Here is a 57,671-nt window from a genome sequence, read left to right as displayed (position 1 = left end):
AGGCCCCCACCGTATCCTGCACGGCACCGCGCCCATCCGGGTCAGTGAACGTCAACGGATTCCCACGTGCATACAGCCACGGGTTCAGCTCGTTCGGCGTCGTCAGATAGGCCGAGGGTCCGACCGGGTCCTCGGAGAGGAATCGCCCCGTGTCCGAGTCATACCAACGCTGCTGGGCATACGTCAGGCCCGAATCCGCGTCCCAGGAGTGGCCTGTATATCCGATACTCGCCTGCGTCGAGGAGGGCGCCGCGCCATCGCGATAGTTGCCCCAGGCATCGTAGCGGTATCCCGTGAAGACTCCCTCTGACGTCACCCGCCCCACCGCGCTTCCAAGGCCGTCATGAAGGACGCGTTCGTCGCCCGAGGAGAGCGTCAGCCCGCCCAGCACCTCTTGATGCAGGCGAGAGCCGCCCGCGAGCTGCTCTTCGACGAGTTCCTCTCCAGCCCAGACGTATCGGGATTTGTCGGTCCCCGTCGTGCGCGAGCGGCGCAACCCATCGAATCCATAGCGATATTGGGTCGTCGTCTCCGTGGTGCCTTCAGACCCCTGCCGCTGCGTCCGAACTTGAGCCAGGCGCCCCGACACATCCCAGTCATAATCCGTCCTCCCAACCGACGGTCGCACCGCGCGGCGCACCCGCCCCGACCCATCCGTGAAGTACGCCGCCTGCTGTTGTGCGGACCCGGACTGCGCCAGGTCATCAATGGACGTCAGTCCTCCAGCCTCATTGAACGCGTAGACCAGGCGCCGCTCCGCCGAAGCCGCCTGCTCGTAGCCTTCCGTGGACAGAGAGCCGACATGACTCGACGCATGGCGCGCACCGAGGCGTGTCCCATCCGCCGCGAGCTTGTAAAGAACAGCGGCGCCCCCGGATTGACGCACACCCGTGAGGCGGTCCGCCTGGTCGTAACCATATTCCGTGAACTCAGGAACCAGCTCGTTCTCGTCGTTGGGCACCAGCGCGTCCTCTCGGATGCGGTTGCCTCGCACGTCATACGTGTATTGGAACGCGACCATGGGTGCACTGGCCGTCTGGCTGCAACCCACATCCAGGTCAGGCGTCGCGGTTCGAATCGCCTTCAACCAACCGCGACCGTCGTAGCACTTGCGCTCGACGAACTCGTCGTCAGCCACGTGCGAGAGCAACTCTCCGCCAGGCTCCCACGCCACGGCCCGTTCGATCTGCACGCCGCCACGGAGCGTACGCACCGAGTTGATGCGGCCCAGGTTGTCATAGCCAAACTCCTCCTCCAGCCGGGGACCATCGGCAAGAAGCCCCGACATACGACGGTGGAGCAAATCACTCCCCGGCACATACGAGAACTCGACCCAGTCTTCCTTGTCTGTCGAGTCGTCCTTGCCGCGCTGAATCCGTGTGATCCGGGCTCGATCATCGTAGTGGAAGCTGTTCAGAACGTTCTGGCTGCCCCGCTCCTCGTTCGCCTGCACCAATGCATCCAACGCGTCATAGGCAAAGACAATGCGGCTGACGTCCTGCTGCCCGGAGGAGGAGGCCCCAGCAGTGAAGGACTTCCAGATCGGCCGGCCGCGACCATCCATCAGGGTCTTGACGACGTCGCGATCGTTCCCGCTCAAGGACACCGCATTATTCGGGCTCGTCACCTTCCTGACGCCGTTCTCCCATGATGTCAGCCATTCCGAACTTCCGCGGTTCCGTCTCAGGGTTCGGCCAAGGTAGTCGTACTCGAAGGTCTCCGAGGGCACTCCGCCTGGTGGGCGGTTGATGGAGATCAACCGCCGCGAGGCATCGTATTCATACGAGAAGTGCGGCACGCCAGGAGGCGTGACCCTCAATACTTCCCCGAGCGGGCCATGCTTGTATTCCCAGGCGTCCCCGGGGTTGGCGGGGTCCCTCCAGACCTTCGCGATGAACCCACCCGCGTCGTAAGAGAAGTTCGTCTCCGTCGACTCGCCATTCTTCCCGAACCACTCTCGAACCAACAGGCCACGCGGTCCGTAGGTGAAGGCACGCACCCGGTCCGAGGGGTCCTTCACACTCTTGAGTCGTCCATCCAGCCGGTACGACATCAGGGTGCGCTCAGGCTGAGCGCCGGCGCCCAGGGAGATATCGGTGAGCAGCCCCTGGTCATACATGTAGCTCGTCAAGGGCTGTCCCGCCAGATGCTCCTCGGCAAGCAAGCCCGCCGCATCATAACTCCAGGAGTCCGTCAGTCCCCCCTGCGTCCGCGCGACAACCTGTCCCAGACTGTTCGTCTCCACCTCGAACTGGCGCGATGGGAGCGAGACCGTCGGCGAAGCGCTGACCGTGCCTGTCTGGAGGACGGAGACCGTGCGCCCGGTCCAGGGTGCTTTCGTCACATACTCATACGAATCCGATCCCGACTGCCAATGCTCACGAGTCTCCAGCGCCCTGCCCCGGTCATCGAACTTCTTGCGCTCCAATGTGCGCACCGTCGGAGACCCCTCACCGCCTTCCGTCCTTTCAGTCACCACCTGCTTCTGGAGCCATGGCCCGGCATAGGCATACGTCGTGGTGGTGGTGTTCCCGTTCGTGGTGGTACCGCCCCCGGCCACCGTGCGCGTGTCCTCACGGACTTCTTTCAGAAGCTGGTAGCGCGCGTTGAAGTAGCGGTAGCTCTTGTATCCGAGTGGATCTGTCTCCTCGATGGCGGAGTCTGGCACCGAGCCGTCCGCGCCGGGCTTCCCCTTCAAGCCATAGCTGTAGGCCCACCGAGCGCCCACGGCATTGCCGCCTGTGGCAACCAACTCGCGGGACGTGACCTGCCCGAAGGCGTCGTAGGTGTAACGCCAGTCCGAGTCTGGATGAGGGCCCTTCTGGCGCACGACACGCCCTTCCCCGTCCACGAAGAATTCCGTGACGGCGGCGGGATTGGTCGCGTCACCCGGCTCGTCCTTTCGGTACAGGTTGCCCGCGACGTCGTAGTGGAAGGTCGTGGCCTCCGTCCCATCGCCGTCGGTGGGGGCGACCTCGGACAAGGGCTGGCCACGTGAGTTGTAGGTGTAGTTCGTCGACGCGCGCACGCCCCCCACGGTACGAACCGTCTCCATCAGCCTGCCGGCGACGTCGGAGTACTCCTCTTCTTCTTCGACGCGCGCAGATCCGGGCAGCCGTCCGATCGTCCGGGTGATGGTGACCTTCCGGCGCTCCGTCGTGCCATGCAGCCAGTCCGCGTAACGACGAGTCTCCTCGAGGTCCAAGGGCCCCGACCCGGAGTCCATCGTTCGGGTGTAGCGCGTCAGACGGCCCAGCGCATCGTGGTACTCGAAGTGCTCATCCGTCGCCATGACGTGGTCCTGTCGCCGTGTCACGCGACCGGAGCCGTCATACTCCATGGCGACGTCCACGCTCGTGATGGACCCTCCGGACAGATTCGTCTTCGTGGACAGCACTCGCCCGAGGGCATCCGGAACGATGTCCAGCGCGTGGCTTGAAGCCCTGTTTCCGAAGGCCCGTGAATACACATCCCCATGAAAGTTGCGGCGCCACTCCTCCGAGCTGCGATCGCCACTCACCACGGGGGCCCCCGTGTAATCCCAATACACGGCACGTCCCAGGAAGTCGTAGCCAATTCGCGTCAGCAGCTCATTCTGATCCACGACGGCGCGAGGCTTCCCGTTGGAGTCGAAGTTCTGGTAGCGCAACTCATCGACGTTGGACGGCCCCTGAGTCGTCCCGGCGTTGACGATGCGAACGCCCGTCATCCATCCCGAGGCGACGTCATAGTCATAGGCGCGCTCGACCCCCACCGCATCCGTCGTCGAGACCAATCGACCATTGAGCACGTGTCGGTTGCGCACTGCAACCGACTCCAGCCCAGGAGGACCGAACGGGGTGCGCTCTTCCTCGAACACCCCTTGCCCGGCCTCATCACCCTCGAAGACCTCCCACGTCTCGAGAGTCTTCACGATGCCCGAGCCCGTCAGGCTCTCCTGCACCGTCATCCGGCGATGACCCGGGGTGTACGTGTACGTCCACTCCTGCGACGGAGTGCCCTTGATGAAGTGTCGGGTGATGCGGCCCTGGCTGTCGTACTGCCATGCTTCTTCGGCGCCTGTCTCGGCCTCCTTGATTTCGACGACGCGCCCGAAGGTGTCATACGACAGCCGCCGCGTGAGCGTGGCCAGCCCCAGTCCGCCCGCGTTCGGATTCGTCAAGGCAATCCGCTGCGGCAGCCCCAGGGCATTGAGTTCGCTGTAGGCAATCTGTTGTGCGAGTGCGTCGGTCTCCTCGGTGAGAGTTCCCGTGCCGTCCATGGCGAATGAGCGACTTCCGGAGTTCATCGCCGTGGTGCCATTGTTGTTGAGGACGGTGATGCCCTCGACCTGGCCCTCCGCTGTCACACGGGTGTTGATCGCCTGGGTTCCCGACTGGGCCGGAGTGATTCGCTGGTCCGGGATGCCGAACTGCTGGTTCACGGGAAACGTGAACGTCTGACGAAGGAGTTCGGGTTGAGCGCCGTCACCGAAAGTGTCCTGGAAGCCTTCCGTTGCTGGGGGAGCCTCTTCCAACTTCAGGGAGAGCAATCGATGCGCGGAATCGATGCTGTAGCCAAGCTGGGCCTTGTTCGGGAGGGTCACGTGCTCTGGTGAGATCTGACCATCACTGCGCCAGACGGTCTTGTGCTCGTACGTCCCCATGGTGATGCTCGCGGCGCTTCCGTAGCTCGTCAGGGTGTACGCGACGTGCACGCCATCCGGGCGCGTCACCTTTCGCCGGCCACTGCCTTCGTAGACAAACAGGTACGGCCTCGGCCCACGGCCCGTGCTCCCCGAGGAATCAATGACCTCTCCAGGTGGGACGTGCTTGTAGGTACTCGAAGTCCCAGTGCTCGCGTAATTGGCGACCCACTGATCGAAGAACGTCAGCTCAGCGTCCTCGGAGGGAGCAACCCCCGGCGTCAGTTGGAAGCGCGCGGTCCTCAGCTCGTTGACCAGCCGCCAGCGGGAGTACCCAGATGTGTCCGGTGGCGGTGCGTATTGGTAGACCCACGCCTGATGAGGCAGGCCCGTCTGCCGTCTGGCTCGCAGGAGGTTGCCCCAACCATCGTGTTCGAACTGCACGCGGTGGATGGCGGCTGAAGCAACCGGCGGCTGCTGTGGGTCCAAAGGCAGGCGCGCGTTCATGTAGAGCCCCACCGCGGACAGCAACTTCAATCCCTGGGTCCGGGCCAGGAGCTGCAGCTTCTGCGTGGCGCCTGGGCCATCCGCGTCCTTGTACTCGAACGCGAGGGAGATGGCCCCCGGTGAGCGGGAGACCCGCACCACCCGGTCCGAGTCCGGCGCATACGTCAGCGTCGTCCAGCCCTGCTTCGGGCTGTCCTTTCCTTGCCCATCCGAGAACTCGGTCAGCACCCAGCGACGCTGATCCGGAATGCCCGGGTCAATGACGGAAGGCGTCTTGAAGCGATAGACCATTCCTTGAGGCGTCTTGAACTCGGCGCCATCGACATTCACCACCAGGCGGCCACCGTGTGACTTGTCCGACTTGCAGTCGCTCGCGGACCGGGCGGACGGATTCACCGTGTCGCACGAGGGGAAGTCATAGGACTGGCCACTCAGCACGACGATGTAGCGGCCGAGTTCCTCCTCGACGACGAAGCCCTCGTAGGCATGCGACCACCCGACTCCCAGCGGTGACACCTCATTGCTCTGGTTGTTGAACGTCCGGGAGAAGCTCGCGGACTCCGCGAGGTGCGGCACCGAGAAATCCTCGTACGTCGTGCTGAGGTGGCCTCCGGCGAGGTTGACGCCCTCCACCACCGTCTGGCTGGCTGCTCGTGCGTTGACGAAGGTGTAGCGACCCACGGGCTCGCCCAGCGCCATCTTCACGGGCGCGCTCGCGCCGCTCGGTCCCGCATCGGGCTGGATGACCAGGAACAGTTCCCGGCCCTGGGTCGGCATATCCTGCATACGTCCCAGGTCGTTCGTCAGGGGCAGCGCGAAGCGCCGTGCACCATTCGCCCCCGGCTTCGGCAGTTGGATGAGCGGTTGTTTGACGCGCGCACTACCTTCATCGAGGTAACGGACCACTTGGTAGCTGCCGACCCCAGTCACGTAGTTCGGCGTGTACCGAAGCTCCGCAGCCTTGAGCAGCGTGGACGCGTTGCAGTCCGGCCCTTCGCAGATGCGGATGATGCCGTTGGTCAGCGTGTCAGGCTCGATGGCGAAGTGGGCCATGGCCTTGACGGAGATGGGGCGCGCCACCGCCGGCACGGCCAGGCTGTTCAGCGAAGGCGACGAGGGAGTCGACCTCGCCATGGAGCGCTCCAGCGTGTCCTCGCTGCCCGCCGTCACGAAGTCCGTGCGCGGGGAGATGCCGTGGAAGTTGAAGCGGTACAGGACGTTGTCCGCGTTCCCGCTCAGGTACAGCTCGAAGTACAGGATGTCCGCCGCCGACAGCACCTCCGGCAGGAACTCGCCGTCGCACGTCCCCGTGAGCCTGCCGTCCTCGATGACGATGGGGCACTCGATGCCGAAGTCATCCGTGCCCAGCCGTAGCCGGTACTCGCCGCTCACCGTCCCCGCGCGACCCGGCAGGTCCGGCTCCTGGAGGCTGTCGATGAGGAACTGGTACGCGACGTCATCGTCCGTGGCCTCCGGCCGAGGCAGCCCCGTCAGCACGCGTCCGGCGTCGGCACTGCCCGCGTCGGCCCCCCCCTGGTCTCCCGTCTGCGCCGTGACGGTGACCTTGCCCAACTCCAGCACGCGGAACTCGTGCTCCCGCGCGCGGTCATACCGCTCCAGCGCCGAGCCATCCGCCTCGCGGTGCCGATAGACGTTCTTCAGGCCCACCGCCCACTTGGGCAACTTGTCCGGATGTTCCTCCTCGGACTCCGCCTCTCCATCGATGTCCTGGCACTCGCCCGGCTCACAGAAGTTCGGCGGAGGGGCGTTGACCTCGTCAGGCTGCAGGAAGCCGTCGTCGTTCCTGTCCCGCTCGTACATCGGGTGTCCGACGACGTGCAGGTAGTAGTTCGCGCGAGACAGCGAGCTGAGCGACACCATCGCCCCGGACTCGTTCTGATACGTCAGCGACGCCTGGACGGAGGCCGTGTGGCGGCCTGGACGCACCGGGAAGGCGACGACGACGGGCTGCTCCACCGCCGTCTGCGTCACCTGCACCAGGCGGCCCGCCAACGGCGGCACACCGGTGGGCACATCCACCACCCGAGGCGTCCCCGTGTCACACCGGCCCAGCAGTCGCTGCGGTGACGTGGCGGGCAGCTCGGAGCAGAACAACTCCAGCTCCTCCCCGGGCGCACCACGGTCTCTCAAGAACCCGGGCTCGCAGATGCCACCGTCCGGCAGGAAGCCGGCATCCGTGCACTCGGCATCGTCGGAGCCGCCATCGGTGGACACGGGCGTACCCGCGTCCGTCGGAGTCCCCCCATCCAGCATCGGCTCGGGGAGCTGGCGCACGCGCCAGTGCGTCGCCATCTGGAGGAAGTCATCCCGCGTCGTCGCCGCGCCACCGTGGCGGATGAGGCTGGGACGCGTGGGGACCTGGACACCCTCCGGCGTCATCCGCCGGGCCACGCGGACATCGATTTCGGGCGGGAAGAGCTTCAAGTCGGCCGGGATTCCCAGCTCGGACTGCGTGCAGCGAGACAGCGTCATCGGCTCGCCGAGCTCCGACACCTGGAGCGGTCCACCGGCCTCGTCGTCAGCCTGGCAGCCTCCCGTCTCCGTGCGGCTCACGCGATTGATGGCCGGCACGGTGACGGACGTCATGCCCGAGTAGCCCGTGGCGTGATTCACCGCGAAGACAACCAGCCGGTCTCCGGGGTTCAGCCGCAGCGTGTTGGTCCGGTTGTCGCGGCAGTTGCCGTCGTAGTACCCCTGGTCCTCCGTGCTCAGTGAGCCCGCATCGGACGTGCCGAGCTGTCGCTCCAACTGCCGGCACCGCTCCCGCGCGGACTGCCGGATGCGAGCGGCCGGGCCCGTACGAACGCGCGAGTAATAACCGTGAGGCGTGTCCTCGGTCGGCGGTCCCTGCGTGCAGGCGAAGCCATTGGCCGTGCCCGCGGCGAACGTCGCGATGGGGTGCTCCAGGTCGTCCGCGCGGAAGAAGTGGACCTCCGTCGACTTCACGTCCTTCAGCGCGATGTCGTTGAACTCACCAGGAGTCGACGCCGCTTCGCTGTGCGCCTCCGGGTCACAGTTGAGCGCCAGCGGCTCACCGTGACGGTTCACGAAGGTCAGCGCCCCGTACAGCATTCGCACGTCGACCAGGATGTCCGCGCGCGTGGTGGCGCCCGGATACAACCAGAACGTCTGCGAACAGATGGGGAACTGATTGAGCGTGGGCGTGTAGTGCACCACGCCGTCCTCACCCAGGCGCTCCACCATCCGAGGCCCCGTGGGGACCTCCGTGCAGGAGATGCCCATCTCCCCGCCCATGAGCCCGGGCACCGGGATTCCGTAGCCACCCGACGTGCCCGTCGTCCCCGCGGAGCCACTGCCCGGCCCCGTGAGGGTGACTCGCAGGTTCTTGAAGCGCACGGGGCTGTGGACCGCCTCGTCCTCGGCCTCGTTGAACGTGTCCTCCAGCGTGCGCAGCCGCAGCGTCGCCGTCGACGGGCCGCCGTCCGCGGGCTCCGCGATCAACTCCGCCTCGAACTTCATCAACCGGTGCGTGGACTGAGACAGCCCGGACAGCGTCACCGTCGTCTTGCCGATGGGGAGCGCGACACGTGGCGCGAGCGCGGCCTCACCCTCACCCTGGGACTGCCACGCGCCCACGGTGGGCTCGGAGAGCGGCCCCGAGGGCCCCTCCGCCGTCAGCTTGACGAGCACCGTCTCCGGGTTCGCCACGTCATAGGGGTCCGCCGACTCGAACCGCGAACGGAAGTCGAGCGCGAGCGTGTACGGCAGCGTGACGACCTGCTCCGAGGCCGGCTGGCCGACCGGCGGCACCACCGGCGCACGGACCTCCAGCTCCAGTTGGCGCTCCAGCGGCGCGCGGACCGAGCCCGTCACCGCGCCGGGAACGGCCATCCCGAGCATCGTGTCGAAGGCGTTGTACGCCGCCATGTCCAGGCCACCCCCAAACTGGGCGTGGGCATCCGCCACCAGGAGGTTCGTCAGGAGCTTCTTCCACAGAGGCTCCGACGACTGGGAAGGACGCACCCGGTCCATCAACCCCTGGACGCCTTCGCCGTCCTCCTCCGAGCCCGCGTCCGGGTTCATCCCCAGCGCCGTCGCGACGGCGACATGCTGGTCCTTGTTGAGCGGCACATAGCCGATGAACTCCAGCGACGTGAGCCCCAGGGGCGCCAGCGGCGTCAGCGTGGCGCGGTCCTCATCCACCCGAGCGAACCCCACGCGCTTGAGCACGTGTCGCTGAGGGTCATGTCCCAGCACCATCGCCAGGCGCCCCGCGGGCAGGTTGGCGCGGTTGGGGAACTTCACGGACACCGTCTTCTGCAGACGCAGTCCGGCGGGACCAATCTGCCAGACGGCCCCGAGCGCCGCGCGCCCATCCATGGGCAACGGCAGCGCATACGGCTGAAGCTCCGTCGCGGTGACGAGCCCTCGCGTCATGCCATCCTCGAAGAAGAGACCGTCCTCGGGCACGTCCACGCCCAGGTCCGGGTGACGGTTCGCGAACCGCAGCATCATGGGCTGACGGGCGTCCACCACCTGCGCGGAGGCCGTGTCCACGGCGGTGAGCACCAGCGGCGTGTCCAGCGTGTCGGCCTCCTCGTTGACGAACAGCCGTCGGCGCAGCGTGGGGAACGAGGCACCCTCGGACGTCAGGCCGCCCTCGTAGCGGAGCACCACTTCCCCGCCCTTGGGGCTGAACAAGGTCCAGTTGCCATCCGGGCCCGTCACCGTGGTGAGGCTCGTCCCCTCCATCGCGACCTTCACGCCGGGCAAGGGGCGGTAGTCCGCGTCCACCACGTAGCCGCGCACCCGCGTCAGCGGCCGGCGCACCGTGAAGTCACTGGAGAAGTCGCCCCCCATCCCCGGCGGCATCTCCGGTGCCAGCGCCTGCTTCACCTCCACCGTCAGGCGGGCGCCTTCCGGGAGTGGGTCCCTCGCGATGAAGGACACCGTCTGAGAGCCGGGAATCACCGAGTAGCCACCCGGCAGCGGCGTGGATTGCCCCTGCACGCGGACCTTGAAGTTCTCGGACAGCGCGGTGCCCAGGATGGGCTTGTTGAAGGACACGCTCACCAGGGCGTCCGGCTCCACGCCCTGCTCGCCCGAGCGAGGAGACACACCCGTCACCTGAAGCGGCGCATCACTCGCCTTCAGGTAGCGCACGGTGACGGAGGCCGAGCTCATCATGCCGCTGGTCTCCCCTTCGGTATCCTCGGCGGTGACCTGGATGACGTTCTCACCGTGCGCCAGCGGCACCTCGGCCGTGTACTCATTCGTCGACGACGTCACCTCGTCCGTCCCGATGGTCACGACACGTCGGCTCCCGCCGTTCTCGACGCGGACCTTCACCGTCACCACCGGCGTCGGAGACTCGGAGCCATCCACCGGCTCCAGGATGGTGATGCGCGGAGCGCTGCTTCGCAGCGTGAGCTCCACCGTCTCCTGGCTGCGATTGCCCGCGACGTCGAACGCGGTGACGACCACGGACTTGGGTGTGTTGGCCGTGAGTTCCACGTAGGAACTGAACGCGCCCGCGATGACCCGTGCCCGTTCGCCGTTGACCAACACCTCCGTCAGGTGCCGGTCGCCCGCCGTGCCCTGGAGGAGATAGGGAGAGCTGGAGAGGCGACTCCACGTCTCGGGAAGCGTGGGCGGGGTGAGCACGATGTGCGGCGGCGTGTGGTCCACCGCCACCGCGCGGGTCTGCGCGTGGGTGCGTCCGCGTGCATCCGTCACCTTGAACTGGAGTGTGTGGTCGCCATCCACGAGCGCCAGGGCGCCCGTGAAGTCCTGGCCGTTCACCGCCATGTTCACGCCCTGCACCGTGACTCGCAGCGGAAGCGTCCCGCCTTCGATGTGACCGCTGACCACGAAGCGAGGACCGCCGTACACGCCCCCTTCGAGCGGCGCGTCCACGACGAGCACCGGGTCCGGCTCGAGCCCGGGCCCCGCGTCCTGCGTGCCTCCGGAGCCACCATCCGCGCCCACGCCCCCATCGCTCGAAGCGCCGCCGCCAGCATCCGGCCTCGTGCCCGCGTCCGGAGTTCCGCCATCCGCTTCCGTGCGCGTGAGGGTGCGGACGACCTCCTCGGTCGCCCCGTAGCTGTCTCGCGCGATGATGGAGATGGACCGCGTCTCTCCGGGCGACACCGAGACGACGTGCGAGAAATCACCCGAAGGGGAGAGCGTGACGGCCGTCCCAGCCACCGTGACAGTCACGGTGTCCTGCGGGTCCGCTGCCTTCGCGTTCCCGCTCACCGTCAAGGAGGCCGAGGTGATGACCTGGTCATCCGGGGGCGAGGTGACGACGAGCGTGGGCTTCGCACCACTCGCGCGGACGTTGCGCGTCACCGTCTCGACATGTCCGAACACGTCCGTCGCCACCACGACGAGCGTGTTGTCACCCGCGGTCAGCGGCACCCGGTGGGAGAAGCTCCCGTCCGAGGCGACCGCCACCGTCTGGCCATTGACGGTGAGCGTCACCGACGACGTGTCCAGGACCTTTCCCATGACTTCGGTGAACAGCTCCGGGAGGCGAGCGTTCTGCGCCGGAGCCGTGACGGTCAGGTTCGGCTTCTCCGAGTCGCGGGTCACCGTCACCGTGTGAGTCGTGACGTTGCCGGCCTCGTCGGTCGCGGTCAGCTCGAGGTGGTTGGTCCCCTCCTCCAGGCTCAAGGTGGTCCGGTGGCGACCGTCCTCGCCGCGCGACAGCTCGGTCGCGCCCAGGCGCACCGTCACATTCGAAAAGGTGTCGGTGACCTGCAGCACCAGCTCCAGACTCGCCTCTTGGGTGACGGTCCCATCGGCGGGGCTCACCCGCGCAACGGTGGGCGGCGTGCGGTCCAACGTGAAGTGGACGGTTCGCGTGAGCGAGTTGCCCAGGTCGTCCGCGACGGTGATGACCAGGGTGTGCGGGCCTTCGGTCTCCACCGCGCTCCCACTGGTGAAGCTCACGGTGTCGAGCGTCGCGGACAGGGTCACCGTCCCCTCGTCCGTGGCGCTGAAGACAGGCACGAGCCGGGCGGCCTTGCTGACGAGTCCGTCGGAGACACCGGAGAGGGTGATGGTGGGCGGCTCCGCATCCACGCGGAACGAGCGCTGGAGCTCCGTCTGGTGCTGCGCGCCATCGCGCGCCACGGCGATGAAGACGTGAGGGCCGTGCTCTGTGATTGCCGCTCCGCTCGTGTAGGGCTCTCCATCCAACGTGCCCGTCAGCGAGGTCAGATTCGCGTCCTCGGCGGCGAACTCAATCGCCACCGGGGCGGCTCGGCGACTGCCCTCGTCCACACCCGACACGGTCAGCTCGGGCGGGGTCCGGTCGATGGCGAACGTGTGCTCCTCACGTGTGACGTTTCCAGCCGCATCCGTGGCCACGACGATGAGCGTGTGGGCGCGCTCCTCGGTGATGGGGCTTCCACTCGTGAAGGGCTGGCCGTTGAGCGTGGCCTCCACCGTCACGGACGTCAGGGCGTCCGTCGCATCGAACGTGGGGACCACCTGCTCCACATCCACGACCTGGCCGCTCGGAACCCCCGACACCGTGAGGGTGGGCGGATGGATGTCGATGGTGAAGTGCACCACCTTCCGGGTGAGGTTGAGGACGTCGTCCTCGGCGAGGACCTCCAGCGCCCGCGCCCCCGAGTCCGTCGTGGCGCTGCCACTGGTGAACGGCTCTCCATCCAGCGTCGCGCGCACCTGGACGGCGCCTCCCGAGTCATCCGTCGCGCTGAAGGAGATGACCACGGAGGGCCCCTTGGTCACGAACCCTTCGTGGACTCCCGTGACGACGATGACTGGCCCCTGCGCATCCACGGAGAACGTGCGCGTCACCGACGACTGATGTCCCAGCCGGTCCACCGCCACCGCGGTGAAGGTGTAGGCCCCGTGCGCGGCGATGGTTGTCCCACTCACATAGGGCGAGCCGTTGAGCGTCGCCGTGACGGAGTCCAGGGTGAGGTCACTTCCGCTGAACGTCACGATGGCGCTGGGATACCTGCCGCCGTTCGTCACGCCCGACACCGTCAGCACCGGCGCCGAGCGGTCCAGCGTGAAGCTGACCTCCTCCTGGGTCTCGTTCCCCGCCAGGTCCGTCGCGGTGACGACCAGCGTGTGAAGCCCCTCGGCGCTCACCGCCGTACCGCTGGCGAAGGGCTGCCCATCCAGGGTCGCCACCACCGAGGGTGACGGGCTCAGGTTGTCCGAAGCGGCGAAGGTGGGCACCACTTGCGCGGTGTCCACCTCCTGCTCATGCGTGACACCCGAGATGGTGACCACCGGCGGCGTCGTGTCGATGACGAGGACGCCTTCCGTCTGGTTCGTGTTCCCAGCCATATCCGTGGCGGAGACGACCAGAGTGTACTCACCCTCCAGATACAGGTCCCACGGAGACGTTATCGGCTGACCGTCCAACGTCGCCGTCGCCACCAGGGGCCACAGCGGCCCTCCGGGAACAGTGCCCTCCGCGAAGAACTCCAGGGTGACGGGCACCTCCTTGAGGTGGTCCCCATCAGCGAAGCCCGCGAAGCCGACATCCGGCAACGTCCTGTCGACGTAGAAGAGGACGGTGCGCGACGCGGTGTTCCCCGCGCCGTCCGTCGCCGTCACCACCAGCAGATACCTTCCCTGGGAATGGACGGGCGCGCGCAACGTGAAGGGGAGGCCGTTGAGGGTCGCGGAGAGCGACACGGCGTCCACATCCGTCGCCGAGGCATTGGGGTAGACAGCGGGTGCTTTGGAGTGTTCGCCCTCCTCGACACCGGAGATGGAGATGACGGGCGCCGTCATGTCCACGCGGAAGGTCCGCGTCACCGTCGTGGACAGGCCCATGGTGTCCGTCGCGCGGACGATGAGCGCATGCGGTCCCTCGCTCGACACCGTCACGCCACTGGCCACCGGCTCGCCGTCCAGCCACGCCTCCACGAGCGTCGCGCTCTGGTCCGTGACCGTCCACGTGAGCGTGGGCGCGACTCGCACCGATGCGCCCTGCGCCACGCCGCTCACGGCGATGGCGGGAGGTGTCACATCCCCGGCCACCGCCTGACGTACCTGTTCCGCGCGCGGCGGAGCTTGCGTCGACGCGACTTCGGAACGAGACCGCTCCTGACCACACCCCAGCCACACGCCAAGGAGCGCCACCACCCACACGCCACGACCATTCATGGATGCTATTCCTTGCTCGTCTGACGCGTGGCCAGGGACGCGGCGGCGTCCAGACGCTCCGGATGGGTCTTCACGGAGATGCGCTCACGAAGGTCCTTCATGAGCCGCGCTTGCGCCTCGCGACGCGAATCCGATTCCAGCTTGCCGCGCGCTTCCTCGAAGGTCGGCACCACGGTCTTCACGGCCTCCACGGCCTCGAGCAGGTGCAGCCCGTATGGCGTCGCGAACGGACGCGAGCGCTCTCCCTTGGCGAGACGCGCGGCCTCGGTGAAGAACACGTCGTCCACCTGGCCCTCACGCACCGGGCCCACGTCTCCGCCCCTCGCCGCGCTCACCGTCTCCTCGGAGGCCTCGCGCGCGACCTTCTCGAACGGCTCCCCGCCCGCGAGCCTCGCGAACAGCGCATTCATGCGCGACTGCGCACCGGCCCGCGCCGCGTCGTCCGCGCCGGGGGCCACTCGCACCATGAGCTGACGGACATGCACCTCGCGACGTCCGAGCTCTTCCCGCGTCATCGCGTAGCGCTCGCGCAGCTTCGCCTCGGTGGTCAGCTCCGACAGGCGTTTGTCCAAAAGGGCCTGGGCCAGGACTTCGCGCTCGGCGGTCCTCAACCGGGCCTGGACCGCCTCGTCTTCGTGAAGGCCCGCGCGTCGCGCCTCGTCGGCGAGCAGCGAGCGCTCCACCAGCGCATCGAGCGCCTCGGCGGGTTGAGGACGCTCGCGCGAGCTGCGCGCGGCGAGATAGGCGGACACATCCGCCTGGGAGACTTCGCGCTCGCCAATCTCGGCGACGACACGCTCGTCCTGGCACCCGCCGAGGGCGAGCACCAGGAGCGCGAACACCGGAAGCCGCCGCGCGAACCGAGGAGTCCGGAGCGCGGGCAGTGGATGATCTCCACCCTTGGGGCACACGACGCCATCCGCGGCGAAAACGCCGCTCGAGCCAAAGTGATGCACAACCCCTCCCGCCTGCGCCCTCAGGGCGTCTCAGGCACGTCGATGCCCACCGAGCCCGCTGCACGCAGTCGGGCCAGCATTCCTTCGAGAACCTTCCGCTTCCACTGCGGCAGCGCGCGCCCCTCCACCTCCGCCCTCACCTCCTCGAACGCGGGAACCCTCGCGTCCTTGCGCTCCAGCAACCGCACCACCGAGAACCCCTTCGCCTCCGCCACGACACCCGTGGTGTCGCCGACCTTCTTCAAGGCGAACGCCGCCGCTTCCAGTTCGCGCTCCGGCAGGTCGCCGCGCGCCACCCAACCCAGCTCACCACCGCGTCCGCGCTCCGGGCCTTCACCGTCGGCGGCGACCTTCTCCAAGGCCTCGCCCGCCTTGAGGCGTTGCGCCAGCCGCTCCGCCTTCTGCTTCGCCTGGGCGCGCTGAGGGGCCGTCGCGCCCTGCGGCACGAGGACCCGCACCCGCGCCAGGCGCAGTCGCTCCGGCTGGGCCAGGTCGTTCCGGTGTTGCTCGTAGTAGTCACGCAGCGCCTGGTCGCTCGGCGTCCCGGCGGACTTCTCCTCGGCGGCGATCAACTCCTGGATGACCAGCCGCTCCTCCAGGGCCTGGACCTGCTTGTGGATGTCCGGGCGCTGATGGAGTCCACGGACCCGGGCCTCTTGAGCGAGCAGGCGCTTGTCGATCATGGAGCGCACGAACTCGCGCTGACCCGCGGGGCGCTCGAACTGCTCACGCAGTGGAGAGGGCAGCCGGGAAGACTCCTCGGTGAGCTCCGCCTGGGTGATGACGCCGCCGTCGAAGCGGCCGACCACCGGGCTTCCACCAGTGTAAGCCTCCCCGCTAGGAGTCTCCGGCGCGGGCCTCGTGCAGGCGGTGCAGAGCCCCCACACGACCAGCAGGGCGCGACTCATCCGTATCGTTCCTAGAGGAGACTTTCCCTGCTGCCCGTCGAGCCTGGTCCGAGGAACCACGGGATTCGCACCTTGCGCCATGTTGGATATACGATTCAGGCCCACTTTTTGGTTGTCGCTTCACGCGGTGACCGCCGTCCCGGCTCGAAAACGCGGCGCGTTCACACCCCAAGTGAAGCTCCCGAGGTTGATTCCACCCATGCATATGTTCTCCGTCCGAACCCGAGTCCTGTCCGCCGTCGTCGCCGCCCTCGCCCTCTCCGCCTGCAACGGTGGGAGTCCTCGTCCACCGGAGGCTGGGCCCAAGGATTCGAGCCCCGTCGTCGCGGTCATCAATGACCGCAGCGTGACGACCCAGGAGATGAAGGCGAAGTTGGACGAGCAGCCGCTGTTCGTGCGCAGCCGCTACGCCACGTTGGAGAAGAAGAAGGAGTTCCTCGACAACCTCATCCGCTTCGAGCTGCTGGTGCAGGAGGCTCGGAAGCAGGGGCTGGAGAAGGACCCCGAGATTCAGGCGACGCTGGAGAAGGTGATGGTGCAGAAGCTGCTGCGCAAGCAGCAGGAGGCCGCCGCCGGAACCCTCGCCGAGCCGGAGGTGCGCAAGTACTACGACGAGCACCTCTCCGAGTTCTTGAAGCCCGAGCGCGTCCGCGTGAGCCACATCTTCCTGGAGGCGCCAAAGGATGACGCCGCGAAGCGCACGCAGGCCCGGGCGACGGTGGTGAAGCTGCTGGCGGAGCTGAAGGCGAAGGAAGCGGGCCCCACGAAGAGCGCCTTCGAGCTGGCGGCGGCGCAGCAGTCACAGGACGTGGCCACCAAGCCCGCAGGTGGAGACCTGGGCTTCCGCAGCCGGGATGAGCTGACCGTGGCGTGGGGCGCGGCCTTGGCGGAGGCGGCGTTCGGTCTGAAGTCGTCGTCGGAGATTGGCCAGGTCGTGGAGACCGACAAGGGCTTCCACCTGGTGAAGCTGCAGGGCCGGCAGGTCGGGATGGACCAGACCTTCGAGCAGGCGAAGCCGCGCATCGAGGCGCGCCTGCTGGGTGAGCGCCGGTCCAAGGCGATGGAGGGATTCATCGACGGGCTGAAGGCGCAGGCGAAGATTGAAGTGAAGGAAGCGGCGCTGGAGCAGTTGAAGATTGAAGGCGCGGAGAACAAGCCCGCCGCTCCTGCTCCGACGGCGCAGCCTCACCCGTAGGCGACTGGTAGCGAGGCACTGAGCCGGCGTACCATTTCAGCGGTTCACGCCGGCTCGCGAGCCCTACCATGGCCACAATCACAGACATCGCGACACGGGTTCGTCACGCCACGCCGCGCCGCAACGGCATCGTCAGACAGCGCACGCTCCCGTTGCCGCTCTCGAGCGCGTCGATGTCGACGCCCACCACCTCCAGCCCGAGGCCCCGCGCCAGGTTGCGCAGGTGCGGCGCCGCCCCTTCCGAGGCGAGCAACAACCGCGGCTCCAGGCTGATGAAGTTCGACAGGAAGGGATGCGTGCTCCCCGGCTCGAACGCCAGCACGCGCCGGCCCCGCTGAACGAAGTACGCCTCGAACGACTCCCAGCGCGGCGGCTCCCCACGTGGGTACACGTGGAGCGGACAGTGGCGCAGGAACGCTCGCGCCACGACGGCCTCCGTCCCGAGCACGTTGAAGGCCAGGTCCAGGTGGATGATGCCCAGGCTGTCGGGGATGCGGACGACCGCCACCTCCTCGAACCCCGCGCCCCAGGCCAGGTCCACGAAGTCCCTCACGAACCGAGGGTCGCTTCGCAACCCCACGTTGACGAGCAACCGCCCCTGCCCCAGCAGGAAGACGTCCCCGAACTCGACGCGTGCCGCGGCCGCCCACTCCGCGTTCCCGTCGTGCCGCCCCATCAGCCGTGACAGCGCTCCGTGCGCCACGTCGAACTCGGCCACCCTCGGCGGAAACGCCGCCGCACCCCGGACCAGCCGCGCCCCCAGCACCACCGCCGTGTCCCGGACGAACACCCGGTTGACCGTGGTGTTGCTGACCACCCGGTCCGCCGGCGACAGGAACTCCTCCAGGTCGATGGCCTTGCAGCCAAATGACGCGAGCGTCTGGCGCAGCCGGCCAAAGGCATCCTCGGCGGCGGCCCGCGTCACGACGCGGGCAAACCCCACCGCGACCGCCTCCTCCTCTGACGCGACGTCCAGCTCGGCGGGCCGGAACACCACCACGCTGTCCAGCCGGCCATCCTCGGACCAGCACTCGACTTCGCCAAACGCCATCAAATCGCACCCGCCACGCATACGTGGCTAGATCTGAATTTACGGATTGATGTAATAAATCAACAATACGGTTCTTTTCAACTAATTCAGATCTTGACAACTTTCGCTCGCTCACCTTCGCCGCCGTCCTCCCACCCTCCTCGCACGTTCGAGCAGCTCGTCGCGTGGCTCGTCGCCGCCGTGGCCGAGGAGGCGGGTGTACCGCCCTCGGAGGTGAAGCGTGATGAACCCTTCGTCACATACGGCCTCACCTCCAAGGAGGCGGTGTTCCTCACGGGGGAGCTGGCGGACTGGCTCGGGCAGGACGTCTCCCCCACCGCCTTGTGGGAGCACCCGACCATCGATGCCCTGAGCCGGCATCTGGCCGGACTGCTCGCGCCGCCTCCCGTCCCCGAGGCGTCCGAGGCGGAGTCCTCCGTGGACCTGGACGACGCCATCGCCATCACCGCGGTGGCCTGCCGCTTCCCGGGTGCCTCTTCACCCGAGGCGTACTGGGCCCTGCTGCAACGAGGGGGTGACGCGATAACGGAGGTGCCCCCGAGCCGCTGGGACTCGCGGCGCTTCCACGGTGCCGGGCCGGGGGCACCCGGAACGATGAACACGCGCTGGGGCGGCTTCGTCGAGGGGATTGACGCGTTCGATCCGCTGTTCTTCGGCATCTCCCCTCGCGAGGCGCACCGGATGGACCCGCAGCAGCGGCTGCTGCTGGAGGTCGCCTGGGAGGCGCTGGAGCGCGGTGGCCACGCGCCCAAGGCCCTCCAGGGCAGCCGCACCGGCGTGTTCGTGGGCATCAGCACCCAGGACTACTCGCGGCAGCAGTTCAGTGACCCCGCCCTGCTGGATGCGTACGCGGGCACGGGCAACGCCCACAGCATCGCCGCCAACCGCCTCTCGTACCTGCTGGGCCTGCGGGGGCCGAGCATGGCGGTGGACACCGCGTGCTCCTCCTCGCTCGTCGCCGTGCACCTGGCCCGCCAGAGCCTCCGCTCCCAGGAGTGCGACCTGGCCCTGGTCGGCGGTGTGAATGCCATCCTGACTCCGGAGCTCACCATCGCCTTCTCCCAGGCGGGGATGATGGCGGGCGATGGCCGATGCAAGACCTTCGATGCTTCCGCGGATGGCTATGTCCGCTCCGAGGGCTGCGGCGTCGTCGTGCTCAAGCGACTGAAGGACGCGCTCGCCGCGGGCGACCCCATCCTCGCCGTCCTCCACGGCTCGGCGGTCAACCATGACGGCGCCAGCAATGGCCTCACCGCGCCCAGCGGCGCCGCGCAGCAGGACGTCATTCGTCAGGCCCTGCGACAGGCGCGGCTGTCCCCCGCGAGCATCGGCTACGTCGAGGCCCACGGTACGGGGACGCCGCTGGGCGACCCCATGGAGGTCGACGCGCTCCAGGCGGTGCTGGCCCAGGGGCGTGACACGTCGCTCCCCTGCTACATCGGCTCGGCGAAGAGCAGCATCGGCCACCTGGAAGCAGCCGCTGGCATCGCCGGGCTCGTGAAGGCGGTCCTGACGCTGCGGCACGGGGAGATTCCCCCCCAGGCCCACTTCCGTCAGCTCAATCCGCATATCCACCTGCGGCAGCCCGCCTTCCAGATTCCGACGCGGCGCGAGCCCTGGCCCCAAGCATTGGGAGCGCGGTACGCGGGCGTGAGTGCCTTCGGTTTCGGGGGGACCAATGCCCACGTCATCCTCGGCGAATCTCCCGCGCGTGCTCATGCGGCCACGAGCCCTCCGGCGCGCACCCATCATCTGTTGACGCTGTCTGCCCGGACCGCGCCGGCCCTTCGCGTCCTCGTCGAACACTATCGGGAGCTGCTCGCCTCTTCGGACGCGCCCTCGCTGGAGGCGCTGTGCTTCACGGCCGCGACGGGGCGAGACCACTGGCCGCACCGGCTCGCCGTGGTGGCGGGCTCGTCCCAGGAGTTGTCGGAGCGGCTCGGCGCGTTTCTCCAGGGGAAGGACGTCCTTGGCCTGCACCAGGGCGAGGCGCGGCGCGAGGCCCCTCCGCACGTCACCTTCCTCTTCCCTGGCCAGGGCGCGCAGTACCCCGGCATGGCGCGCGCGCTCCATGAAAGCGCCCCCGTCTTCCGCGAGGCCATCGAGCGCTGCGACGCGCTGCTTCGTCCGCACCTCGACGTGTCGCTGAAGTCGCTCCTCTTCCCAGGGCCCGGTGACGACGAAGCTCGGATTCACCAGACGCGCTACACCCAGCCCGCCCTGTTCGCGGTGGCGTACGCCCTGACGGAGCTGTGGGGTTCGTGGGGCGTGAAGCCGAACGCCGTCCTCGGGCACAGCGTGGGTGAGTACGCCGCCGCGCATGCGGCCGGAGTCCTGGGGCTCGAGGACGCGCTGCGCTTGCTCGCGCTTCGTGGCCGCCTCATCCAGGCCCTGCCACCCGAGGGGACCATGGTCGCCCTCATGGCGGACGAGGCAACGGTCCGCGCAGCGCTGGCGTCCGAGCGCGCGGTGGAGGTGGCCGCCATCAACGGGCCCCGCCACGTCGTCATCTCCGGAGAGCGGACCTCGGTGGAGCGCGTGGTCCAGGCGCTGGAGGCACGAGGCGTGGAAGCCCGCCCCCTCCAGGTCTCGCATGCGTTTCACTCGCCACTGATGGAACCCATGCTCGACGCGTTCGAGCAGGCCGCTTCCGGCGTCGCGTTCCAGCCGCCGCGATTGACGCTCATCTCCAACCTCACCGGAGCGCCCCTCACCGCGGCGCCTACCGCGCGGGAGTGGCGCCGCCACGTGCGCGAGCCCGTCCAGTTCTTTCAAAGCATCCAACGCGCGGCCCTGGACGCAAAGGGCCCCTCGCTGTTCGTCGAACTGGGACCGCACGACACGCTGCTGGGCATGGCGAAGCGCTGCCTCCCCGAGGGCGGCGCCGAATGGCTCCCCAGCCTGAGAAAGCAGCGCGATGCATGGGAGACGCTCCTGGGCACCCTGGGCGCCCTCTACGTCCGAGGCGTCCCGGTGGATCTTCGCTCGCTTCACGCGGGCCACGACGCTCCCCGGGTGCTGCTCCCGACCCATCCCTTCGAGCGCCAGCGCTACTGGCTGGACGCCACTCCCTCTCCTCAGTCCTCGCAGGCCACCATGACCGCTCCCTCCACCGTGCACCGCCAGGAGCGCTTCCTGATCGAGCTCCGCGCCCTGCTGGCCCGACTGCTCCAGATGCCTCCCGAGCGCATGGACGCGCACGCCTCCTTCCTGGAGCTTGGCGCGGACTCGGTCATCCTGATGGACGCGGCTCGGGCGGTGGAGAAACGGTTCGGCGTCACGCTGACCATGCGCCAGGTCTTCGAGGAGCTGACGACGCTGGACGCCCTGGCCCGCTACCTGGACCAGACCGTTCCCGCCGACGCCACGCCCGCGCTCGCGACGCTCCCGCCCGCCTCGGAGCCTCTCGCCACGCCCACCGCCGCCACGCTCTCGCCCGGCGACGCGGGCCTGGAGCAGATCGTCAAGCTGCAGCTTCAGCTCATGAGCCAGCAGCTCGCCCTGCTGGGAGGAAAAGCCGGGGCCGTCGCCGCCATGCCCTCCGGCGCCGCGGACGTGGCCCCCACTGCCACGTCCGCGAGTCTCGCGGCGCCCGGTGTCACGCCCACTGCTCGCACGGCACCCGCCCCCTCGCTCCCGTCCGCGCCGCCGACCAAGGGTGCATCGCCCTTCGCCTCGGGCTCCCTGAAGGGCACGGCCGACAGGGTGTTGACGCCCACGCAGCGGAACCACGTGGACACGCTGGTGGAGCGCCACACGCGGCGGACCCGAAGCTCGAAGCAGCACGCCAGCACACACCGCCCCCAGTGGAGCGACGTGCGCTGGCTGATGAACTTCCGCGCGGAGCTCAAGGAGGTCTGCTACCCCATCGTCAGCACCCGCTCGCGCGACGCGCGCTTCTGGGACGTGGACGGCAACGAGTTCATCGACCTCTCCATGGGCTTCGGCGTGCACCTGTTCGGGCACCAGCCGCCCTTCCTGGTGGACGCGCTGCGCGAGCGCCTGGAGCAGGGCATGGAGGTCGGACCGCAGTCGGACCTCGCGGGCCGCGCGGCGGAGCTGCTCTGCGAGCTCACCGGGATGAAGCGCGTCACCTTCTGCAACTCCGGCACGGAGGCGGTGATGACGGCGCTCCGGCTGGCCCGCGCGGCCACGGGGCGCTCGAAGGTCGTGATGTTCACCGGCTCCTACCACGGCCACTCCGACGGGACGCTGGTCGTCGGGCGGATGGTCGACGGGGTGCCTCAGTCGCTCCCCATGGCCGCGGGCGTCACGCAGCAGGTCGCGGACGACGTCATCGTGCTGCCGTATGGCGAGGAGCGCTCGCTCGACATCATCCGCGAGCGCATGGGCGAGCTCGCCGTGGTGGTGGTGGAGCCGCTGCAGAGCCGCCGCCCCAACCTCCAGCCCCGGGCATTCCTCCAGAGCCTGCGCGAGATGACCCGCGCGGCGGGGGTGCCCCTCATGTTCGATGAAATCATCACCGGCTTCCGCCTCCATCCCGGCGGCGCCCAGGCGTGGCTGGGCATCGAGGCCGACCTGGTGACGTACGGAAAAGTCGTGGGCGGAGGAATGCCCATCGGCCTCGTGGCGGACCGAGGCGGCTTCGTGGACCGCATCGACGGCGGGGACTGGAACTACGGCGATGACTCCTATCCGGCCGTCGAGACGACCTTCGCCGCCGGGACGTTCTGCAAGCACCCGCTGACCATGGCGACGATGGTCGCCACCCTCACGCATCTGAAGAACGAAGGCCCCTCCCTCCAAGAGAACCTCAACCAGCGCGCTGCCCGGCTGGCGGAGCGCATCAACGAGGTCTTCCAGCGCGCCCAGGCCCCCGTGGAGATGGTGCACGGAGGCTCGGTCATGCGCTTCAACGTGGCCGGCAACTCCAGCTACCTCTTCCAGCCGCTGGAGATGGACCTCTTCTTCTGCCACCTGCGCGACCGCGGCATCTACATCTGGGAGGGGCGCACCTGCATGCTCTCCACCGCGCATGGCGACGCGGAGCTCGATGCCATCGTCCACGCGGTGGCGGACAGCGTCGCGGAGATGCAAGCGGGTGGCTTCTGGCCCCAGCCCCAGCCGGGCCCCGGCCTCCCCGTCCCCACCGCGTCGGAGCGGACCCTGCCGCTGACGGAGGCGCAGCGACAGCTGTGGATCCTCGCCACGGCGAACGAGGGCGGCTCCATCGCCTACAACCTGTCAATGACCCTCCGCCTGGAGGGGGCGCTGCGCGAAGACTCTCTGCGGCGCGCGTTGCAATACGTCGTGGACCGCCATGAAGCCCTGAGAACCACCATCGACGCGGTCGGCGAACGGCAGCACATCCTGCCCGAGCTCCGCATGGCCCTGCCGGTGCTCGACGTGTCCGCGCTGTCCCCCGCCACCAGGGTCGACTCCCAGGCCGCCTGGTACGCGAAGGAGAGCACCACCGCGTTCAACCTGCGGCAGGGCCCCCTGTTCCGCGCTCATCTGCTCAAGCTGGACGCATCGGAGCACCTGCTGGTGCTGACCACCCACCACGTCGTCGTGGATGGCTGGTCCCTGGGCGTCATCGTCCACGAGCTGGCGGCGGCCTATTCGGCGTTCGTGACGGGAGCCACTCCGGACCTGCCCGCGGTGAAGCAGTCCAGCGACCACGTCCACTGGCTCAAGACGCAGGAGTCCACGGGGGCGCTCGCGGTCCACGAGCGCTACTGGCTGGAGCAGCGCGTGGAGCGGATCCCCGCCATCGAGCTGCCCACTGACTTCCTCCACCCCGCGTCGCGACGCTTCCGAGGCGCGCGGGAGACGGTTCGCCTGGAGCGCCCCGTCAGTCAGGCGCTGCGGGAGCTGGGTCAGCGGCAGCAGGCCACGCCCTTCATGCTGCTGCTCTCCGCATACACCTCCTTCCTCCACCGGCTGACGGGACAGGCCGAGCTCCTCGTGGGCATCCCCACCTCCGGGCGCGGGTTGGAGGGCGCCGAGGGGCTCGTCGGCTATTGCTCACACCTGCTGCCCATCTCCAGCCACGCGCGCGGTGACGAGCCCTTCCCGGAGTACCTCCGGGCCCTCAAGCAGACGCTCCTCTCCGCCTACGAGCACCAGGACTACCCCTTCGCCCAGTTGATCAACCGGCTGGCGCTGCCTCGAACCACCAGCCACACGACGCTCGTCGGCGTGACGTTCAACCTGGAGCGCCCGCTCGCCCTGCGCGACATGGGGGGCCTGAAGGCGAGCTTCCACTCCCAGCCTGTCGCGTTCGCCGCCTTCGACTTGAGCCTGAACGTGCTCGATGTCGAGGACGGGCTGGTGCTGGACTTCGACTACAACACCGACCTGTTCGAGCCCGCGAGCGTCGCCCGCTTCGCGCGCGGCTTCCGAGCACTGCTGCAAGGGCTGGTGGCCGCCCCCCAGCGCCTCCTTCACCAACTGCCGGTGCTCACCGCCGCGGAGCGCTACCAGCTCACCTTCACCTGGAACGAGCGGAACCGCGCCGCGTACCCGCGAGAGCACCTGGTCCACCAGCTCTTCGAGCAGCAGGCAGCGGCGCGGCCCGAGAAGACAGCGGTGGAGTTCGAGGGGCGGCACCTCACCTACGCGGCCCTCAACCAGCAGGCCAACCAGCTCGCGCATCACCTGCGCGCGCTCGGCGTCGGGCCCGGCGTCCTGGTGGGCGCGCTCCTGGACCGCTCGCCGGAGATGCTCGTCACGCTGCTCGGCATCCTCAAGGCGGGTGGCGTGTTCGTGCCGCTGGACCCGGCCTACCCCACGGAGCGCCTGCGCTTCCTCGTCGAGGACTCCCGCGCGGCCGTGGTCGTGACGCAGGGCGCGCTCTCCGAGCGGCTGCCGGCCCTGGACACGAAGCTCGTCCGCCTGGACACCGACGCGGCCTTGCTGGCGACACTGCCCCAGGGGGACCTGGAGAACCTCGCGCAGGCCACCACGCCGGCCTACGTCATCTACACGTCCGGCTCCACGGGTGAGCCCAAGGGCGTCGTCGTCGGGCATGGCGCGTTCGTCACCCACTGCCACGACGTCATCCCGCGCTACCGGCACACGGAGCACGACCGCATCCTCCAGTTCGCGTCGTTCAGCTTCGATGCCTCTCTGGAGCAGATCCTCCCGACGTTCATGGTCGGCGCGACATTGGTGCTGCGCGGCCCCACGGTATGGACGCCCGAGGAGATGGCGCGGCACCTCATCGAGGACCGGCTCACGGTGGTGAACTTCCCGACGGCCTACTGGCGTCAGCTCGCCCAGCGCTGGGACGAGTCTCCGCCCGACTTCGCGGGCCACCACCTGCGCCTGGTCATCGTGGGTGGCGACGCGGTGCTGGCGGCCGTGTTGGAGCAGTGGCAGCGCGGTGCACTGGGCTCGGTGCGGCTCCTCAACGCCTACGGTCCCACGGAGACGCTCATCACCGCGACGACCCACGAGGTGCCTCCTGCTTCCAACGGGCAGAAGCCTTCCGCGCGCGTCCCCATCGGCCGACCGCTCTCCAACCGCGCCTTCCACGTGCTCGACCGGCATGGGGGACCTGTCCCCATCGGCGTGGCGGGCGAACTCCACATTGGCGGCGAGTTGCTCGCGCTCGGCTACCTTCACCGGCCCGAGCTGACCGCGCAGCGCTTCGTCGAGGACCCGTTCTCCAGCTCACCTCACGCGCGCCTCTACAAGACGGGGGACGTGGTGCGCTACCTGCCGGACGGCGCCCTGGAGTTCCTGGGCCGCACGGACCATCAGGTCAAGGTGCGCGGCTTCCGTGTCGAGCTGGGGGAAATCGAGTCCGCTCTCAGCCGACATCCGGCCCTGCGGGCGGTGGCCGTCACTGTCCACCACGAGCCGGTGGAGGGAAGCGGTGGCTCCGACAAGCGACTGGTCGCCTACGTCGTGCCCACCGCATCAGCGAGCGTCACGCCCACGGACCTGCGCAGGTTCCTCCTGGAGACGTTGCCGGACTACATGGTGCCCGCCTTCTTCGTCCTCATGGACGCCCTGCCCATCTCTCCGGGTGGCAAGGTGGACCGCCACGCGCTCCCAGCCCCCGACCCGGCCGCGAACGCGACCCTGCGCCCCTTCGTCGCGCCACGCACGCCCACCGAGTCCACGCTCGCGGAGATGTGGATGAAGGCCCTGCGCATTCCGCGTGTGGGCATCCACGACGACTTCTTCGAATTGGGCGGAGACTCGCTGCTGGCCACCCAGGTGGCCTCGCGACTGCGGGAGACACTTCAGGTGGAGGTGTCCCTGGAGCGACTCCTCAAGGCAGCGACGCTCGCCGACCTGGCGGAGCACCTGGACACGCTCCTCTGGGCCACGGGCCCGCGAACAGGCGACACCGCGCACGAGGAGGGCGAGCTGTGAGCCTCCCCACTCCACGCCCCATCGACGAAGTGATGCGCCACCTGCGCGGCCTGGATATCAAGCTGTGGCTGGAGGGGGAACGCCTGCGCTTCAGCGCTCCACCGGGGGCGCTGACTCCGGAGCTGCAGGCCGAGCTGAAGTCGCGCAAGGAGGAGGTCATCGCGTTCCTCCAGCAAGCCGCGGTGGCCGCGCGCGGCGTCGCGGAGTCCATCGCTCCCCGACCGCATGGCGAGGCGCCACCGCTCTCCTCGAGCCAGCAGCGGCTGTGGTTCCTGGAGCAGCTCGAGGGGCCGTCCGGCGCATACACCATGCCCGCGGCCCTGCGCCTCGCGGGCACGCTGGACGCCGACGCCCTGACGCGCGCGCTGAGCGCCATCGTCCAGCGCCACGACGTGCTGCGGACGCGCTATGCCATGGATGGGGGGCGGCCCGTCCAGCACATCCTGCCCGGCGTCGACGTGACGATGATTCGGGTGGACCTGGCGTCGCTGCCCGCCGAGGCACGGCGCGCGGAGGTCCAGCGCCTCGCGGCCGAGGAGGCGCGCGCGCCGTTCGACCTGACGAAGGACTCGCCGCTGCGCGTGCGACTGCTCCGACTGGAAGCGCATGAGCACGTGCTGCTGCTCACGCTGCACCACATCGCCAGCGACGGCTGGTCCCTGAGCGTGTTGATGCAGGAGCTGGCCGCGCACTACCAGGCCCTCACCTCTGGTGGAGAAGCCACCCTGCCGGCACTGCCCATCCAGTACGCGGACTACGCGCACTGGCAGCGGCGGCGCGCGGAGGATGGGACGTTGAAGCCGCACGTCGAGTGGTGGCGGGCGCACCTGGCCGGAGCTCCGGAGCTGCTCGAGCTGCCCACGGACCGCCCCAGGCCCGCGGCGCAGCGATACCTCGGTGCCACGCGGCGCTTCACCGTGCCCCCTGCCCTCGTCACCCGACTCAAGCAACGCGCCCGCGACACGGAGGCGACGTTGTTCATGACGCTGCTGACCGCGTTCGGCGTGCTGCTCTCCCGCTACAGCGGCCAGCGCGACGTGGTGGTGGGTGCCCCCATCGCCAACCGGCCCCCTCGGACGGAAGCGCTCATCGGCCTCTTCGCCAACACGCTCCCGCTGCGCGTGTCCCTGGAGGGAGACCCGACCTTCTCGGCGCTGCTCCGTGACGTGCGCCGTGACACGCTCGCCGCCTACTCCCACCAGGAGGTGCCCCTCGAACAGCTCGTCGAGGCGCTCCAGCCCGCGCGAGACCTGAGCCACCCGCCCCTGTTCCAGGTCCTTCTCACCCTCCAGAACACGCCTCCGGCCCCGCTGGCCCTGCCCGGGCTGACGCTGGAGTTGATGGAGGTGGAGAGCGGCACTTCGCAGTTCGACCTCGCGCTGTCGTTGGCGGAGACCGAACGGGGCCTCGTCAGCGAGCTGACCTACAACAGCGACCTGTTCGACGAGGCGACCTCGGCGCGGATGACCGCCCACTTCCTGGGCCTGCTGGAGCAGGTGGCAAACACTCCGGAGCGCGCTGTCTCACGGCTGGCCCTGCTGTCCGAGACGGAGCAGTCCTCGCTGCTGCGCGAGTGGAACGCCACGGACTCCGAGCTCCCGGGCCCACGCACCGTGCATGCGCTCTTCGAAGCGCAGGCCACGCGTCGCCCGGATGCCACCGCCGCCCGCTTCGGCGCCTCCGCTCTCACCTACGCCCAACTGGATGCGCGGGCCAATCAACTGGCGAACCACCTGCGGCACCTGGGCGTGAGTCCAGGGCAGCGGGTGGGACTCTTCCTGGAGCGAGGGCTGGAGCTGCTCGTCGGACTGCTCGGCATCCTCAAGTCGGGAGCGGCCTACGTCCCGCTCGACCCGATGTACCCCGCGCCCCGGCTGATGCACATCCTCGAGGACAGCGGCGTCGCGGCGCTGGTGACGGAGCCGGAGCTCGCGGCCCTCATCCCCGACTGGCGCGGGCGCACGCTCCGGTCCTCCGACGCCGCCCAGGCCCCGTCCGCCGCGGCGCTCACTTCCACCGGGGGCTCCGACCTCGCGTACGTGCTCTACACCTCCGGCTCCACGGGCCTCCCCAAAGGCGTGGCCGTCCCGCATGAGGCCGTGGCCAACTTCCTGACGTCGATGGGGCACAAGCCCGGGATGACCGAGCGGGACACGCTGCTCGCGGTGACGACGGTCGCCTTCGACATCTCCGTGCTGGAGCTGTTCCTTCCCCTGAGCGTGGGCGGGTGCGTGGTCATCGCCAGCCAGGAGGAGGCGGTGGATGGCACGCGGTTGATGCCGCTGCTGACGGCGAGCGGCGCCACGATGATGCAGGCCACGCCCTCCACCTGGCGGATGCTGTTGTCGCTGGGCTGGTCCGGCCTCCCCACCCTGAAGCTCTTGTGCGGCGGCGAGGCCCTGCCCTCCGAGCTGCTCGCCCCCCTGCGCGCGCGCTGCGCGGAGCTGTGGAACATGTACGGCCCCACGGAGACCACCGTGTGGTCCACCGTGTCGCGGCTGGAGACCGGCGGCCCGATTACACTCGGCCGCCCCATCGCCAACACCCAGGCGCACGTGCTGGATGCGTGGCTGCACCCCGTGCCTCCCGGCGTGGTGGGTTCGCTGTACCTGGGTGGACTGGGCGTGGCCCGTGGCTATCTGAATCGCCCGGACCTCACCGCCGCGAGCTTCGTGCCGGACCCGCACTCGGGGCATCCAGGCGCACGCCTCTACCGCACTGGAGACCTGGCGCGGCGGCGGGCCGACGGCTCGCTGGAGTTCCTGGGGCGCGGCGACGGACAGGTGAAGCTGCGCGGCCATCGCGTCGAGCTGGGTGACATCGAGGCGCAGTTGGCCCGCTACCCCGGTGTGGCGGAGTCTGCCGTGCGCCCGTGGGGACCGGCCGGCGACCCGGCGCTGGTCGCCTACGTCCAGCCCGTCCCCGGCACCGCACTCGACGAAGCGGCGCTGCGCGAGCACCTGCGCGCCCATCTCCCCGCCTACATGCTGCCCGCGCACTTCGTGGTGCTGGCGTCGTTCCCTCGCACGGCGAACAACAAGCTGGACCGCAAGGCGCTGCCTGCGCCCGCGATGGACTCGCGCGCCTCGGCCACGTACGTGGCGCCGCGCACCCCCGACGAAGAACGCCTCGCGACCATCTGGCGCGAGGTGCTGGGGGTGGAGCGCGTCGGCGTGGATGACCACTTCTTCGCCCTGGGCGGCCACTCGATGAAGGCCGTGCAGGCGCTCGCGCGCATCCAGGAGGCCTGGCGCGTGAACGTGGCCCTGCGCGTCCTCTTCGAGCACCCCACCCTGGGCGCCATGGCGAAGCACCTGGAGACGCTTCGCCCCAGCGAGTCGCGTCCCGCGCCGCCACCGCTGGTCGCCCGTCCCCGACAGGCGCGTCGAGTCCAGGCGGACTCGCGCGCCGAGCTCAACCTGCCGGACCCCTCCCAACACGATTAGCGCCGCCCCTCCCGGGGCCGCCTCCACCTCTTCGCACCCAGTGGCCATGACAGCCGAATCCTTCGTCTTCCCCGTCTCGTTCGCCCAACAGCGACTGTGGTTCCTCCACCTCCTCCAGCCGGAGAACCCCAGCTACAACATCGCCGGAGCGGTGAGGCTCAGCGGGAAGCTCGACATCGAGGCGCTTCAGCGCGCCTTCGATGCGCTGGTGGAGCGGCACGAATCGCTGCGCACCACGTTCGCGCAGGAAGAGGGCACCCCCGTCCAGGTCATCGCGCCGGAGGGCCGCGCGCCCATCGTCCTCGTGGACCTGTGTGACGGTCCGGAGGCGGAGCGCGAGGAGCGGGCGCGGCGACTCGCCACCGAGGAGTGCCGGCGGCCGTTCGACCTGATGCGCGGCCCGCTGTTGAGGCTTCGCCTCTTCCGGCTGGCCCCCACCGAGCACCTCCTGGTGATGACGCTGCACCACATCATCTCGGATGGCGGCTCGCTCGGCATCCTCATCCACGAGATGTCGAGCCTCTACGCGGCGTTCAGCGCGGGCCACGAGCCGGCCCTGGAGCCGCTCCCCCTCCAGTACGCGGACTACACCCAGTGGCAGCGCGACTGGCTGGCGACGCCCGGGACGCTGGATGCCCACCTCGCGTACTGGAAGCAGCGGCTCGCGGGCGCGAGCGTGCTCCAGCTCCCCACCGACCGGCCCCGGCCCGCGCTCCAGACACAGCGAGGCGCGGCGCTGCCCCTCCATCTTCCCCCGCCCCTCGTCGCGGCGTTGCGGGCCCAGGGACAGAAAGAGGGCGCCACCCTCTTCATGACGCTGCTGGCCGCCTGGCAGGGCCTGCTGTCGCGCTACACGCACCAGACGGACATCGTCGTGGGCGCTCCGCAGAACAACCGCTCCCAGGTCCAGACGGAGGGGCTGATCGGCTTCTTCGTCAACACGCTGGTGCTGCGCACGGACCTGTCCGGCAACCCCACCTTCCGTGAGCTGTTGGTCCGCGTGCGCGAGGTGCTGCTGGAGGCGCACGCCCACCAGGACCTGCCCTTCGAACGGCTGATGGAACAGGTCCAGCCCGAGCGCAACCTCGCGTACACGCCGCTGTTCCAGTCGGCGCTCAACCTCCAGGTGGCGCCCCCGCGAGAGCTGACGCTCCCAGGGCTCGTCCTGAAGACCATCGAACTGGAGACGGGCACGTCCAAGTTCGACGTCACCCTGGACCTGCAGGAAGGCGCCGATGGGCTGCGCGGCGTCCTCGAGTACAACAGCGACCTGTTCGACCGCGCGACGATGGAGCGCCTGCGCGGCCACCTCCTGTCGCTGCTCACGGGCGTCACGGGCAACCCGGACCTCCGGCTGGATGAATGGCCGCTGCTGACGGCGCCCGAGCGTCACCAGTTCCTGGAGACGTGGCCGGCCCTGAAGTCCTTCCCCCGCGAGGGGAGCCTCCACCAGCGCTTCGAGGAACAGGCGCGACGCCGGCCCGACGCCATCGCGGTGGTCAACGAAGGCGAGCGCATCACCTACGCGGAGCTGGACCGCCGCTCCAACCAGCTCGCCCACGCCCTGCGGGAGCGCGGCGTCACGCGCGAGTCGTTGGTGGGCCTGTGCGTGGAGCGCACCTCCGCCACCGTGGTCGGCATCCTCGGGATTCTCAAGGCGGGCGCCGCATACGTACCGCTCGACCCCACGTACCCCGCGGACCGTCTGGCGTACATGGTGACGGACAGCCAGATGCGCGTGGCCGTCACCCAGCGTCACCTCGCGGAGCGGCTGCCGACCGACGGCGTGTCGCTGCTCGTCCTGGAGGACGCCGCCGAGCACCTCGCGAGCCAGCCCACCACCTCGCCCGGGGTTGACGTCTCGGAGGATGGCCTCGCGTACGTCATCTACACCTCCGGCTCCACGGGGCGACCCAAGGGCTCGCTTCTGCCTCACGGGAACGTGCTGCGCCTCTTCGAGGCGACGAAGGACTGGTTCCACTTCGACGAGCACGACGTCTGGACGCTGTTCCACTCCTATGCGTTCGACTTCTCCGTCTGGGAGTTGTGGGGCGCGCTGCTGTACGGCGGCCGGCTGGTGGTGGTTCCCTACCTCACCTCGCGCTCGCCCGACGCCTTCCTCCAGTTGCTGCACGATGAGCGCGTCACGGTGCTGAACCAGACGCCCGCGGCCTTCCGCCAGCTCAGCCAGGCCGAAGAGCGCATGGAGTCGAAGGCGCTGCCGCTGGCGCTGCGCTACGTCATCTTCGGCGGCGAGGCGCTGGAGCCCGCGAGCCTCATGCCCTGGTTCCAGCGACATGGGGACGCGCGGCCACAGCTCGTCAACATGTACGGCATCACCGAGACGACCGTCCACGTCACCTACCGGCCGATGACGGCGGCGGAGGCCGCGCACACCCAGCAGAGCCCCATCGGACTCGCCATCCCCGACCTCCAGCTCTACGTGCTGGACTCGCGGATGGAGCCGGTGCCCATCGGCGTCACCGGTGAAATCCACGTCGGCGGCGCGGGGCTCGCGCGCGGCTACCTGGGCCAGCCCGGCCTCACCGCCCAGCGCTTCGTGCCCCACCCCTTCAGCCACGTGCCGGGGGCGCGGCTCTACCGGACCGGAGACCTGGCGCGCTTCACGCCGGACGGCCAGCTCGAATACCTGGGCCGCATCGACGACCAGGTGAAGATTCGCGGCTTCCGCATCGAGCTGGGCGAAATCCAGGTCGTCCTCAGCCTGCACCCCGCCGTGCGCGAGGCGCTCGTCCTGGTGCGCGAGGAGCCCCCGGGCACCCGCTCGCTGGTGGCCTACCTCGCCACCGGCGACCAGCCACCGCCGGGCGTCGACGAGCTGCGCCAGTTCCTGCTGGCCCGCCTGCCCGACTACATGGTGCCCGGCGCCTTCGTCCTGATGGAGCGCTTCCCCCTCACGGCCCACGGCAAGGTGGACCGCAAGGCCCTTCCCGCGCCCTCGAAGGAGCGCGCGGAGCCGGCACGGTACGTCGCGCCTCGCGACGCCTCGGAGACCGCCCTGTGCGCCATCTGGGCGGAGGTGCTCGGTGTGCAGCGCGTGGGCATCCACGACAACTTCTTCGCGCTGGGGGGCGACTCCATCCTCAGCATCCGCGTGCTGACGCTCGCTCGGCGCCAGGGCCTGGACTTCACCCTCCAGCAGGTCTTCCAGCACCAGACAGTGGCCGCGCTACTCGAGGCGGCCGGAGCGACGAAAGAGCAGCCCGCGCGCGAGGTGTTCCCTCGCACCGAGCCCTTCAGCCTCATCTCCGAGGAGGACCTCTCGAAGCTTCCGCCGGGCATCGAGGACGCGTATCCGCTCGCCCGCATCCAGGCCGGGATGCTGTACCACATGCAGCTCGCGCCGGACTCGAACATCTACCACAACACGGACAGCTTCCATCTGCGGCTGCAGACGCCCGTGGACACGGCGCTGTTCGAGGAGGCGATTCGCGTCATCGTCGCGCGCCACCCCGTGCTGCGCACGTCGTTCGACATGACGACGTACAGCGAGCCGCTGCAGCTGGTCCACCGTGAGGCGAAGCTCGCGCTGGAAGTCGTGGACGTGCGGCACCTGTCCGAAGCGGAGCAGGAGGCCGCCATCCGACAGCTCCTGGAGGACGAGAAGCGCAACCACTTCGACCTGGCGGTGCCGCCACTGCTGCGCTTCTTCATCCACCTGCGCGGCGACCAGTCCTTCCAGTTCACGCTCACGGAGTGCCACGCCATCATCGACGGATGGAGCCTCCACTCCACGCTGGTGGAGATCTTCAACCACCACCACGCCCTGGTGAACGCACGGCAGCCGCCCCCCGAGCTGCCCGCCACGCTGACCTACCGGGACTTCGTGGCCATGGAGCGACAGGTGCTCGCGTCGGAGCCCCATCAGCGCTTCTGGCGAGACTTGCTGACGGACGGCGCGGTGATGCGGCTGCCGCGCTGGCGACGCCCGCTCGCCTCCGGCACGCCGACCATCGCCACCGTCAAGGTGCCCCTCTCGCGAGAGCTTCACGACGGACTGCTCGCGCTCACCCGCGCCGAGGGCCTGCCGCTCAAGAGCGTGCTCGTCGCCGCCCACCTCAAGGTGATGGGCCTGCTGAGCGGCCAGGACGACGTCATCAGCGGCATGGGCGTCAACACCCGCCCCGAGGAGGGCGACGGCTCCAGGCTGCGCGCCATCTTCCTCAACACCGTTCCGTTCCGGATGCGGCTGGCCCCCGGAAGCTGGACGTCGCTGGTCCGAAGCGCGTTCGACGCCGAGCGCGCGCTGTATCCCTTCCGCCGCTACCCCATGGCGGACATCCAGCGGCAGTGGGGCCGCGAGCCTCTCTACGAAGTCATGTTCAACTACATGCACTTCCACGTCCTGCACGAGCTGGCGGGCACGCTCTCCCAGGTGGAAGCGCTGGGAATGATCCGCTCCGAGGGGACGAACGCCACCCTCGCGGTCCACTTCCAGACCGAGCCCCACACGCAGGAACTGACGCTCGAGCTGGACTACAACGCCGTCGAGCTGGCGCACGCGCAGGTGGAGCAGGTCGGCGCCGCCTTCCAGCACGTGCTGAGCGCGCTGGCCTTCCACGCGGACCAGCCTCACCACATCACCAGCGCGCTGCCCCCCGAGGAGCAGCGGCGATTGCTCGTGGACTGGAACGCCACCGCCACGCCCTTCCCCTCCGAGGCGACGTTCCGATCACTCTTCGAGGCGCGCGCCCTTGCTTCTCCGGACGCGGTGGCCGCGGTGGACGGCGCGCGGTCGCTCACCTATGCGGCGCTGGACGCTCGGGCCAACCAGCTCGCGTGGCACCTGCGCTCGCTGGGCGTGGGAGCCGAGCACCTGGTGGCGCTCCACATGGACCGCTCGCTGGAGCTGCTCATCGGCCTCCTGGGCGCCACCAAGGCGGGCGCGGCCTGGCTGCCGTTGGACCCGGCCTATCCGTCGGAGCGGCTGGCCTTCATGTTGTCGGACTCTCGCGCGGGCGTGCTGCTCACCACGAGCGCCTTCGCGCCAGGGCTCGTCGACGTGGGCGCCCGCACCGTCGTCCTGGACGGGCCCTCGGACGCGCTCTCGGGGGCACCCACGCACGCGCCGCCGCCGACCGACGGCGGTGAATCGCTGGCGTATGTCATCTACACCTCCGGCTCCACGGGCCTGCCCAAGGGGACGCTGGTGACGCAGCGAGGACTGGTCCACTACCTCGACTGGGCACGGCGGGAGTACCAGGTGACGGAGGGACAGAGCGCTCCCGTCCACACGTCCATCGCCTTCGACGCCACCCTCACCAGCCTCCTCACGCCCCTGTGCGCGGGGGGGACGGTCCACCTGCTGCCCTCAGGGCAGGAGCTGGAGGCGTTGGCGTCATCGCTGCGCTCGCATCGGCACGGGCTCGTCAAGCTCACGCCGGCCCACCTCCAGGTGCTGTCCAATCTCCTGCCGGAGTCAGCCCTGGCCGAGCTCCAGGGCACCTTCGTCGTCGGCGGTGAAGCGCTGCCCGCGGCGACAGTGGAGCTGTGGCGGCGACAGGCCCCTCGGGTCCGGTTGGTCAACGAGTACGGCCCCACGGAGACCGTGGTCGGCTGCTCCATCCACGACGTGAGCAAGACGGGTCTGGTGGACGGCATCGTCCCGATTGGCCGCCCCATCGCGAACACGGAGCTGTACGTCCTGGACGCGCGACTCCAACCCGTGCCCGTCGGCGTCACGGGCGAGCTGTACATCGGCGGCGTGGGCGTGGCGCGCGGCTACCTGGGACGCGCGGGCCTCACCGCCGAGCGCTTCGTGCCCGACCCGTTCAGCGGGCGCGCGGGCGCGCGGATGTATCGCCCGGGAGACCTCGCGCGCTATTTGCCGGATGGCGCCCTGGAGTTCCTCGGCCGCCGCGACGGACAGGTGAAGCTGCGCGGCCACCGCATCGAGCTGGGAGAAATCGAAGCCACGCTGCGCCAGCACCCGGCCGTGGGTGACGCGGTGGTGCTGGTGCGCGAGGACGAGCCCGGAGACCAGCGCCTCGCCGCGTACGTGGTCCCCCACCCCGGGAAGGCGACGGAGCCAGGCGACCTGCGGGCCTTCCTCCAACGGCGGCTCCCCGGCTACATGGTGCCCGCCAGCATCACGACGTTGGAGTCCCTGCCGCTCACGCCGAACGGCAAGGTGGACCGTGGAGCACTGGCCGCGCCGCCGTCGGGCGCGAGCGGCGACATCCGGGCTCCGAGGAATGGCACCGAGGAGCTGGTCGCCAGCATCTGGGCCTCGGTGCTGCGCACGGAGCGGTTCGGACTCCACGACGCCTTCTTCGATCTGGGCGGCCACTCGCTGCTCGCCACGCAGGTCGTCTCTCGCGTGCGCGAGGCCTTCGGGGTGGAGCTGCCCATCGCCACCCTCTTCGAGGCCCCCACCGTGGCGGGCCTGGCCGAGCGCATCCAGGCGCTGCGCGCGCGGGCCGCGGGCGAGCCGCCTCCGCCCCCGCTCCAGACCCTCCCGCACGAAGGCCCCGTGGCCTTGTCCTTCGCGCAGCAGCGGCTGTGGTTCCTCTACCGCATGGAGCCCCGAAGCCCCGTCTACAACATGCCGGCCGTGCTCCGGTTGTCCGGCGCGCTCGACGTGGAGGTGGCGCGACGCTGCCTGGACGCGCTGCGGGAGCGCCACGAGAGCCTGCGCACGACGTTCCTGATGAACGGACAGACGCCGGCGCAGTTCGTCCGCCCCGCCGAGCCCCAACCCCTGGACGTCATCGACCTGACGGGGCTGGCTCCCGAGCACCGCGAGGCCCAGGCCCGGCACCTGGTGGACGAGGAGGCCCGGCGTCCCTTCGATCTGGAGCACGGCCCTGGCTTCCGCTGCGCCCTGCTGCGGCTGGGTGAGCACGAGCACCTGCTGTTGCTGACGCTGCACCACATCATCGCGGACGGCTGGTCGCTCTCCGTGCTGGTGCGCGAGGTGGCGACGCTCTATTCGTCCTCCAGCGCGCAACGTCCCTCGCCGCTTCCCGCGCTGCCGGTGCAGTACGCGGACTACGCGCGCTGGCAGCGGGAGTGGCTGTCCGGCCCCGCGCTGGAGCGGCAGTTGGACTACTGGAAGGAGCGGCTCGCGGGAGCCCCGCCCTTCCTGGAGCTGCCCACGGACCACCCTCGCCCGCCCGTGCAGGGCTTCCGAGGCAGCACCCACCAGGGTCCGCTCCTCGCTCCCGACGAGGCCGAGTCACTGCGTGTTCTCTGCCGCCGCGAGGGTGTCACGCCCTTCATGGCGGTCATGGCCGCCTTCCAGGCCCTGCTGCACCGCTACACGGGCGCGACGGACGTCGTGGTCGGCACGGACATCGCCAACCGCAACCACCTGGGCACCGAGGGGCTGATTGGATTCTTCATCAATCAGCTCGTCATGCGCGGGGACCTCGCGGGCGACCCGACCTTCCGTTCGCTGCTCCGACAGACGCGGCGCTCGGCGCTCGACGCCTACGCCCACCAGGACCTCCCCTTCGAGGAGCTGGTCAAGGCGGTCAACCCCGAGCGCAGCGTGAGCCACTCGCCTCTCTTCCAGGTGAAGCTCATCCTCCAGAACGTGCCGGACACGGATCTGGAGCTGCCCGGCCTCGTGCTGAAGGAGGAGGTCAGCACCACGAGCACCGCCCGCTTCGACATGACCTGGGTCGTCACTGAGACAACGCGCGGGCTGGAGTGTCTGTGCGAATACAGCAGCGACCTGTATGAGCAGGACACCATCTCGCGGATGCGCGAGCACCTGCGCGAGGTGCTGGTGGGGGCGGTGGCGAGGCCAGAGGAGCGCGTCTCGCGCCTTTCGCTGCTGTCCGAGCCAGAGCGTCAACGCCTGTTGGTGGAGTGGAACGACACGGCGACCCCGCTGCCCGACGTCTGCATCGCCCACCGCCTCTTCGAGGCTCAGGTGGCACGCACGCCGGACGCCATCGCCGTCAGCTTCGAGGGACAAGAGCTCCGCTATCGGGAGCTGGACGCCCGCGCCAACCAGCTCGCATGGCACCTGCGCGCGCTGGGCGTGGGGCCCGAGGTGCGCGTGGGCCTGTGCCTGGAGCGCTCGCCCGAGTTGGTGGTCGGCATGCTCGGCATCCTCAAAGCCGGCGGCGCGTGGCTGCCGCTGGACCCCACCGCTCCCATGGCGCGGATTGGGATGATGATGCGCGACGCGGGCGTTCCGGTCATCGTCACCCAGGAACACCTGGCGGACGAGCTTCCCATCCAGTCCGAGCTGATGGTGTGCCTGGACTCGGACGCGGCGGCCATCGCCCGGCAGCCAGTGGAGTCGCCCCCGGTGGCGCTGTCGCCCGAGCACCTCGCCTACGTCATCTACACCTCCGGCTCCACGGGCCGTCCCAAGGGCACGCTGCTGGCGCACCAGGGCCTGTGCAATACGGCCCTGTCCGCCATCCGCGCGCACCGCATCCAGCCGGACAGCCGGGTGCTCCAGTTCGCGGCCATCGGCTTCGACGCCTCGGTGTGCGAGGTGTTCTCCACGCTGCTGGCGGGCGCGCGCCTGTGTCTCGCGCCTCGTGACTCGCTCATGCCCGGCGCGCCGCTCCAGGGACTGCTGGTGTCCCAGGCCATCACCGTCGCCACGCTGACGCCTTCGGTGCTCGCGCAGTTGGACCCGGCGGGGCTGCCCACGCTGGCGTCCGTCATCTCCGCGGGCGAGGCCTGCACGCCGGAGCTGGCGCGTCGGTGGGTGGAGGGCCGTCACTTCGTCAACGCCTATGGCCCCACGGAGGTCACGGTGTGCGCCTCCGCGCGGGAGCAGGTGGACGCGGAGCGGCCAGACATCGGCAAGGCCTGGCCCAACGTGCGGCTGTACGTACTCGACGCGAGCGGACGACCCGTGCCCACGAGGGTACCGGGCGAGCTGTACATCGGCGGCGTGGGCGTGGCGCGCGGCTACCTGGGCCGACCGGAGCTGACGGCCGAGCGCTTCCTGCCGGATGCGTTCAGCGGCACGCCGGGCGCGCGGCTGTACCGCACCGGAGACCGCGTGCGCTGGCAGGCGGACGGCCACCTCGAGTTCCTCGGGCGCACCGACTTCCAGGTGAAGCTGCGGGGCTTCCGAATCGAACTGGGAGAAGTCGAAGCCGCGCTGACGGACTTGCCCGAAGTGCGCGAGGCCGCGGTCGCCCTGCTCGAGGATGCGTCCGGGCGCGGCCAGCTCGTGGCGTGGCTGGTCACCGACGACGAAGACGAAAACCTGGACCCGGCGGCGCTCCGACGCGCGCTGGAATCGCGGCTCCCGGACTACATGGTGCCCTCGGCCTTCATCGCGCTGAAGGCCTTGCCGCTGACGTCCAGCGGCAAGGTGGACCGCCGGGCGTTGGTGTCCGAGGCCCCTCGGCAGCGCAAGACCAAGGACGCCTACGTCGCGCCGCGCACGCCCGTGGAGCAGACGCTGGCGGCCATCTGGGCCGCCGTGCTGTCGCACGAGCGCGTGAGCACCCACGACAACTTCTTCGAGCTGGGCGGCGACTCCATCGTCAGCATCCAGGTCATCGCGCGGGCGCAGGATGCCGGGTTGCGCATCACCCCCCGGCAGTTCTTCCAGCACCAGACCATCGCCGCGCTGGCACCTCACGTAGGCGTCGCCGGAGCCTCTCGCGGCGAGCAGGGTGTGGTGACGGGCCCCGTGCCCCTCACGCCCATCCAGCGCTGGTTCTTCGAGTCGCGACTCCCCCATCCGCACCACTACAACCAGTCCCTCCTGTTGGGCCTGCGCGAGCGTCCCAAGCGAGAGCTGCTGCGCGATGCGCTGAGCGCGCTGGTGGCGCATCACGACGCGCTGCGACTGCGCTTCGAGGAGACCCCGGACGGTTGGCGCCAGGAGAACACCGGCCTGGACCACGGAGTGGAGCCGCGAGAGGTGGACCTGTCCGCCCTGGACGCGGAGACCCAGCGGACAGCGCTGGAGCAGGAGGCCCAGAAGGCGCAGTCAGGCTTCGACCTGGCGAAGGCACCCCTGGTGAGCGCCGTCCTCTTCGACCTGGGCCCCCGTGGCACCCGGCTGCTGCTGGCGATCCACCACCTGGTGGTGGATGCCGTGTCATGGCGCGTGCTGCTCCAGGACCTGGGGACCGCGTTCCAGCAACTCCTCCAGGGCGAGCCCGTGGCCCTGCCTCCGAAGACGACGTCGTTCCAGGAGTGGGCACGCCGGCTGGAGGCCCACGCGCGGGGACCCGAGCTGGAGGAAGAGGCGGCGTTCTGGCTGCGCCGGGGCGCGGACGTGGCACCGCTGCCCGTGGACCTCCCCGGTGGAGACAACACGCTCGCATCCGCGCGAACGGTGCACGCCGCGCTGGACGCGGAGGAGACGCGCGCGCTGCTCCAGGAGTTGCCGAAGGCGTGGCGCGCCCGCGTCGACGAGGTGCTGCTCACCGGCCTGGTGCGTTCGCTCGCCGGATGGACGGGGCAGCGCCTGCACCGCGTGCAGTGGGAAGGCCATGGCCGCGAAGAACTCTTCGAGGACGTGGACCTCGGTCGCACCGTGGGCTGGTTCACCAGCATCTACCCGGTGACGGTGGAGCTGCCGCCGGACGGCACGCCGGGCGATGGGCTCCGCGCCGTGCGGGATGCGCTGCGGCGAGTGCCTCGCAAGGGAATGGGCCACGGGCTGCTGCGATACCTCGGGCGTGACGACGTGCGCGCGAAGCTCGCGGCCGTGCCCGAGCCCCAGGTCGCCTTCAACTACCTGGGACAGCTCGACTCCGCGTTGCCGTCCGACTCCCCGCTCGTCCCCGCCGATGAGTCCATGGGCGCGCAGCAGAGTGCGCTCGGGCGCCGCCGGCAAGTGCTGGAGGTGAACGCGCACGTGCTGGAAGGCAAGCTGGAGGTGTCCTTCACCTACAGCGAGGCGCTGCACCAGCGCGCCACCGTGGAGACGTTGGCCCAGGGCTTCGTCCAGGCGCTGCGCGAGCTGGTGGCGAAGCGGGACACGGCGGACGCGAAGCGTCTGTCGCCCTCGGACTTCCCACTGGCGGATGTGACGCAGGCCACCCTGGATGGACTGCTGCGCGAGCACCCCGCGTTGGAGGACCTCTACCCGCTGTCGCCCATGCAGCAGGGAATGCTCTTCCACGCGCGACTGGAGCCTCGCGCGGGGATGTACTTCGAACGGGCCGCGTGGACCCTCGACACGGACCTGGACGTGGCGGCCCTGCGGCGCGCCTGGCAGGAGACGATGGAGCGCCACCCCATCCTGCGCACCAGCTTCGCGTGGGAGGACATGGAGGAGCCGCACCAGGTGGTCCACCGCGAAGCCGCGCTGCCCTGGGAGGAAGCGGACTGGCGAGCCCTGTCCGACGAGCAGCAGCAAGCCCGGCAGGCCACGTGGATGAAGGAGGACGAGGCGCGGGGCTTCGACCTCGCGCGGCCTCCCCTGATGCGGGTGGCGGTGTTGCGCCTGCGTGAGAAGACGTGGCGCGTGGTGTGGAGCTTCCACCACCTGCTGTTGGACGGCTGGAGCGTGGGCCGCGTGCTGAACGAGATGCTGTCTCGGTACGACGCCCGCCAGGGCCGCGAGCTGGCGCCGATGGAGGCGCCCCCTCTGTTCCGCGACTACATCGGCTGGCTGCGCGAGCGGGGCGCGGCGAGGTCGGAGGCGTGGTGGCGGAGGGAGCTGGCCGCCTTCACGGAGCCGACGCCAGTCCCCTGCGAGCAGGGAGGTCGGGCCCGGAGCGCGACGCCGGTGATGGGGGCGCGCAAGGTCCTCGTCCCCGCGGACGCGACAGAGCGGCTTCGCGCCTTCTCGCGGCGGCACCAGGTCACGCTCGGCACGCTGGTCCAGGCCGCGTGGGCGCTGGTGTTGGGGCGCCATGCCGGCGCGGAGGACGTGCTCTTCGGCGTCACCGTGGCGGGGCGTCCGCCGGAGCTGGCGGGTGTCGAGCAGATGGTGGGCCTGTTCATCAACACCGTCCCCGCGCGGGTGAGGCTGCCCTCTGGGATGAAGGTGGTGGACTGGCTGAAGGAGCTCCAGGCCGCGCAGGTGGAGCGCTCGTCCCACGAGTCCGCGCCGCTCGTGCGAGTCCAGGGCTGGAGTCAGGTGCCTCGTGGCACGCCTCTCTTCGAGACCCTCCTCGTCTTCGAGAACTACCCGGTGGAGCAGTCGGTGATGCAGGGCACGAGCGCGCTGGACGTGCGCGACGTCACCGCTCAGGAGCGCACCCACTACCCGCTCACCCTGACGGCCCACGCCGACAAGGAGCTGCTGCTCCACATCGACTTCGAGTCCCCGCGCCTGGAGGAGCAGGCCGTGGAGCAGCTCCTGGAGCAGCTCGCCACCGCGCTGGTGGGCCTCTGCGCCGTCGAGGCACGGAACCTGGGCGAGGTGCCCATCCTCTCGGAGGCGGCGCGGCACCGGCTGCTCGTCGAGTGGAACGACACCCACGTCCCCTTCGGCCTGGACGCCTGCGTGCACGAGCGCTTCAGCGCCCAGGCCCGCCAGACGCCCGACGCCATCGCGGTCCTCGCCCCTGGAGGCGCGGCGCTCACGTACGGGCAACTGGAGGAGCAGGCGAACCGCCTTGCCCACCACCTGCGAGCCCGCGGCGTAGGCCCCGAGGTCCTCGTCGGTGTCTACCTGGAGCGCGCGCCGGAGCTGTACGTCGCGCTCTTGGGCATCCTCAAGGCGGGCGGTGCGTATGTCCCGCTCGACCCCGCATACCCCACGGAGCGCGTGGCGCTGATGGTCTCCGAGGCCCACCTCTCGCTGCTCGTCACGCAGCGCGCGTTGGAGGCTTCCCTGAGCGCACCCGGCGTGGCGCGCTACCTGATGGACGACGAGGCGCACGCTCGCGCCGCGCTCCCCATCGAGCCCCCTGCCCCGCTCGCGGGCCCCGACACCCTGGCGTATGTCGTCTTCACCTCCGGCTCGACGGGGACCCCCAAGGGCGTGATGGTCTCGCACCGGAGCTGGGCCAATGCCTACCTCGGCTGGGAGCGGGACTACGGACTGCGGGAGGACGGCTGCCGCAACCACCTGCAGCTGGCGAGCTTCTCCTTCGACGTGTTCGCGGGAGACCTGGTCCGGGCGCTCCTCTCGGGAGGCCGGCTGGTCATCTGCCCCAGGGAGTGGCTGCTGGAGCCCGCGCGGCTGTATGCGCTGCTGCGTGACGAGGACATCCACTGCGCCGAGTTCGTCCCCGCCGTGGCGCGCGGTCTGCTCCAGTATCTGGAGGAGAGCGGGCAGCGACTGGACTCCATGCGGGTGTTCATCGCCGGCTCCGATGCCTGGTACGTCGACGAGTACCACCGCCTGCGAGGCGTCATCGGCGACGACACGCGGCTCATCAACTCCTACGGCATCAGCGAAGCCACCATCGACAGCACCTGGTTCGAGAGCGACGGCCTGGAGGCGGCGGACGCGCGGCTCGTCCCCATCGGCCGCCCCTTCGCCAACGTGCGCATCCACGTGTTGGACGCACGCCACCAGCCCGTGCCCGTGGGCGTCGTGGGCGAGCTCTACATCGCCGGCGAGGGCGTGGCGCGCGGCTACCGCCTCCGTCCGGAGCTGACCGCGGAGCGCTTCGTTCCCGACCCCTTCGGCGCTCCGGGCGCGCGGCTGTATCGCTCGGGAGACCGCGCGCGCTGGTTGCCCGACGGGAACCTGGAGTTCCTGGGGCGAGCGGACACCCAGGTGAAGCTGCGCGGCTTCCGCGTGGAGCTGGCCGAAATCGAGTCGGTGCTCGGCAAGGCCCCCTCCGTCGAGGCCGCCGTGGTCCTGCTGCGACAAGACCCCGGAGCGCCCGCTCGGCTCGTCGCCTACTTCGTGGGCGCGGGTGCACCGGACCTCTCGGCGCTGCGGGACTTCCTGAGGGCGAGGCTGCCCGACTACATGGTCCCCGCCCTCTTCCTGAGGCTCGACGCGCTCCCGCTGACGCCCAACGGCAAGGTGGACCGCCGGGCCCTGCCCGCGCCGGATGCGGGCCTGCGCGCGGTGGATGACCCACTGGTCGCGCCGCGAACGGAGACAGAGGCGGCGCTGCTCGCCATCTGGCGCGAGGTGCTGGGGTTGGAGTCGCTCGGAGTGCTGGACGACTTCTTCGCCGTCGGCGGCCACTCCCTGCTGGCCACGCGAATCCTCTCCCGGATGAACGCGGCCTTCCAGGTGGAGGTGCCCCTGCGCGCCCTCTTCGAGCACACCACCGTCGCCGCGCTGGCCGAGCGCATCGTCCTCGCGCGACTGGAGGCCGCGGACGCAGCGGCGCTCGCGAGCGCGTTGGACGAGGTGGACGGGCTGTCGGACGAGGAAGTGGCGTTGCTGATGGGAGGCGCCAACGATGAGTGACGCGCTCCAGAAGCGGCTGGCCAGCTTGTCCCCGGAGAAGCGCGAGCTCGTGCTGAAGAAGCTGCGCGAGCAACAGAAGACCGCGGCGCCCACGCCGACGCAGGGCCCGCCCCCCATCCTCCGCGCTCCACGCACCGGGCCGCTGCCGCTCTCCTATCCCCAGCGTCGGCTCTGGTTCCTGGACCAGTTCGAGCCCGGGACGCCGGCCTACAACATCCCCGAGTTCGTGCGCCTGCGCGGCCCGCTCCAGGTGGAGGCGCTGACGCGCGGCCTCGCCGAGGTCGTCCACCGACACGAGGTGCTGCGGACCACCTTCGCGTCCGAGGACGGTGAACCCACGCAGCACGTCGTCCCGCGTCTGGCGCTCGAAGTCCCCGTGGTGGACCTGACGTCCCTGCCCGCCGACGAGCGTGAAGCGCGCTGCCGGGAGCTGGCGCTGCGGGAGGCGGGCCGGTCCTTCGACCTGGCGAGGGGGCCGCTGCTGGCGACCACGCTGGTGCGCCTGGGCCCGGAGGACCACGTCCTGTTGCTGGTGATGCACCACATCATCTCCGACGGGTGGTCCACCGGCGTGCTCGTGCGTGAGCTGGCGGCCCTCTACGACGCCTTCTCGCGCGGACAGCCCTCTCCGTTGACGGAGCTGCCCATCCAGTACGCCGACTTCGCGGTGTGGCAGCGGCGCTGGCTCCAGGGGGACGTGCTGGATGCCCAGCTCGGCTACTGGCGCCGACAGCTCACGGACGGCGACGCTCCGTTGAAGCTTCCCACGGACAGGCCGCGTCCCCGCGTGCGCACGTTCGCGGGTGGGAAGCGGGCCTTCGTCGTGAGCCCGGAGGTGACGCGGCGCCTGCGCGCGCTCGCGGGCCAGGAGAAGGCCTCGCTGTACATGGTGCTGCTGGCCGCGTTCCAGGCCCAGCTCCACCGCTACACGCGCGAGCCCCGGCTCAGCGTCGGCACGTACATCGCCAACCGCAACCGCGCCGCCATCGAGCCGCTCATCGGCTTCTTCCTCAACACCCTCGTCATGCGCACGGACATGTCCGGCAACCCGCGCTTCCGCGAGCTGCTGCGGCGAGTGGTGGACGTGACGCTGGGGGCGTACGCGCACCAGGACGTCCCGTTCGAGAAGCTGCTGGAGGAGCTGGCCCCCACGCGCGACACCAGCTTCCCGCCCTTCTTCCAGGCCATGCTGGTGCTGCAGAACACCCCCGAGGCCGAGGCCACGGTGGGGGCACTCCGGCTGGAGTCCTACTCCGTCCCGGGAGAGTCGTTCGCCCAGTTCGACCTCACGCTCTGGCTCGCCGAGGAAGCGGACGGACTGCAGGGCACGTGGGAGTACAACCGGGACCTCTTCGACGCCACCACCGCCGACCGCATGGTGGCGCACTTCCAGACGCTGCTGGCCAGCATCGCCGCCAGGCCCGACGAGCCCCTCGCCACGCTGCCACTGCTCCCGCCGGAAGAGCGACAGCAAGTGCTGCACGGCTGGAACGAGGCACGCCTGGACGTCCCGGCCGGCACCTGTCTGCATCACCTCATCGCGGCCCACGCCGCCAGGACGCCAGACGCCCTCGCCGTCGTCGACCCGGAGCGCCGTCTCACGTATGCCCAGCTCGACCGGCGCGCCAACCAGCTCGCGCACCATCTGCGCGCCCTGGGCGTGGGCCCCGAGCAGCGCGTGGGCATCTTCCTGGAGCGCTCCGTCGACCTGGTGGTGGCCGTCCTCGCCGTGCTCAAGGCCGGGGGCACCTACGTCCCGCTGGACCCTTCGTATCCGCCGGACCGCACCGCGCTGATGCTCTCCGACAGCCAGCCCGCGCTGCTCATCACCCGGAGGACGCTGCGCGACACGCTGCCCACGCCACGACCCACCATCGTGAGCCTGGACGAGGACGCCCTCGCCATCGAGGGGCGCCCGGACACGGCCCCCACGGGAGGCTCGGGACCGGAGCACCTCGCGTACGTGGTCTACACGTCGGGCTCCACGGGGCGGCCCAAGGGAGTGATGGTGGACCATCGCGCTCTCGCGAATGCCTACTTCGCGTGGGAGCACGACTATCGGCTGCCCACGCTGCGCGCCCACCTGCAGATGGCGAGCTTCTCCTTCGACGTCTTCAGCGGGGACCTCGCGCGGGCACTCGGCTCGGGCGCGGCGCTCGTGCTCTGCCCGCGTGAGTGGCTGTTGGAGCCCGCGCGGCTGCACGCGCTGATGGTGCGAGAGCGCGTGGACTGCGGAGAGTTCGTGCCCGCGGTGGTCCGATTGCTGATGGCCCACCTCCAGGAGCGTGGAGAGCGGCTGGACTTCATGCGGCTGCTCATCGTCGGCTCGGATACGTGGGACATGCGCGAGTACACCCAGCTCCGAAGCCTGTGCGGCCCGGACACGCGGCTGGTGAGCTCGTACGGCCTCAGCGAAGCGACCATCGACAGCACCTTCTTCGAGTCCGTCACGCCCAGCCCCAGCGAGCAGACCGTCCCGATTGGACGCCCCTTCCCCAACGCGGAGATGTACCTGCTGGACGCGGCGCTGCAGCCCGTGCCCATCGGAGTGCCAGGGGAGCTGTTCGTCGGCGGCGTGGGGCTGGCGCGAGGCTACCAGGGGCAGCCGGGCCTCACGGCCGAGCGCTTCATCCCGCATCCCTTCAGCGCGGAGCCCGGCGCGCGCCTGTACCGGACGGGGGACCTGGCGCGCCACGCGGCGGACGGCACGTTGGAGTTCATCGGGCGCAACGACACGCAGGTGAAGCTGCGCGGCCACCGCATCGAGCTGGATGAAATCAGGGCGAGGCTGCTGGAGCACGCGAGCGTGCGCGCCGTGGAGCTGCTCGTCCGAGGGCAGCTCGTCGCGTACCTCACGCTGACGGCACCGGACGCGGTGGGCGAGGAGGCGCTCCGTCAGCACGTGCGCCAGCACCTGCCCGTGTACATGGTGCCCTCGGCCTTCGTCCTCCTGGACGCCTTCCCCCTCACGCCCAACGGCAAGGTGGACCGGAAGGCGCTGCCTCCGCCCGGAGACTCCCGGCGCGAGGCGGCGGAGGGCTTCATCGCGCCGCGCGGAGACACCGAGCAGAAGCTCGCGGCGCTCTTCGAGGAGCTGCTGGGGACAGGCCCCATCGGCGCGAGCGACAGCTTCTTCGATTTGGGCGGACACTCCCTGCTCGCCGTCCGGCTGGTGGCTCGGATTCGCGAGCGCTTCGGCAAGGCTCCGTCCCTGGCGGTCCTCTTCCAGGGCCCCACGCTGGAGCAGCTCGCGCGAGCGATTGAGCAAGACGGCGACAGCCCGTGGTCTCCATTGGTGACACTCCAGGCCGGGGGCGAGGGACCGCCGCTGTTCTGCGTGCCGGGCGCGGGCGGCAACGTCCTCTACTTCCGGGAGCTGACGCGGCGGCTGGGCACGGCGCGGCCCCTCTACGGACTCCAGGCACGGGGACTGGACGGCGTGGAGCCGCCGCACGCCTCCGTCGAGGAGATGGCGGAGTGCTACGTCCAGGCGCTCCAGCGGGTGCGGCCGCACGGCCCCTACCACCTGCTGGGCCACTCCTTCGGGAGCTGGGTGGCCTTCGAGATGGCGCGGCGGCTCCAGGCGCGCGGCGAGGAGGTCGCCTTCCTGGGCCTCCTCAACACTCCCGTGCCCAGGCACGAGGAGCCCGCCTCCGACGCGCCCGCGCTCGACGACACGGACTGGATGGCCTCCGTCGCCAGCGTCGCGGGCCGCCTGTATGGCGTGGACCTGGGAGTCTCCGCCGAGGCGCTCAGGCCGCTCTCCCCAGAGGAGCGATTGGCCCACGTCACCGGTCGGCTCGTCCAAGGGGGCCTCTTGCCTCCCGACGCGGACAGCCAGCAGGTGCGCGGCCTCATCCAGGTCTACAAGCGCGCCTACGAAATCACATACATCCCTCCGGCGGACGCGCGCCCCGCCCCCATCACCCTCTTCCGGGCCAGGGAGCGGCACGAGGAGGACGGTGTCCTGCCGGGCGACTTCAAGGAGGACGCCACCTGGGGCTGGAAGCACCACGCGGCACGCCCCGTCCTCGTCGAGGACGTCCCGGGCGACCACATGACGATGCTGGCCGCGCCACACGTCGACGAGCTCGCGGAGCGCGTGCGCTGGCACCTGGAGCACACGTCCACGGAGCGTGGCTCATGACGCAGGCCACGGTGGCGCCCGCGCCTGACTTCTCGCTCGGGCGTGCCCTCGCCCTCTGGTTGGGGCAGGTGGTGTCCCTGCTGGGCTCCTCGCTGACCAGCTTCGCCCTGGGCGTCTGGATGTATCAGACGACGGGAGGCGTGACGCGCTTCGCGCTCATCATGCTGTGCGCCGCGCTCCCGGGTGTCCTGCTGGGACCGGTGACGGGCGCGCTGGTGGACCGGTGGAAGCTCCGGCGGGTGTTGCTGCTGAGTGATTTGACGGCCGGCCTGACGACGCTGGTGCTGGCCGTGCTGCTCTTCACGGGGCAGCTCCGCCCGTGGCACGCGTACGTCACGACGGCCATCGTCTCCGTGGCCGGCGCGTTCCAGCAGCCCGCCTTCGCGGTGCTGGTCTCCACGATGGTGCCGCCCCAACACCTGGGCCGCGCCAACGGCATGCTCCAGTTGGGGCTCGCCTGCGCGCAGTTGGGGGCGCCTCTGATGAGCGCCTTCCTGCTCGCGGTGGTCGACCTGGAGGGCATCCTGCTCATCGACGCGGTGAGCTTCGCCCTCGGCGTCCTGCCGCTCTTCGTGTTGCGCCTCCCGGAGCGCCCCGCCGCCGCCCTGTCCGAGGCGGGACAGCCCTCCCTCCTCACCTCGGTGCGGGAGGGCGGCGCCTATATGCGAGCCACGCCCGGCCTGTTCGCGCTGCTCGGCTTCCTGGCGGGCAGCAACTTCATCACCGGCGTCGTCGAGGTGCTGGTGACGCCGTTGGTGCTGGCGCTCGCGGACGTGAAGGCGCTGGGCATGCTCACCACCGCGGGAGGCGTGGGGCTGATGGCGGGCAGCGTGGTGATGAGCGCCTGGGGCGGCCCTCGACGTAAGATTCACGGCGTCCTGCTCTTCCAGCTCGCGTGCGGCCTGTGCCTCGTCATGGTCGGGCTCGGGACGTCGCTCCCCTTGCTGGCGGGCGTGGCCTTCGCGTTCTTCTTCGGCATTCCCATCATCAACGGCTCCAGCCAGTCCATCCTCCAAAGCATCGTCCCCTTGCCGCTCCGGGGCCGGGTCTTCGCCATGAGCGGGGCCCTCACCGGGATGATGCTGCCGCTCGCCTACGCCATCTCCGGTCCGCTCGCGGACCTCGTGTTCGAGCCCGCGCTCCGTCCAGGCGGGGCGCTGGTCCCCCTGATGGGGACACTCGTCGGCACGGGCGCGGGGCGAGGCATCGCGGTGATGTTCATCCTCTCGGGCTCGCTGACCGTCCTGTTGACGGGCCTGGTCGCCCTCCACCGTCCCCTGCGCGCGCTCGAGGCCGAGCGCGAGGTGGCCTCCGGCCCGTACGCCGGGACGCCGCCCATTTCCCCCTCTTCTGAAGGAGCCACACCTTGAGCGCCGTCATTCCTCCGTCCATCGCCACGCTGAGCGAGCTGCTGCGGTGGCGCGCCAGCGTCCAGCCCGATGCGCCCGCGTACACATTCCTCGTGAACGGCGAGGACGAAGAGCAGCGCTGGAGCTACGCGGAGCTGGACCAGCGCTCCCGAGCCGTCGCCGCCGCGCTCCAGGAGCAGGGGGCCGCCGATGACCGGGCCCTGCTGCTGTTCGCGCCGGGGCTGGAGTACATCGGGTCGTTCTTCGGCTGCCTCGACGCGGGCGTGGCGGCGGTGCCCGTCTACCCTCCCCAGAACGAGCAGACCCTGGCGCGCCTGCTCTCCATCATCACGGACGCAAGGCCGCGCTTCTTGCTCACCACGAGCGACATCCTGGAGAGCGTGAAGGCCTTCGCGGAGACGTACCCGCTGCTGAAGGAGCTGCGGTGGCTGGCGGTGGACGCGCTGCCCGAGGGACAGGAGGCGCTCTGGAGGCCGCCGCGAATCACAGGCGACAGCATGGCCTTTCTCCAGTACACGTCCGGCTCCACGTCGACGCCCAAGGGCGTCATGGTGTTGCACAGGAACCTGCTCGCGAACGAGGAGATGATTCGCCAGGGCTTCGGCAACGATTCGAGCGCGACGACCGTGGGCTGGCTGCCGCTCTACCACGACATGGGGCTCATCGGCACGGTGTTGCAGCCCATGTACCTGGGCGCGCACGGGGTGTTGATGTCTCCCTATTCATTCTTGCAGCGCCCGGTGCGGTGGCTGCGAGCCATCAGCAAGTACCGGGGCGTGGTGAGCGGAGGGCCCAACTTCGGCTATGCGCTGTGCGTCCGGAAGGTGAAGCCCGAGCAGCGAGAGGGATTGGACCTGAGTTCGTGGAAGATTGCCTTCAACGGCGCGGAGCCCGTGCGAGCGGACACGCTGGAGCGCTTCGCCGAGTCCTTCGCGCCGCAGGGCTTCCAGAAGGCCGCGCTCTATCCTTGCTATGGGCTCGCCGAGGCAACGCTCTATGCGACGGGAGGGGCCCGCATGGTCTCTCACCGCACCCTCGGCGTCGACGCGGGAGCGCTGGAGCGCAATCGCGTCGTCGAGGCCGCACCCGGCGCGGAGGGCACGCGGACGCTGGTGGGCTGCGGGAGGGGTTGGGCGGGGGGCCAGTTGCGCATCGTCAATCCAGAGACGTCCGAGGCGTGTGCCGATGGCGAGGTGGGAGAGATCTGGGTCTCCGGGCCACACGTCACCCAGGGCTACTGGGGCCGTGACGAGCACAACGCGGAGACCTTCCAGGCGCGAGTCCGAGGCCACGAGGCCGAGGGCGGATTCCTGCGCACGGGGGACCTGGGGTTCCAGCGAGAAGGAGAGCTGTTCGTCACCGGGCGCCTGAAGGACCTCATCATCGTGGATGGGCGCAATCACTATCCACAAGACATCGAGCAGACGGTGGAGACGCAGCACGAGGGCTTCCGGCTGGGGTGTTGCGCGGCCTTCTCGGTGGAGCAGGCCAACGAGGAGAAGCTGGTGGTACTCATTGAAGTGGACCGTCAGTACACGCCCCCCGGAGACGGAGCGGGAGCGCACGTCCTGGAGCAGGCAGAGGTGCTCAAGAAGGTGCGCCAGGCCGTCGCCGCGGCACACTCTCTCGACGTCCACGAGCTCGTCCTGCTCCAGCACGGCGAGGTGCTGAAGACGTCCAGCGGCAAGGTCCAGCGCCGGGCCTGTCGGGCAAAGCACCTCGAGGGTTCGTTCCAGCGCTGGCCGGGGTGAATCGCGGCGAGGAAGTCGTCGAGTCCAACCGAAGGCAATTTCCGCCTCGACTGGGAGGACAACCGGAGGGGCGCGCTCGATCCGCCCCTCGAGTTGAGCGCTCAACGTACCCGGACGCGACCACCCTGGAGGAACCCTCCGTGCCCTCGAGGAACCCCGGCAACCTCAGTCCAGCGTCAGCCGGAATGCCCCGTACTGGAAGGCATACCAGGGGTCGACCTTGACCACGACGTGGTGGCGCCCCGAGAGCTGCGGCGTGAACTCGCCCACGGAGTTCACGGCCACCGGCTGGCCCGTCGGGTCCAACACCTGGAACATGGAGTAGGTGCCCAGGACCTGGACCCGGCGCAGCTGACCTGAGACCAGGTCGGCCGCGAAGACATCCACGTCGAAGAAGGAATCCAACGCCGCCATGAACGACGAGGGGAAGGTGATGACCGTGGCATGGGCCACGTCGTCCCCATGGTCATCCACGGCGGCCACCTCGAGCCGAAGGTCATAGAAGGCCCCGACGGACGCTTGGTTGACCGTGACATAGATGGGCCCCGCCTCGACTGGATCGAAAAAGAACCGGGTAGGGCCTCCATACTGAATCCGACGCGCCGGCCCGTTGGGCGTCTCGAAGGTGATATCGCACACGGTGCAGTACAAGTCGTAGAGAGTCTGCTCCTGCGCGTAGAAGACGAAGACATCCCGGTCCTGCTCGCGATGCCGCCAGCCCGTCGCGGTCTGCCCCGGCACCAGTACGGTCGCGCCCACTTGCGTGTTCGAGTGGTCGTCAGGCCCCATGTCGGCGGCCTCGATGACGTACGTTCCTGGGTAGCCGATGCCACCGGGCGAAAGCTTCACCTCCAGGGTGTACTGCGCGTCCTCCGTGGCCTCGTGAATCAGATTCCCGGAGTTCGAGGTCTGGAGCGACTGCCCCTGGGCATTCCTGAGCTGGAGGGATTGGGAACTCGCCGTGCCGTTCGTGCGACGGAAACGATAGATGCGCCCCGCCTGGACAGGGAACGTGAACACGTCCACGTCCCCGCGCGTCTCCAGGTGGCCGTCGAGCGTCGTGGAGAACGCGATGGCCGTCGCCACGGCGGCCGAGTCCCCATGGTCATCCAGCCCCAGGTCCTCGAAGGCGCAGGTGTAGGAGCCGACGAAGTTGTCGTGAAAGAGTTCGACGGAATAGCCGCCAGCAGCGGGCGCCTCCACGGAGACACTCGTGCTCCAACCCGACACATGGACCGAGCCATCCACCGCCACCCCAGCGCCGTCACGGAGCAGGAGGCCAGGGCTCGGTGGCGCACTACAGGTGAAGCGATAGAGATGGTCCCGCACCGCCGAGAAGGTGAAGACATCCCGGTCCTTGGCATTCGACACCCTGCCGGTAAAGGGCGTGGGCGAAGGGGTTAGCGGTGTGGCGAACTCCAGCACGTCCCCATGGTCGTCAGCCTCGATGAAGTCGAGCTGGAGGGCGTAGGTCCCGTTGAGGAGCAAGGGCGCATACCAGTCCGGGGTGACCTCTACGCTGTAGGTCCCGGGGTGCGTGGCATTGAAGACGGCTGCCTGGACAGTCGCTCCCGTGGCGGCCCCCACCGGCGAGGTGACATTCACCTTGCAGGGGCTCAGCGTCGTCGACTCGCAACGCACGCGATAGACCGCTCCCCGTGGAAGGGCCAGCGAGAACACATCCCGGTCGAAGGCGTACTCGAGGACGCCCGTAGCAGCGGTCTCTGGGTTCCAGGGTGTGGCGGTAGCGGCCAGGTCCCCATGGTCGTCCAAACCCAGCTCGACGATTTCACAGGAGTAGGGACTCACCGTCACCGCGGGCCGGGAGGAGATGCTCAGGTACGTAGGCTCCGTGACGGCCACCTTGAAGTGGATGCCCACTCCAGGCGGCACCCAGACCCCCTCGGTCTCCGCCCCCTGCATCTGGGCGTTGAAGCGGCGAAGGGTCCACTCCGAGAGCGGGACGGAGAAGCTGCACTGGAAACGGTAGTAGCGCCCAGCCTGGGCGGTGAAGGAGAAGACGTCGTGGTCCCCGTCGAAGTCCAGGGCCCCCACAATGGGGCCGGCCTGGGGATTGACGGGGGTAGCCTCCCACGGCACATCTCCATAGTCATCCTGGAGCAGCGCCCCGCGCGAGGTGGAATGGGAGGTCAGGTCGGAGGACTCACCTCCACACGCAGCCAGCAGCAAGATGCAAAGACACGAGAAGAGGCGTCGCGAATGTAGCGGCATGATGGAACTCCACGAAGCATTTCCGGCCCAGTCACGTAGACGGCGTTGGACTCCAGCACCAGCACCTCGTCCGTCTGCCTTCGCTACGGCAGGCAGTACGAGGTGGGGTACTCGCACCGGTACGGCGTCTGCCAGTACCAGGTTCCGTAGATGCAGATCTGCTGCTGGAACTTCGTAGCCGTCTGGGTGCAGCAGCCGTTGCGCACATACTGGGTCGAGTTGTGCGTGCAGGCCAAAGCGGTCACCGCGCCACTTTCCATCTCGACGGGGACGAGTCCGTCCATGTCATCCGCCGAGAGGGCCTCCATACTCGTGGCCTCCTCATGGGAGATGATGGTGTCTGATGACGACTGCGGTTCAGAGCCAGTGCCGCAACCATAGAGGCCAACCCCAGCACACAAGAAAACCACGAGAGCAAAACAGTTCGACGTCTTCATATTCAAGGCACCCAAGTCATGCGCAACGGATCAGGAGGGTTCGAGCGAGAAGATTCAAATCTCCACTGGAGGTTTCCGGCCCAGGAACAATCCGACGGACTGTGTTTATGTTTGCAGCCAATTCCTGTCAACCAGAGAGGGACGAACGGTTCTTCCCCACTCCAGATGGCACGCAAACAACTGTCTTCACTGTGATGACTGTCCCGTGGCGCCAAGATTTTACAGCCCCTTCGTTGGATGGTCTCGAGTTCTCGGGATCATCCGCGCTGACAGGTACCGCGCTCGGCGGTGCGCCGCCCTTCCCCACTACGACCCGTCGATTCGCGGAGACAGGCAGATGCATGTCGTGGGCATTGTGTCGATTGTCCTTGAGTGCGTGTCGGCTGATCGCCGGAGGACGTTGCCCATCCGTGTGTTGCGCGCCAAGCAGAGGGGAGCAAGAAGGGCGTCGTTCATTCCATGGGGGGACGGTCCATTCAGGGCTCCATCCTGCTCCTCGGAGGAAGACACTCGATGCGAAGCCGTCCTGGTGTGCTGTGGTCGTGGGGTCTGGGCATGACGATGGCCTTGTCGCTGGGGGCGTGTGGTGTCGAGTCCCTGGGGGAAAAGGTCCGTCCTCCGGAGATTGGGGTGTCGCAAGAGGACGACGGGGCATTGACGAGTGAGCGTCCGGAAGCCTCGTTGACGTGGGACCCGTATGCGGACGCGGTGGCGTCGGGCACCACGGCGACGGTGCTCAATGCGAGCGCGGCGCTGGGCGCCCCGGACGGGCAGGCCGCGACCTTGCTGGGATTGCTCAACGCGGCGCTGGTGCTGGACCTCGGCCAGGGCGAAGAAGGCACTGGCGACCTGCGCGTCTACTACCAGGGTCTGTCATTGGCGCTGGTGGCCCAGGTGGACTTCCTGAAGGCGGATGGGACGTTCATCGGCTCCAGCCCGTTGCACCTGGTGGAGCTGGGCCTGGGGACGCATATCGCCGTGGCGACGTACCCGGGGAACGTCCCCTATCGCTACGTGCGACTGAGGGGCGCGGTCGCGCTCTACCTGGTGGACGCGGTGGAGACCTCGCTGCGGCCCGTCTGTGGTGACGGGGTGCTGGGCGGATTCGAAATCTGTGACGATGGCAATCAACTCTCGGGGGACGGCTGCAACAGCGTCTGCCAGGTGGAGCCGGGCTACACCTGCACGGGACAGCCGAGCATCTGCACCGACATCGACGAGTGCACCAATGGGACGGCGAACTGCCAGCCGGGTGAAATCTGCGTCAACACGCCCGGAAGCTACACCTGCGAGCCCGACCTCTGCGTGGGGGTGGTCTGCGCGCCTCTCGACGCGTGCCACATCGCGGGCACCTGTAATCCTTCGACCGGGCAATGCTCCCATCCGGTAGCCCCCGACGGAACGGCGTGTGACGACGGCAACGCCTGCACCCAGCCGGACACCTGCCTGGACGGGGTCTGCGCCGGCCCCCCGTCCGCCGACCCGACCAGCGGTCTGGCCCACCGATGGACCTTCGACGAGGCCAGCGGCAGCACGGCCCTGGACTCGGCGGGCGCGTCGAACGGAACGCTGGGCAGCTCCTCGTCGCGGACGGTCAGCTTCGACGGCTCCGGTGCAGTCACTCTCTCGCCCACTCAGCGATGCGATCTCAACGCCCACGTCGACTTCGGCCTCGCGCCCGGGCAATTCGGGACGGGCGACTTCACCGTGAGCTATTGGCTGCAGACGACCTTCAACAGCGCCGGCACCGGAGATCTCATCGGGAACCGAGTGGCCGGGAGCGCAGGCAACTTCCTCGGGGCAAGGCTCAACGGCGGCTCGTCGCTAGCGTCGCTCGAGATGTACGAGAACGCGGCAGGCGCCAACGGTGCAGGCGTCAACGTCTCTCCGTCGCCGCTCAACAACGGTAGCTGGCACCACGTCGTCTATACCCGCGGAGGGACCTCGCTCAAGGTGTACATTGACGGCGTCCTGGTCGGCTCCTCGACCAGCGCCGCGCCGACGAACCTCACGGGCGCCAATTCGTTCCGCATCGGCCGCAGGCTGCCGACCTGCCCGAGCACCTTCTTCAGCATTCCGGCTTCGTTCGACGATGTCCGGATCTACAGCCGCGAGCTCACCGCCTGCGACGTCGCCGCGGTGAACACGCCCTAGCAACCAGGGCCCTGGCCCGCCACGGACTCTCGCCAGAGTCCCCCGCCCTTCTCGGCCCTACGGCGGACAATGAAAACGGCGGCCTTCTAGCGGGAAGGCCGCCGCTCTCACTGCTTCGGGCTCCAGACTCCCGAGCGGTGGTGAGGGTGCCCACCGCCACGTTGATGGCCTGCGGCGCTCGTTCTCCCGCGACCTCACTGCGACGACCGGGAGATCTCCCTCGGGCTCATGCCCAGGAAGCGGCGCAGGCAGCGGGCCATGTGGCTTGGGTGTGAGAAGCCCGCCTCCATCGCGATCTCCGTCCGGCTCTTGCGCCCTTCCATCAAGCGCAGCCGCGCGCGCTCCACGCGACGCTCCAGCACGAACCGATGAACCGGCAGTCCCGTGGCCTGTTTGAACAGCGGCTTGAAGTGAGACAGGCTGAACCCCGCCACCCTCGCCAGCTCCCGCAGCGTCAAATCCTCGTCCAGGTGCGCCTCGATGTACTCGACCACCTGCCGCAGCCGCCACGCCGGCAATGCGTGGCGACGCTTGGGTGCTGAGTCCTCCGTGGGGGACTGCAGCGCGAACAGCCGTGCGGCGAGCGCCGTCGCCAGGCTGTCCACGAAGAGCCTCCCACCGGGATATCCATCGTGGTCCTCGGCCTGCATCATCCAGCCGATGCGCTCGACCTGCGCGTCCCGGATGTGGATGGCTGGATCCAGTGCCGCCTCTTGCTCCCCCAACCCCCTGGCCTCCGCGGCCTCCCTCATCAGAGCGGGCGTCAGCCGCAGGAGCAACGACCGCGCCGGGCCCGACAGCGTCCACCGCGTGCTCGACCCCGCCGGAACCACGCAGAACTGACCGTGGATGCGCGCCGACTGACGCTCGGCCTTCCCCACGCGATACGTCACGGGGACCGGCTCCCCCACATGCAGACAGAGGACGTGGCGGTCATCCACCGGCGAGTCGAACCGACCGGAGGGAACTGGAGAGGTGAGCACATCAAGCAACGGCGTGCGCCCCAGGCCAAGGCTCTTCAGCAGCACGGCCGGAAGGCTCGGGTAGCACGAGGGTCGATCAGTCATCGCGGGAACCTTCCTTTTGGGACTGCCGGGCCGCAACACGGAAGGT

Annotated in this window: 15 protein-coding genes (1 of these 15 cut by a window edge); 8 read left to right on the top strand and 7 right to left on the bottom strand. The window is 69.3% G+C overall.

Annotation, left to right across the window (positions count from 1 at the left end; genetic code table 11):
* The 3 genes in view from G4D83_RS22945 to G4D83_RS22935 are tightly spaced (at most 20 nt apart) and all read right to left on the bottom strand, a layout consistent with a single transcriptional unit that may run on beyond the window.
* A protein-coding gene (locus G4D83_RS22945; RefSeq protein ID WP_163866947.1) for an RHS repeat-associated core domain-containing protein crosses the window boundary here: on the bottom strand, window positions 1-14,272 show its 5' portion. The gene continues 947 nt to the left of window position 1, outside the view; only the first 14,272 of its 15,219 coding nucleotides appear in the window; the start codon lies at window positions 14,270-14,272; its stop codon lies off the left edge, out of view.
* A 5-nt stretch (window positions 14,273-14,277) separates the two neighbouring features.
* Entirely contained in the window at window positions 14,278-15,228 is a 951-nt protein-coding gene (locus G4D83_RS22940; protein WP_163866946.1) for a peptidylprolyl isomerase, read from the bottom strand.
* Between the two features lie 20 nt (window positions 15,229-15,248).
* Entirely contained in the window at window positions 15,249-16,037 is a 789-nt protein-coding gene (locus G4D83_RS22935) for a peptidylprolyl isomerase (protein ID WP_163866945.1), read from the bottom strand.
* 298 nt (window positions 16,038-16,335) lie between these two features.
* Between G4D83_RS22935 and G4D83_RS22930 the strand changes: the two genes are divergently transcribed.
* On the top strand, window positions 16,336-17,331 hold the full coding sequence (locus G4D83_RS22930; RefSeq protein ID WP_163866944.1) for a peptidylprolyl isomerase: 996 nt from the start codon (window positions 16,336-16,338) through the stop codon (window positions 17,329-17,331).
* Between the two features lie 103 nt (window positions 17,332-17,434).
* On the opposite strand, the gene G4D83_RS22925 is transcribed toward G4D83_RS22930, so the two are convergent.
* On the bottom strand, window positions 17,435-18,382 hold the full coding sequence (locus G4D83_RS22925) for an arginine deiminase family protein (RefSeq protein ID WP_163866943.1): 948 nt from the start codon (window positions 18,380-18,382) through the stop codon (window positions 17,435-17,437).
* 93 nt (window positions 18,383-18,475) lie between these two features.
* On the opposite strand from G4D83_RS22925, the gene G4D83_RS22920 reads away from it, so the two are divergent.
* From G4D83_RS22920 to G4D83_RS22895, 6 genes are read left to right on the top strand one after another with little or no spacing between them, the layout of a single operon-like run.
* Window positions 18,476-26,731: a non-ribosomal peptide synthetase/type I polyketide synthase gene (locus tag G4D83_RS22920; RefSeq protein ID WP_205522695.1), complete on the top strand. Its 8,256-nt coding sequence runs from the start codon at window positions 18,476-18,478 to the stop codon at window positions 26,729-26,731.
* A complete protein-coding gene (locus G4D83_RS22915) occupies window positions 26,728-30,177 on the top strand; it encodes an amino acid adenylation domain-containing protein (RefSeq protein WP_240356510.1) in 3,450 nt (1,149 codons plus the stop codon). Before G4D83_RS22920 ends, G4D83_RS22915 begins: the two co-directional genes overlap by 4 nt.
* Window positions 30,178-30,223: 46 nt before the next feature.
* Window positions 30,224-44,467, top strand: a complete 14,244-nt coding sequence (locus tag G4D83_RS22910) for a non-ribosomal peptide synthetase (protein ID WP_163866942.1) — start codon at window positions 30,224-30,226, stop codon at window positions 44,465-44,467.
* Window positions 44,460-48,614 carry a non-ribosomal peptide synthetase gene (locus G4D83_RS22905; protein ID WP_163866941.1) on the top strand — a complete coding sequence of 1,385 codons (4,155 nt, stop codon included), beginning with the start codon at window positions 44,460-44,462 and terminating at the stop codon, window positions 48,612-48,614. Before G4D83_RS22910 ends, G4D83_RS22905 begins: the two co-directional genes overlap by 8 nt.
* The gene (locus G4D83_RS22900) at window positions 48,611-49,984 is read left to right on the top strand and encodes an MFS transporter (RefSeq protein WP_205522694.1); all 1,374 of its coding nucleotides are present in this window, start codon (window positions 48,611-48,613) and stop codon (window positions 49,982-49,984) included. Before G4D83_RS22905 ends, G4D83_RS22900 begins: the two co-directional genes overlap by 4 nt.
* Window positions 49,981-51,735 carry a fatty acyl-AMP ligase gene (locus G4D83_RS22895; RefSeq protein ID WP_163866940.1) on the top strand — a complete coding sequence of 585 codons (1,755 nt, stop codon included), beginning with the start codon at window positions 49,981-49,983 and terminating at the stop codon, window positions 51,733-51,735. Before G4D83_RS22900 ends, G4D83_RS22895 begins: the two co-directional genes overlap by 4 nt.
* A 165-nt stretch (window positions 51,736-51,900) precedes the next feature.
* On the opposite strand, the gene G4D83_RS22890 is transcribed toward G4D83_RS22895, so the two are convergent.
* The gene (locus G4D83_RS22890; RefSeq protein WP_163866939.1) at window positions 51,901-53,967 is read right to left on the bottom strand and encodes a hypothetical protein; all 2,067 of its coding nucleotides are present in this window, start codon (window positions 53,965-53,967) and stop codon (window positions 51,901-51,903) included.
* An 83-nt stretch (window positions 53,968-54,050) separates the two neighbouring features.
* The gene (locus tag G4D83_RS22885; protein ID WP_163866938.1) at window positions 54,051-54,212 is read right to left on the bottom strand and encodes a hypothetical protein; all 162 of its coding nucleotides are present in this window, start codon (window positions 54,210-54,212) and stop codon (window positions 54,051-54,053) included.
* Between the two features lie 705 nt (window positions 54,213-54,917).
* Here G4D83_RS22885 and G4D83_RS46345 point away from each other — a divergent pair.
* Window positions 54,918-56,558 (top strand): LamG-like jellyroll fold domain-containing protein, encoded by a 1,641-nt coding sequence (locus tag G4D83_RS46345; RefSeq protein WP_240356509.1) that lies wholly within the window; start codon window positions 54,918-54,920, stop codon window positions 56,556-56,558.
* A 194-nt stretch (window positions 56,559-56,752) separates the two neighbouring features.
* Here the strand turns inward: G4D83_RS46345 and G4D83_RS22875 are convergent, their stop codons facing one another.
* Window positions 56,753-57,625 (bottom strand): AraC family transcriptional regulator, encoded by an 873-nt coding sequence (locus G4D83_RS22875; RefSeq protein ID WP_163866937.1) that lies wholly within the window; start codon window positions 57,623-57,625, stop codon window positions 56,753-56,755.
* Window positions 57,626-57,671: the final 46 nt, after the last annotated feature.

The sequence above is a fragment of the Myxococcus eversor genome (assembly GCF_010894455.1).
In the GTDB taxonomy this organism is placed as follows: Bacteria; Myxococcota; Myxococcia; order Myxococcales; family Myxococcaceae; genus Myxococcus; species Myxococcus eversor.
This window is presented reverse-complemented; position numbering and strand designations above follow the sequence as displayed.

Excerpts from the sequence above, each read along its gene's own strand:
- G4D83_RS22900 (WP_205522694.1), top strand. The coding sequence starts at position 48,611 with ATGACGCAGGCCACGGTGGCGCCCGCGCCTGACTTCTCGCTCGGGCGT.
- G4D83_RS22910 (WP_163866942.1), top strand. The coding sequence starts at position 30,224 with ATGACAGCCGAATCCTTCGTCTTCCCCGTCTCGTTCGCCCAACAGCGA.
- G4D83_RS22890 (WP_163866939.1), bottom strand. The coding sequence starts at position 53,967 with ATGCCGCTACATTCGCGACGCCTCTTCTCGTGTCTTTGCATCTTGCTG.
- G4D83_RS22925 (WP_163866943.1), bottom strand. The coding sequence starts at position 18,382 with ATGGCGTTTGGCGAAGTCGAGTGCTGGTCCGAGGATGGCCGGCTGGAC.
- G4D83_RS22875 (WP_163866937.1), bottom strand. The coding sequence starts at position 57,625 with ATGACTGATCGACCCTCGTGCTACCCGAGCCTTCCGGCCGTGCTGCTG.
- G4D83_RS46345 (WP_240356509.1), top strand. The coding sequence starts at position 54,918 with ATGCGAAGCCGTCCTGGTGTGCTGTGGTCGTGGGGTCTGGGCATGACG.
- G4D83_RS22905 (WP_163866941.1), top strand. The coding sequence starts at position 44,460 with ATGAGTGACGCGCTCCAGAAGCGGCTGGCCAGCTTGTCCCCGGAGAAG.
- G4D83_RS22930 (WP_163866944.1), top strand. The coding sequence starts at position 16,336 with ATGCATATGTTCTCCGTCCGAACCCGAGTCCTGTCCGCCGTCGTCGCC.